Origin of the sequence: Cylindrospermopsis sp. CR12 (assembly GCF_001432185.1) — a bacterium.
Lineage (GTDB): Bacteria > Cyanobacteriota > Cyanobacteriia > Cyanobacteriales > Nostocaceae > Raphidiopsis > Raphidiopsis raciborskii.
Genome location: NZ_LMVE01000135.1, coordinates 2,715 through 57,930, shown reverse-complemented (window position 1 = coordinate 57,930; position 55,216 = coordinate 2,715). Strand labels below are relative to the sequence as shown.

Sequence of the window (55,216 nt, the reverse complement as noted above, 5' to 3'; positions counted from 1 at the left end):
TTTGCGACAGCAGAAACCAACTATATGCAAAACCTATCCGAACTACTGTGTCGGTATAAAGCTACAAGTAAAATCTGTTAAGTGCGATCTCCTATTTAATAACAGCAGAAATTGTATTCTATTAAAAATACCAATGCGATTTCGCGTAGCGAGTGCTTCGCGATCGCCTACCTCAACCACTTAGATCTTTCCATTAATTAGTTCCACTTCTTTTGAGGGAAGTAGTTTGTAGGATAACTGTCCTGAATAACAACGATCAGACAAGATGTGTGATATACAAGAATTATAGCTTAAAATATCCTTGCTCCTTAGTCTCCCCAACTAGTGATAAACCCTAGTATTTCATGAGACTACGATCAATGGTGATCGATGAAACTGCTGTTGTCGAGACTCCCGCTAATGTCAGCACTTTGCCAATAATGCTACATTTGGCACTAACTTTCTGCATCAGTGTCAAGCAACTCCAGCATCTCATTTTGGTGCCTTATTAGTATGTTATTCTGCTTCTTGATATTTTCAAGGTGAGCTACTATTCTTTCCAAATCAGTGTCAAGCAACTCCAGCATCTCATTTTGGTGTCTTATTAGTATGTTATTCTGCTTCTTGATATCTTCAAGGTGAGCTACTATTCTTTCCAATATCATCACAATATGATTAATTCTGAACACCCATCTCACTATGGCGACTTGGATTATAAGGACTACTATTACTATTACTATAAAAAAAATGTAAATAACTTCCATATTATTTTGTGTGTAATATTACCAAGATTCAATAGTTTAACATTGTCATTGGTTTATACATGTTTCTATTCAATCAGTGTCCCCAGCGAGTGAGGTCTACTCTATTGTTTCCATTGATTCCACTTCCCAGAGGGAAGCGGGTTGATTTGGATGCTCTACTTGACGTAGATCTATATGGTTTCCATTGATTCCACTTCCCAGAGGGAAGCGGGTGCTTCTGCATCCCCTTCCACCTCTCCCACTCCCCCCACGTTTCCATTGATTCCACTTCCCAGAGGGAAGCGGGTTAGTAAATCTGAAACATTTTGGACTTTAGAATCTAGTTTCCATTGATTCCACTTCCCAGAGGGAAGCGGGTACGCAATTTTTGGTGGTTGTCTAATATTTTTTCAGGGTTTCCATTGATTCCACTTCCCAGAGGGAAGCGGGTTTTACTGCTTCAACACGTCTCATTCCAAGACCAGCTAGTTTCCATTGATTCCACTTCCCAGAGGGAAGCGGGTTCTCTCTGTGTCTACCCCGGCCCCTGGCGCTCTATCTGTTTCCATTGATTCCACTTCCCAGAGGGAAGCGGGTAATAAAAATAGGGATCAAAACATAGAGGACGTATTTAGTTTCCATTGATTCCACTTCCCAGAGGGAAGCGGGTAATGCTAACCCCTCGGTTAGCAACTCTGCTATGCAGAGGTTGTTTCCATTGATTCCACTTCCCAGAGGGAAGCGGGTGTGCAACTGGATTCTGCGAGCAGGAAACTGATAGTGGTTTCCATTGATTCCACTTCCCAGAGGGAAGCGGGTTGGTTTGGACTGTAACCCCCAATTCCACATTTCTAAGTTTCCATTGATTCCACTTCCCAGAGGGAAGCGGGTCCACTGTGGGTGGCACGGTTTACGAAAACATCACAAACCCAGTTTCCATTGATTCCACTTCCCAGAGGGAAGCGGGTGAGGTATTACTAAACCCCCCACACGTCGATGACGTGTTTCCATTGATTCCACTTCCCAGAGGGAAGCGGGTTGTTTTGATTGTAGGTTTTACACAGGCGAGGATTACCTCGCTTGTGGGGTTGTTTCCATTGATTCCACTTCCCAGAGGGAAGCGGGTCTTCTTAGTTGGATCAAGACACCTTGGCCATTTTGCGTTTCCATTGATTCCACTTCCCAGAGGGAAGCGGGTCCGTATTCCCACTTTCTAGAAGACGGGGTGTCTTCATGTTTCCATTGATTCCACTTCCCAGAGGGAAGCGGGTAAAAAAACCAGGAGCCAAGAGAAATGAAAACCACCGAAGTTTCCATTGATTCCACTTCCCAGAGGGAAGCGGGTATATTAACTATACTCCACCTTTAATATACTCTGTTTAAGGTTTCCATTGATTCCACTTCCCAGAGGGAAGCGGGTTATCCGACTAGGTTTCAGCTTGTCAGGGTTAAGCGGTTGTTTCCATTGATTCCACTTCCCAGAGGGAAGCGGGTTGGTTGTTACCGCTATTTTCTTTTAATCCTAGCCCTGTTTCCATTGATTCCACTTCCCAGAGGGAAGCGGGTGGGCCACTTTCTGAAGATATTCCAAAGTGGCCCCTGTTTCCATTGATTCCACTTCCCAGAGGGAAGCGGGTCTACACTGCTTTAAACATCGGGAATCTTGCCTGGGCTACAGGTTTCCATTGATTCCACTTCCCAGAGGGAAGCGGGTATGCAGCAGCGAAGTACCACGAGGTACTCCACTGCAAGTTTCCATTGATTCCACTTCCCAGAGGGAAGCGGGTTACTACAACACAATCATTGAAGCCATCGCTCAGGAGAGTTTCCATTGATTCCACTTCCCAGAGGGAAGCGGGTTTTAAGCGCCATTAAAGTCTCTTCTAGGCAAGGCATAGGATTGTTTCCATTGATTCCACTTCCCAGAGGGAAGCGGGTGAAACCACCAAGTCTTCTTTCTTCATAACCTTGAACCGTTTCCATTGATTCCACTTCCCAGAGGGAAGCGGGTATATCTCCAGCAACTTTTGTGGCATCAGCCTTAAATTGTTTCCATTGATTCCACTTCCCAGAGGGAAGCGGGTTTTTTGTCTATAATAATTGTACTGGTAATAAAAAGTTTCCATTGATTCCACTTCCCAGAGGGAAGCGGGTAAGGGGATAAAGGTAGCCGCGCGGCTACCTTAGTAGTTTCCATTGATTCCACTTCCCAGAGGGAAGCGGGTAACAATTCGCTTATAAGTTCTACAGCCTCAAAAAATGCAAGTTTCCATTGATTCCACTTCCCAGAGGGAAGCGGGTAATATATTAAATTTAAGAGTTACTAGAGTTGATAGTAGTGGTTTCCATTGATTCCACTTCCCAGAGGGAAGCGGGTCCCTCCATTTTAAGCCCTTGCCCTGACTGGTGTCTAGACCCACTTTGCGAAGGTCAGCAAAATTTCTCTCTTTTTCACCTCCACTACCCTCAAAATAATGGCTGAAACCCTTACCCCACAAGGCTGCGAGGTTCCCGACGAAATAATAGGCATTCCAGCGTTTTTTCTTGACCTTCGCAGTTCCTTCGTTAATTACTAGTTTTAGTGTCATTTGTATTACTTTACTTTTTAAATATACTTGGTTAATAAAATTTAAAATAAATCCTGGAATCCCCCTATTATAGAGGATTTATAGAATAATAGTCAATATTGTAGAACCAACAATATAATGTAACATTTAAATTTTCTAATGTCAGTCGTTTATTAGAGATTTTAGAGAACAAATCCAGCCAGGTTCTAGATGAGATGAAAAAACTATCCGAACCACTGTTTTTATTAACACTACTACTGGCGATCGCATGAGATTCAAAATACCCAATAGGCATCAAGTATAAAGTTTATAGTGGATTACTAGCACACCAGTATACCACAAAATCTATATATAAATATAGCAACTTAAAACATTAGCAAAATGGTAAAGTCTAGAAAACAGACTGTGTAAGAGCGATCGCCTATGAGGAGTGCTTCGCAATCGCCCATCTGCAAAAAAACACTGTACTAGGACAAATGTTACAATAGTAACCTGTAAGATGCGATCGCTTTTAGTCCCTTACTCTGACTGGTGTCCAGACCCACTTTGGGATGGCCTACCACTTCTCTGAATATACAAGGTTGAGTTTAATACGAAACCCAACAAACCCACGGGAAGAATTACCCCTAACTCATGGTTAAACTCACCTTGGGTTGAGAAAATCCAACCTAGATTACACTGTGATGCGATCCGCAGTTAATTCCAATTGAGGATATCAATATACCCGCGTACCTTATCATATTGCAGCCCTTATAAACAATTGATACGTTTATTCTTGTCTATGGTATATATTATTATACTTGTTTTGTATAGTCTAAATATAGTACATAGGATTTTCTTGTGATCTTATTTCCCTTTCTTGACACAAGTCCTGCAAGGTGTAGCGACCTAGCACTTCTACTGAAGCTGTGTTGGCCCGCTCCCAAATTTCCCACACTAGGGTTTTCTCTATGGTCAAAACGTTGGCATTTCTCTTTTCATTCCTTTCCCCTTCTATTAAAGAAACTATCTCTAGCAAGCTTATCTCCCAAGGTTCACGCACCAACAAAAAACCCCCTTTTGACCCCCGCTGGCTTTGCACTACTCCCGCACGTCGTAATTGGGTGAGAATCTGCTCTAAGTAACGCTCTGGTATCGGTTGTTTGGCAGCAATGTCGTTGATCGTTAGAGTAACTTTCTTCCCGTGATTAATAGCTAGCTCTAACAGTGCTAACAGTGCGTACTCCACTTTGGCAGACAGTTCTAAAAGTCCGTAACTTTGACTATTTCCGTCGGTGTTTAAAATACTATTGTTCATTGATTTGTTTATGGGTTTTTATGCGAAACTAGTTGCTTTCTCATTTATGACACTGAAATATCATAACTCTATCGGTTTTTCGTATTTTTGTCTACCCAGAGCGAAAAACTTAAAAATCTATCTTTTGGATCCTAATTTAATATATACTACGATTACTCAATCGACTAATTGTAATATAAGTAATAATGCCATCATCTACAGATTTAAGTCAATTATCTGCTAACGATCATCAAAGGTACTTTACTCGGCGATCGCTTTTACCATTAGATAATAGTCATCTTTGGCAAATAAATAGCGGTTTTGTTATGACTAATACATATTTGGAAGATGGAACAATGATAGCACTGGGGTTATGGGGTGCGGGGGATATAGTCGGTCAGTCCCTGACAAGAATAAAACCTTATCAAGCACAATGTTTAACTAACGTAGAAGCAAGCTTGGTATTTGCCCAGGACTGGAATCAATCAAAAACTGATTGGCTTAAGCACATTGAGCAAGCAGAGGAATTAATGGTAATTCGCGGTAATAAAAAGGTCGAAACAATGTTAATTCAATTACTAGTGTGGTTGTCGAGAAAATTCGGTTCTCAGGTAGAACAAGGACGTTTAATTGATATGCGGTTAACTCATGAAGATTTGGCTGGGTTGATCAGTTCTAGTCGGGTTACTGTCACCCGCTTACTAGGACAATTAGAACAGGAAAAAGTCATTGAGAGAAAATCTCTTAATCGAATTATTGTCCATCAAGAAGATATTTGGTACTATGAGATTTAGAGTTCTAATTACCCAAGTGTGGTTCCAAAACCTAAGAGAAGTCTACACCTATAATCATATAATCATCCCAGATGGTTGGTCCTCAATCCAATCTGCGACATTGGTGAATTGCTTGTAGTCCACATTGGAGTTTGTTGGGTTTCGTCCCTCAACCCAACCTACAAGATTGCTAAGCTCCAGTTTCTAAGGTGGTTTTAAAGTATATTCTATTGCTAAGAGATGTATTTGGGACCAGATTCCAATTTTCTAGTTAACTCGTCTGCTTACCACGTCAGCTTGTATCTCATTCAATCGCATATCGCTATATTTTACATATTTTGTTTAAATAGGCTTTGATTATTTCCTATTTTTTTTACCTTTAGGTTCATAATTTAAACCTCGTAAAAACCTATCTAAACTTGAAGACTTACTAATAGAAATGTTTTCCTTTCCAAAGTTATATTTCAATTCTTTATATGATGTATAGGAATCTAGGGGTTTTATTGGCACACAAGCTCTGGATACAATACAAGCTTTGGTATTAACCTCTGGCACTAGATTACATGCATTGGATTGATTTAGCTTGGCATGAAAGTACTTGTATGTATTATTTATCTGCTGTATTGCGGTTTCAATATCTCTACCTTTTAATTCTATAAAACATATATTTCTTGTTGAATCCTTAGCGTAAAATACTATCAAATCACACATTTTCATACCCTGATTATCCAATTCCAAAACTCTTCTGAATTTACAATCTCTATTTGATTGATCATCTATATGAAATAACAAAATTAACTCGCCACTCTGGGGTTGCAATTCTATCTTAACTCCATTTTCTGAATAGCTATATCTATTTGGCAGTAAACAACCTGATAATAGTAAATAGTCAAAAAGCATCTGGAAATTACACCTTTCTAATAAAATAACGCTTTTACTAAAATATAACTAGAACAAAATATGACCGACATCGTCAGAAACATCGGCAAAAGTATCCCAGTCTATTTGCCCATTTTCATGCAATATGTTTTTGGCTGTTCCATCTTCAAATAAATATATTGAAACATTTTTCTGTGCAATAAAAGCATCGGTTCTTTCCAAATAAAATTTTTCTTTTATGGTATCTTTGTTCTCATAGTTGGCAGCTTTAATTAAATTAGAGATATGATTGACTATATAGGGACTGTGAGTGGTAATTAGGACTTTAATTCCTGCATTCACCAGCATAGCCAAAAACTCGGTAATTTCCACCTGTGCTGCAGGATGTAAATTCATTTCCGGTTCATCAATCACTAATAATTCATTAGGTTTTGCCAAGTAACGTAAGCACAAGTACAGAGGTGTCAATTCTTTAATCATAGATGAGGTAATGTGCATTTCTAATTTCACGTCTGGGATTGGCTCAAAAATAATTTCATTTACCAATGGTGATGAATTAAACTTAACATGGCCAGACAGAATATTTTCTTGTAAAAAATTCGCCAAGTCGATATATTTTTTTATCTGTGGGTCTTTTTCTGCTTCTTCATCTCTCTCTTGATCTGTTTTTATTACAGCACTTGCTATGACAGATGTTAGACTGTCAATAATACCACTTCTCGATCTTTTTGATCTTTTGAATTTCATGAGGTTTTCCATGATAGGTTTTTGTTCCTCTGGTGAAATTGTCTTCTCCATTTCTAGCTCCATCAGCTTGCTTAAATTCACAGAAAAAGGAAATCCTATATATGCTGTTCTTTCAGTGGGAAAGATATGAACATCAGCATAGAAACATTCATGGATTATTCCCAGTATAGTTTTTAAAAATAAGTCTCTGATTAGTAATGGAGGAAGTTTTAAGCTATCTTTTAAACTATCTCTATTACCCTCGTAAACCTGATAAAAATATATCTCTTCTTCATCCTGTTGCTTAAAAACTTGCAACCCTTGGTTCCCATAGTTCATCTCTTGCTGAAATGAAATTTGCCTGATTCTGGTTACTAAGTCTTGTTTTAATTCATTAATAGAAAATTTAACTTCCAGATTATTAAAATTTAGCCTGGATGTTCCCAGAAATTTTGATAACCAATTAGGGGACATTTTAGCAAGATCATTAACATACTTTTCTGCAAACTTCTGTGCAAAGTTGACCAGATTTATCTGACAACTGCCCGATTCTAAAAACTCCTGAATACTTTCTTCCAAAACATCATATTCTAAATTATACTGTTCCCGTTTAATTTTGTCCTCATATATTTGTAGATAAGACTTAAAACCATAGTTACTCACTATAGAAGCTATTGTATAAGCAGTCCAACTTTTACCAGTACCACTTCTACCAATAAATACTGTGAACGGACTTAATTCGATTTCTGCTTTTTGAATATTGCCTAAGTTAGAAATTGCCACTTTCATAATTAATTAAATGGGTAAGTACATGTACTGCAAATTCACTCAAACACCTCACATCTAGCCTAGCATCTAGCAAAAAGGAGAGACCCTACAAGATTGCTAAGCTCCAGTTTCTAAGGTGGAAGTAGACAAAATTAAAGTTTCTCTTATTTTACCTCTAAGCAGAGGTAATTGTTGATTGAACCAGATTGATTCTAACAAACAAAAAATGCCACATCCAATAACTGTGTTTGGGGCACCTATGTTTTGTGCTAAACTGCCAACAATCAAGTTACCTAGGGGTAAAGTGCCAATTATGGCTAAGGAGTATAAACTCATTACCCTACCCCGTTTATCATCTTCTACTAGTGTTTGAATAATTGTATTGCCACAGGAAACCTGCAACATACCACTACCACCAATAAATGTCAGTGTGGTCAAGGTGGTGGAAACCATTAGGCCTAAAATCTGTACCAGTATGAGCAGCTTTTTCTGATTCCAGCGATCGCATAATACTCCTGAAAATGGGGTGAGGAGTACGGTGGGCAAAAATTGTAAAAATCCTGTTAACCCAAGTAACCAAGAGGATTTGGTCAAGTCATAGATTACCCAAGAAATTGTCACCTGGGTCATGAATGTTCCTGACAAGGACATGGTTTGTCCTGTAAAGAAAAGTCGAAAGTTTCGGGATTTCAATGCTGGTAAATGCTGGTATATCTTTGTTTTTAGCCAAAGGGTCATGATTATCCTCTCTCTTATGTTTTGTTTAGTTCGGGCCAAATTACCATAGTTGCTAAAACTACTAAAATTGTACCTATTCCTCCACCAACTACGCAAAGTATGGGTCCTACTAGAGCAGCTACTAGTCCAGATTCAAAAGCTCCTAGTTCATTTGATGCAGTTATAAATACTGTATTAATGGCTGCCACACGACCTCTTAATTCTTCCGGGGTTTTTAGTTGTACTAAGGTGTGGCGAATGACTACGCTAATAGTATCTAATCCTCCACCAAGAGCTAACATGAGCAGGGATAACCACATCCATTTGGATAGGCCAAAAATAATGGTTGTGACCCCAAAACCAAAAACCGACCATAGTAGGGTAGACCAGGTTTTAGTAATGGGTGGAAGTTGTATCAGCACCGCGCCCATAATTAATGCTCCTATGGCCGGTGCTGCTTGTAAATATCCGAGTTCTACTGGACCTACTTTTAAAATGTCTTTGGCATATATTGGCAATAGTGCTACTGCACCACCAAATAAAACAGCAAATAGATCTAGTGTAATAGCAGCTAATATAATTTGATTCTTCCAAATGAATTCTGCCCCCGCTGCTAAGGATCTCAGGGATATTGGCTCTTTACTGAGATTTCCTTCTGGTGGGTTCATAGCTACTACAGCTATTAGAAATGATAGGGATGCAATTGATGTGAGTATATACACCTGGGTGGCACTATTAAAAATGGCAATAACAAATCCACCTAGAGCTGGTCCAATTACTGATGCTAGTTGAAAGCTACCACTTACCCAGGTGGCAGCATTAGTAAATACTTGTGGAGGTATTAATTGCCACATCATGGCATCGCTGGCAGGTTTGAGGAAGGCTCTGGCTATACCAGTAAGGACTAGGCAAATATAAATCAAAAATACTGGTGCCTGTGTATAAGAGATTATGCCTAATCCCAATGAACAAAGAGCTAAAAGGAGGCTAGCTACTACAGTGGTGCGTTGACGATTATATTTGTCCGCTACGTGTCCAGCTATTAAGGTTAATAATATAACTGGTAATACTTGTGCCAGTCCTACTATACCTAGGGCTAGAGGGGAGTTGGTACGTTCATACAGTTCCCAACCTAGGGCTACTGTTTGCATTTGGTTACCTGTAAATAACAGAATCCTTCCTATGGTAAATAATCGGTAGTCTCTAAATCTTAGCGCAGCAAATGGGTCATGGATGCTACTATGGTCAGTGGTTAGATTCGGTTTTTTCAAAGACATTTTTTAGCAAAGTAAGACTTGTTTCAATTTGTAATAGTTCTTCCGAGGTTAGGCTCTCAATAATTTCGGCAATATGAAGGCGAGTTTTTTCCTGAGATTCTTCTAAGAGGGATTTTCCTTGTGTGGTGAGATTTAATACTATTTTTCTTCTTTCCTGGGGGTGATCTGTTCTTTGTACCAGATGGCGTTGTACCAGTCTTTCGATGGTTGTGGAAGCTGTGGCACAGGTAACACCAAGATGCTCTGCTACTGCGGAAAGGGAAGTTCCCGGGTTACGTTTGAGAAAGGCGAGCGATCGCAGTTGTGGAATGGTTAAGGAATCAGCACTATGAGTGCACATATCACTTCGGATAAACCGCATTAATAGAGGGATGGTTTCCATCACTCTAGCTGCACATTGTTGGGGGGGTTTATCCAAAGACATAGGATTTTCTCCAGACTACATGACTACCAGTGGATAAAGTCTTCCACAGAGAAAGGTTAGGCCTATCAATGTTAACAGAAGAATTGCGCAATCTAACCCAAGTCCATAAATACTGGAACCGTTGACTAACATAATTCCCCGCAAAGCATCTACCTGGTAAGTCAGAGGATTCAAATGGGACCGGGATCTAACTAAACAGCCAGTAGTGGCGGGGATTCCCATGAACACTCCAGAAGAAGCCATTGAGGAATTAGAATTTGCCGTAAAAACACTAGGTTTAAAAGTAGCTAATATTCCTGGTGGTGTTAAAAGACCAATTCGGGCGATCGCGGATAAGTATCCGGCTGAGGAATATCCGGAAATTGCCAGATATGCGTCTTATATTGATTTTTATGGCATAGACAGTGAATAGTTCAACCTCATGAGTTAATTGATACTGATTCCGCTAAGATCAATTCCTAATCACGCATTTGTCGGTTTCTTTTTTCGGTAATAGCAGCTAATCTGTTAGACCAAAAACCTTGCGGTTTATCACTTTTAAGTTTAGCTACTGATTTGTTGTACCACTGATTTAAACTTTTTCGACAGATAATTTACGAACTAGCCAAAGAAAAAGACTGGGATATCCTCGCTCTTGAGGTTGCTCCAGACCATGGCACTTCCTGTCTAAAGCCAAGTGGCTTCCGTGCCTTTCGGCGATTTTCTTGTGATGATCATGGTATAATTGCCACTACTTATAGTGTAAAGTGTGCCACAACCACAAGCTCCACCTAATTGCATCCCTATCCCAAAAATAAATGCTCCTATCACTCCTGATACTCCTATGGGCGCGATCGCCACAATTAATTTTTCCGGTTGAGTGTATGTTTTCATCAAAAGTGCCAGTCACAGTTTACTCATGGGCTAACAATAACCACTTAGGGAGGCGGCGAACCACCCCCCAAACCGTTAAGCTATTGCTAATCAAGTCCTAGACGGGTTTTCGCCTTTATCATCTGATGGTTGACCTTTTTTAGTTCTGGTACAAGCCATTAAATCGTTTTGTTGAGAAAGGTTTACCGATTGGCTAAATTCAACGATATAACTTAATATTTTCTGCTACCCAGTTAGGACTAACAAACTGGATCCTGCTGTTAGTAACATTTCCCCATGCGGGTAAGTGCAACAGAGGAGTAATTAATAAACATGAGAAGATTGCTAACCCTATAACAAATAGCTTGCTACTTCTGAGTCTTTTCCAAATTGCTTTTTGTCCGCTTATCATAGCTAATTGCCTCCACTTTAGTTTTTAGGAAACTGACAACTTTTGTTCATTAACTTTTACAGAATTAACAAGTCGTACCAACTCTCCTACATTTTCATGTAGTCTCTGGGCTAGCTCTTCTTCTAATTGAATCGAACCCTCTTGGGAAAATTGAATTTGCTTATCTACTGCATATACTGTACTTAAAATATGCCTAGCACCCAGTTCAGATAAAACTGGTTTTAAAGCATATTCAATTGCTAAGAGATGGGCAATAGTACCACCAGTAGCAAAGGGAAGTAGTATCTTACCGCTTAAAGCTTTTTGGGGTAATAGGTCTAAGAAAGACTTGAGTACTCCTGTGTATGCAGCTTTATAAATAGGGGTGGCAATTATGATACCACTAGCCTGCTGTATCAGCTCTTTGGGCTTTTCCAGTGCAGGACTGTTATAGCGCCCGTAAACTAAATCCTCAGCAGGCAAATCCCGGACAGAAATAATAGTTGTTTCCAAACCTTGTTCAGAAATTAACTGAGTAGCATACTCTAAAATCCCGTATGTTCTAGAAGGATGAGCAGGACTACCAGCAATAGCTAACACATCAGCCATATTACCAAAGCCTCAAAAAAGGTAGATTAAAAGTGCCTTGCTTGCACCTTATTTATGCACTTGTAAGTTAATTATACCCAGAAGTGTTGAATGTTAAGAAAGTTGTGATAAAAATTGCCCAAAATATATTAAAATTTGGGCAACCCATATCAAAATATTGATTTGATAATGATCATAAATTCATTCCCCAAGATTGTCAAGGACATCCTCAGACTGTTACCAAAAAATGATTATCCAGTTTTGAACAGCCGTCTTTATGTTGAGTGTTGGTTGGCTTATGCCTTGGATAATAGTTTAACAAGTATGCGGGACTTATTTACAAGATTAAACCCAATAATATTTACAATCCTTCCATCACTTTGCTGTTTGAAGTAGGGAACTACCAATCTTACAAAACGAATGTATCCTAAAACTTTCAAGTGCCAAGCATCTAAAAATACTTGATCATCAAGATCTAAAAATGATCCAGCACGAGCTGACCCTGCATTATTAATCAGATCTAATCAAGTATTGATGACTACAAAAACTATGTTAGCTACGAATAAAAAAGTAAATAGTCATGCTGAACCCAGTAACGATAACAATTGTTTTAACGAAACTGGGTTTCAACTTATAAGCGTAATGAGCACACAAGTAACCACCTAGGGAACCGCCGATAGCCATTAGTATAGTTTGATGCCAGGCAATCATTCCAGCATACATAAAGGGAAAGATGGCAATACCATTGATACAACTACCGAGAAAGGCTTTAAAAGCATTCATAGAGTGAATATTTTTAATACCTAAAAAACTTAAAGTTGCTAACATTAAAATCCCCAGACCTGCACCAAAAAAACCACCGTAAACGGAAATTGCTAGTTGAGCAATTACCAGAACCCACAAAGGGGCGGTTGGGGTATCCAAGGATCTTTGATTTTGCACCTGTAACCATTTTTGAAATACATCATTAAAGGTGAAAATTAGTGTCGCTGATAGCAATAGATAGGGTAGTAAGTTTTTAAAAACATTTGGTGATGTGTATAACAAAATTACAGATCCAATTACTCCCCCAATCAAACTGGTAACACATAGAACTAAAAATTCTTTCTTTGGTATGCGTAAATTACGCCTATAGGCACCTGCACTAGCCATAGAAGCAATCCATAAAGCAGTATTATTGCTGGCATTGGCAGTGATTGGGGATATACCAACAAATATAAGAGTAGGAAAGGTAATAAAACTACCACCTCCTGCTACAGCATTTAGTGAACCAGCAATAAAGGAAGTAGTAAACAAAAGGAAACTATGAAAAAGGTTGAAATTTTGTAGCATTGACTTAGCGAAATGATTTATGAACTGAAATGAAACCGTACTTTGGCATATTTTCAGATCCTTTGGGGATAAAAATTGAGTTTTGGCAAAAATTCTGACATTAAGACTTGTTTTTTTAGTGGAGGTATGAAACAATCCAATAATACTATAATTCGATTGACATACCGTACTTATCCAAAATAAATAATTATGGTAGGGGTTGCTGAAGCTTGTGGTTTTTGTCGCCAAGAAAACAAAACCTATATTAATCGGATTTAAAACATAAAACAATGGTTAAAATATCCTCTGTTGGAATTAAAGACGTTTTTTCTGGGCATACTGTCAAACGGGAAGTCCAGAAGATAATTTGATAAATTTTGGACATAATCATGATTACAAATTTGGCTCATCAATGATGTCTAATTTGGTTCGGCGAGTGATGCTTATGCTTACAGGGTAGTTAACTTTTGTGATTTAGAAACGAAAACAGAATTTCGCTTAGTCACGAATTTACCTGCAGATGGAGAAGCAGCAGTTACAGATGATGAAATCAGAGATATTTATCGTTTACGGTGGGGAGTTGAACTGTTATAGAAGTTTTTAAAAATGCACCTAAAATTGGATAAATTAATTACGAAAAACGTTAATGGCATTGGCATACAAATTTATGCCAGTCTCATCGCTTATCTAATTTTACAACTTGTATCCGTTCCCAATGAATGGGGTGAAAAAATGTTAGATAAGTTCCGCTATCTTCAAGCTTGTATGTGTCAACAAATCAGTTATGTTCATTGGATGGAAGATATTATGAGATGTTGACATTTTCACCTTTGATAGGAGTACTATATCTAACTATGTAAAGTTTTGTAACGACATTCAACATTTCTGCAATCAATTATTTCTTATTTGGTTATCAATTCTCTTTTTTGTTACCAAACTTTACTTTCTCACACTATGTCTCTATTAGAATTAATTTTAGTTATTATGTACTACATCAGAATCCTCTTTGATCTGTCACAGCTTAGGGTGCGGAATGTGGGATGAAATCACTAAAGACCTGATAGCATCATCACTGACCCTTCCACCCGCGTTACGAATTACATGAGCATCACCTTCGGTTAATCCAGCAAATTTTGCCGGATCTAAACGGTCATCCATACAGGTCAAAATGGTAAATCTCCGCGCAGGAGGTAAAGGTAAATTGCCTTTATCACCAAATGTTTCAGCATAGTTCTGATTAGCGGTAAGAACTTCTTTCAGTATCTGACTCATGATTATTTTAACCGGTAGCTAAAAATAGTAACCCTTCAGAAAATAGGTATATTGATTAATCAATATACCTATATTTTAGTTGTGACTATAACACAAATTTACCAATAATAGTCTAACCCAAAAACATTAACCTGTAAAGGAAATTAAATCCAATCAGGAAACTGCGATCGCTTGGTTTTGGAAATAAACAGGCTCATTTCCAAGACGCCATTTAATATTGCAACCAATGCTGGGTTTTTGGTTTCGGTTCACCTCTCTATCAGACAAAACAGCATTGATCGCGGCTCGTAAATCCTTCCCATTGACCGGTTCATTATTACCGGGACGACTGTCATCTAATTGCCCGCGATAGCTCAGTTTGCGCTCACCATCAAAGAGAAAGAAATCGGGAGTACAAGCGGCAAAAAAGTCCTTGGCGGTTTTCTGGGTTTCATCAAAAAGTAGAGGATAAGTTAGATCCAATTCTTGGGCGAAGCTTTTTAAAAACTCCGGTGCATCGTCGGGATGACTATTGATATCATTGGCACTAATTGCTACTATTCCCAGATTACTTTGTAAATAATCTTTGCCCAATTGTGCCAACTCTAACTTGATGTGTTGCACAAAGGGACAATGACGACTCAAAAAAATGACTAACAAACCCTTCTTATGGGCAAAATCAGCCAAAGAAACTGTCTTGTTAGAAACCACATCGGGCAAATTAAAATCTGGAGCTAAAGTACCCAACGGTAACATTGTGGAAGCGGTTCTGACCATATAACACCCATCCTAATCCTATGATTGAAATTCATCCGAATACCCATTTTAACATCTGAACTTAAACAGCTACAGGTACCCGTTTGTTATACACAGAAGCATCTCCTTTCTGCAATAAGCCAATAATATGATCAGACTCAGTTTTCATTAATAATTGCATCTTGGAGATTTTGTTTCAAATCAATTTCCAAAATCTTCGCGCCAATACGTCCTGCAATAGGTTTAATTTTTAAGTGTTGGTAAGTCACCTGTGTCTCCTAGATACTGATAAACACTATTTTAGATTGGTTAGGTTAAGGCAAGTTTGAAACTCTATTACGTATTAAACGCCGACAATTATAATTGTCAACAAGAGTAATAACCTTCCATAAAAATACTAAATTCCAATTGGTATTTAGTAGTATTTCAGAATGTTCTCATAGACCCATTTAAAAAACAAGTATTGACCAATACATTTTTTAATTAACTTTCTAAAGCCATCGCCTATAAAACAATAAAAGCTATTTAATAGCCTTAGTTAGCGATCGCACCGAGTGAGGAAAGTGCGATCGCTTGATTAGTTAATTTCCTATTATGCAATCTAGGTGCAGGACAGCTTAGTAACTACCTCTGGCTCACTTTTCCACAAAACTGTTACACTTTTAAGAATAAGCTTTAATTATACTGATTGAGTAAACTGGTAAATTTTTATGTACAATTACGGACTGTTTACTGAAAAAAGCATAGGGGTAGGCCTGATTGGCACTGGGTATGCAGCCAAACACAGATCTCAAGCAATTAAGCAGGATGAGCGTGCGAATTTGATAGCTATTGCGGGACACTCTCCTGAATCGATAACTGCTTTGGCAAAAAGTTACGAAACCCAAGTAAGCAATTCTTGGGAGGAGTTAGTAGAAAGAGAAGATGTAGATTTAATAGTTATTTCTACAATCAACTCAGATCATGGTAAAATAGCCCGTGCGGCATTGAATAATAACAAACATTTGGTTGTTGAGTATCCTTTGTCGTTAAATCTTAAAGATGCGGAGGAATTAATTGCTTTAGCAAAGGACAAAAAAAGACTGCTCCATGTAGAGCACATTGAACTTCTGAGTGGTTGGCATCAGGTACTCAAAGGAAACTTACCTATGCTGGGACAGTTGTTTTATGTTCGTTACAGCACTATGAAAGCGGAACATCCAGCTCGGAGAAAATGGACTTATAATCATCAATTGTTTGGATTTCCCCTAATGGGCGCATTATCGCGATTACATCGTCTCATTGATGTATTTGGTCAGGTAGTAACAGTGAATTGTCATCAGCGATATTGGGAAACAGAGGAGGAATATTATCAAGGTTGTCTTTGTACAACCCAATTATGTTTTGCCGATGGTTTGTTAGCTCAGGTTATTTATGGCAAAGGTGAAACTATATGGCAATCAGAACGGAAATTAGAAGTCAGTGCTGAAAACGGGGGTTTGATTCTGGATGGGGATAAAGGAATTTTTATAGGATCGGAAGACACAAGGTCAATAGAAATTGCTAATCGTCAGGGATTATTTGCTAGGGATACTAAAATAGTTTTAGATCATATTTTTCATGGTTCCCCTTTATATGTAACTGCAGAACAAAGTTTATACACTTTAAAAATTGCAGATGCAGCTCGTAGAGCAGCTGAGACCGGATTAACAATATTTTTGGATCAAGATTAGTCAAGATTATTAGATGAACACCAAACAAATTATTCTTTTGTCTGCACGAGAAATAGAAAAAATGCGACGTGCTGGAAGTCTAGCAGCTCAGCTATTACAACACCTAGAACCCTTGGTTAAACCTGGTGTAACCACTCAAGAACTGAATGATGAAGCGGAAGCATGGACACAAGCTCATGGAGCCAAGAGCGCACCCTTGGGTTATATGGGCTTTCCTAAATCAATTTGTACTAGTTTAAATGAAGTAATTTGTCATGGCATTCCTAGTTCACAACGGGTTCTCAAGAAGGGTGATATTATTAACATTGATGTAACGCCTGTATTAGATGGTTATCATGGAGATACATCTAAAACCTTTATTGTAGGTGAAGCTAGGCCCATAGCCAAAAAATTGGTAGAGGTGACACAGAAGTGTTTGTATTTAGGTATTGCAGAAATTAGACCTGGTGGGAGAATTGGTGACATTGGTGCTGCTATTCAAGAGCATGCGGAGGGTCATGGGTTTTCGGTGGTGCGGGATTTTGTGGGTCATGGAATTAATAAGATTTTTCATACTGCGCCAGACATTCCTCATTTTGGGACTAGGGGAACTGGTAGATTATTAAGACCGGGTATGGTCTTTACCATTGAACCAATGATTAATGAGGGTTCCTATGAGTTTGAGATGTTAGCTGATGGGTGGACTGCTATTACAAGGGATAGGAAACTTTCCGCTCAGTTTGAGCATACTATAGCGGTAACGGAAAATGGTGTGGAGATTCTTACTTTGCCATAGGAATTGGTTGGTTGTTAAAAGGAACGGATTTCAAATCAAGGTTGGTAGATAACAGATGAGATAATTTTGATATGTTGAAGAAAATGATTTTTTACTCCACCTGTCTATCACTTCTGGGTTGTCAAGGATTGACACTCCCCACCCCTAAAGGGACGGGGATTCTTAATTTAGGTTCACCTGGTTGTTCTGATAAACCGACAGTTTCATTAAATGCCAAAAATGTTGAAAAAATCACATTCAATCAGGGTAGAATTAGTAAATCTAACCAGGTAAGTGTGGAGCAACATGTGGGGTACACCTTTGCAGCAATAGCAGGGGATAAATTGAGTTACAGTACGGATAGTGATGTTTGTATTTGGGTATTTACTCCAGACACTGAAATTGTTAAAGGGAAAGATTTGCTTAAAACTGGTCAATACACCATACAGGTGGGTGCACCACAAGGGGTGAAAAATTTTAATTTAGAAGTGGGTTTGGGAGATTTACAGACTAACATTAGTCCCACCACTGAATCGACTCCCACAATAAACTTAGATGCAAAAGAGAATAATTTACAGCCAGAACATGATATTTCTCAAGAAGATGCTGTGGAACTGGTTAAACAATGGTACGCGGCAAAACCTCAAATATTTGCATCACCCTTTGATACCAATTTAGTAGATCAATTAGCAACGGGCAAAATGCACAATTTTACAACTAAAGCTGATGGACCAGTGGAGTGGTTAAGACAAAATGGAGCATATTATGAATATATTTCTTCAGAAATAAAAAGAGTGGTTAATTTTTCAAATTCCGGGAAACGTCCTTATATTAGGGTTAGAGTAAGGGAGGAGAGATATTTACACAGTAGGTATGGGATTGATAGGGCAAAATCGGGAAAGTTCACTAGAAATCTAACTTATTTTTTTGAAAAAGAAAACACAAGGTGGAAAATCTCTGAGGTCTATCCTGCTTGGCAATAGGTAACCATTCTGGACCGCTTCCGTTGTAGATGAATACGGCTATAAATTGTAAAAATTTTGGTATGTTGAAAAAAATAATTTTTTGCTCCACCTGTTTATCACTTCTCGGTTGTCAAGGAGTCAATCCTCATGGATCTATTTCATCCAATCTTTTAAGTTCACCCGGTTGTCCTGATAAACCTACAGTTTCATTAAATGCCAAAAATGTTGAAAACCTTACATTCGATCAAGGTAGAATTAGTAAATCTAACCAGGTAAGTGTTGAGCAACATGTGGGGTATACTTTTGGAGCAATAGCAGGGGATAAATTGAGTTACAGTACGGATAGTGATGTTTGTGTTTGGGTGTTTACTCCAGATACTGAAATTGTTAAAGGGAAAGATTTGCTTAAAACTGGTCAATACACCATACAGGTGGGTGCACCACAAGGGGTGAAAAATTTTAATTTAGAAGTGGGTTTGGGAGATTTACAGACCAACATTAGTCCCACCACTGAATCGACTCCCACAATAAACTTAGATGCAAAAGAGAATAATTTACAGCAGCAACACGATATTTCTCAGGAAGACGCTATAGAACTGATTAAACGTTGGTATGCAGCAAAACCTCAAATATTTGGACCACCTTTTGACGGTAACTTGGTGGACCAATTAACAACCGGAAATTTACATACAAATACTATTGGCTCCGCTGGATCTGTAGATTGGCTTAAGGAAAATCAGTACTATTATCAATACAATTTTTCTAATATAGAAGGAGTTATTGAATTTTCAAATTCACAGGATCGCCCCTATATCAAAGTGCGGGTATCCGAGGAGCGGTATTTACATGGTCAAAATGGCATCGATCAAAAAAACTCAGGAGTATATACCGATAATTTCATTTATTTCTTTGAAAAGGAGAACGGAACTTGGAAAATTTATGACTATAAAAAAATAAGAGGATGAATCAACCATTTACCCTATCATGTAAGCACGAAAAAGTATCAACGGCTTTAATCGAGTTAAATTTTTTCTCATTGCAATAATATAAAATGTAGCTTTAATATGTTAAAAAAAATGATTTTTTACTCCACCTATCTATCACTTCTTGGTTGTCAAACAGTCAATCCTAATGGATCTATTTCATCCAATCTTTTAAGTTCACCCGGTTGTCCTGATAAACCTACAGTTTCGTTAAGTAGTAAGAATGTTGAACAGATAATGTTAGATCAAAATATAATCACCAAGTCTAGTCAAGTTAGTTCCAACAAACACATTGGGTATACTTTTGCAGCAAAAGCAGGAGAAAAACTGAATTATAGTACGGATACTAATGTTTGTGTTTGGGTGTTTGCGCCAAATAATGAAATTGTTAAAGGTATCAATTTACCTAAGAAGGGTAAATATACCATTCAAGTAGCTGCACCACAAGGAGTAAAAACTTTTAGTTTACAAATGAGCTTAGGGTCTACCCTTAAATCCGATCTGGTTACTATGGAGGATCCAGTAGAAAAATCGACAGTAATAGCTACTACAGTCGCACCTATTCCTAACACTAAATCCCAAATACCAGCAAGAGCAGATTCGGTTCAAAAATCCTACACAGCAACACAAAATACTTCCAGAATTTCACCTGAACAAGTAATTCGAGATTATTATGATAAGATCAACAATCAACAGTATGATACTGCTTGGGATATTTATCCAAGTACAGTTAAAGAAGATCTAAATTTACATCCAAATGGTTATGATTCCTTTTTAGGATGGTGGACGCAAGTTGAGAGTGTTAGGGTAATTAGGGTCAGTGTTAAATCAGAAGATAACGACTCGGCTATCGTTAATTTTCGAGGTCAATATAGTATGAAAAATGGTCGATTGCTTCCAGTCAGATTAAGATTTTATCTTGATTGGAATCAGGATAATGCCACCTGGTATGTTACTCAAATAAAAGTGAGAACCCCAAATTAAGAACGGTAAAAAACCAGAGAATTGAATTGCATCAGGAATTTTATTACACCTATTTAAAATAAGTAAAATGTTGAACCTAACCAATCGCTTAAAAAACAACAAAACCCTATTATTTGCCATATATGGATCCGCTGGCTGTTTAACAGCAGCAATCTTGCTAGGAGAACCATTTCTAGCCCTAACTAAAAGTGGGAATAAACCCACAACAAATCCTCAAGCGATAGTCTTATTAATTGACACATCCTCAAGCATGAGTGATGGTAAATTAACGGAAGTTAAAACGGCCGCCAGTCAGTTTGTGCAACGTCGTAACTTAGAAGTAGATCAAATAGCAGTGGTGAATTTTGGCTCAGCAGTTGCAACCCCTGCTCCATTGACAAACGACATTAATATTTTAAATAATGCCATTAATCAACTATTAGAAAATGGCTCAACACCTATGGGAGAAGGTATTAACACTGCCCAAGATCAATTGCAAGCAACAACATTAAACAAAAATATCATTTTATTTACCGATGGAATACCAGATGATCCTAATTTTGCCTACAATTCAGCCCTGTCTGTGAGAAATGCAGGAATTAAACTAATTGCAGTAGCTACCGGAGGTGCAGACACTAATTATTTAACCCAAATCACAGGCGATCGCTCCCTAGTATTTTATGCTAATTCTGGTCAATTTGACCAAGCATTTAGCCAAGCAGAAGCGGTAATTTATAAACAGTTGATTGAATCCAACACTGGTGAAAACTATGGTTTTACCTATTCCATATTCCGCACTGGTGGTTGGACAGCGTTTTTGTCCATGGGAATATGTTTGGCTTTAATTATGGGACAAAATCGCTATATGCGACTACCATTATTAACTGCGAAAAAGGGAATTATCACTATTATTGGTAGTCTGGTAGCAGGAACCATCGCAGGTGCAAGTGGACAATTTTTGTTTGTGGTATTGTCAGTGAATACAACATTTTCAGGAATCCTTGGTCTGGAAGTAATTACCAAAATTGGAGGTTGGGTGATTGTGGGGGCGGTGGTGGGAGCTGGCACAAAATTCTTCGTCCCCAATCTCAACTTGAAAAACGCCCTCTTGGGGGGAACTGTAGGTGGTGGAATCGGTGCTGGTGGCTTTTTAATCACATCAAGTATTCTAGGAGACATTATGGGACGCTTATCTGGTGTATCCATATTAGGGTTTTTTATCGGGTTGATGATTGCTTGGATTGAACAAAAACAGTTAAACTCAGAACCTTACTTGTTAGTGCATTGGACACCCACGGAGCAGACCAGATATTTACTGGGTACCAGGCCAATTTCCATAGGTACTTCTGTGAACGTGGAAATTCCCCTAAGTGCAACAGACGGATTTGCACCGCTTACTGCTAGAATATTTAAGGAGGGAAGTGATATTATCATGGAGTTCGACCAAGAATATGCTAGGATGAAGAAAATGAGAGTTACTACTCAGAGTTTAAAGGTGGGTGATGTCCGTAAGTTGGGGAAAATTACCCTAGAAGTTAAAGATAAAACCTAATTATCAAAATTCTTGTTTAATTGGCACAATGGTCAAATATACTTTCCATCTCAAACCAGAGGGTTCACCATCTGAATCGTACAGTTACAGTTTAGATTTAAACAATATGGAGGAAGATGCACCCGAAAAAGTGTTTACACCTCTGGTTAGAGAAAAGATTCGTAAGACATTACAGGATCTTAGCTTGTCAGCAATTAGGGATTATCAACTAAATCGAATTATTCAAACCTGGACTGAGGATATTAAGCACGGTTATAGATTTAGTTCTCTGAGTCTTAATTTAAGACTGCTGATTGATGAAAATATTGATCAACTGCAGGAGGATGGCAATCAGGAAATTCCTCAAATGATTGCTCCAGATATATCAGATATACAACCCCAATCGGGTGTATTGCCAGCTTTAAACTTTGTTTAGGTCTTGGTAGTTTAACCGCAAAAATTAATCTCAAAAATTAACTTCAGGAAAGATAAAATGAATGCCATTAAAACTAGTATTACACCCCATCGCGAATTTATGCCAGCGGATACGGAAGGACAAAAGTTATTTGTTATGCTCAAGTTGCGTCCTCTCAAAGATATAGCTACCAGTCTTCCACCGACTACTTTTACTTTTGTTATTGATACTAGTGGATCCATGTATGAAGTGGTTGCAGGTGAGAGTAAACCTACAGGTGTCACCTATCAACAAGATGGCAAAGAATATCGGGAGGTGACAGGAGGTAAATCAAAAATAGACATAGTGATTGAATCCCTATTAGCCTTAGTTAATTCTGGGAGATTAAAACAACAAGATCGCATTGCTATAGTGCAATTTAATGATAGTGCTTCCTCAATTATTGGACTAACTAGTGCTACAGAAATTAAAAAACTAGAAACTGCCATTAACAACTTGAGAAATTTTTCTGGTGGTACGCGCATGGGTTTAGGACTGCGGCGTGCATTTGATATATTGAGTGAACAGGAAATGACTGTTAAACGGGTTCTCTTATTCACCGATGGACAAACATTTGATGAAGATCAGTGTCAATCAATTGCTAATGATTTCGCCACCCGTAATATACCAGTCACCGCGTTGGGAGTGGGGGAAGAGTTCAATGAAGATTTATTGAGCCATCTTAGTGACTGCACGGGAGGAAAACTATTTTATGTGGTACCAGGAATCGCTAAAGGTACAGAAACATCCATACTAGATTTACCTGGCAAGATTATTGCTGAATATAGTGAAGCACAACAGGAGGTAATCACTAATCTAGCTTTAACTGTGAAAACTGTGAAGGGGGTAGAACTAAGTCGTATTGTTCGTGCTTATCCTACCCAAGCAGAATTTCCCATTAATCAAGATCCCTTTCCCTTGGGAAATGCTATTGCTCATGATGAAACTATCTTCATCCTAGAATTTACAGTTAATAACCGTCCTGCTTCTCGTGTACGTATTGCTCAACTGGGATTGACCTATGACATTCCTGGAGAAAAAAGGCGCGGTGAAATACCACCAGAAAATCTCATTATTCAATTTCTTGCTGGACAACATAATGCAGCTCAGGTTAATCAAGAAGTTATGGACTATGTCCAACAATGCAATATTGCCAATCTGGTTGACCAATCTATCAAAATGGCAGAAAAGAATCCACAAAAAGCAGAGGAATTATTAGAAACAGCTAGAAGAATGACAGTGAAACTTGGCAATAATGAAATGACAGAATCTTTAAATAATGCTCAGTCCGAATTGCGAAAAACTCAAAAAATCTCATCGGGAACTCGGAAGACGGTGAAAATGGGTGCTAAAGGGAAAACGGTGAAAATGGGTAATGATATTGATGATATGCTTTCAGAAGAGGAGATGCGAAAACTTACGGGAACATAAGAATCTCTCTGGTACAATTTCAACATAACTCTACCATCATAAGGATAAAAGACCATGATCACTTGTACAGCTTGTGGATATGACCAAAACCCAGATAATACAGAGTTCTGCAGTATTTGTGGTTCGGAACTGCCAATTGCTGTCACTACAGCATCAACCACCTCGCCAACCATAGCACCCACCATTATTAAACCACCTATTCAACCAGCTCCACCACCAATATCAGATCATAGCTATTCGCCAACTATACCACTTACAAGGACATCCGCAACTGCTAGGTTAGTCTGTAAACAGATCAATGCTCCCATACCGGAATTTATTCTGGAAAATAATGCCATAGTCGGTATTTTTGACCAGGATACTGGCCCGGTGGATATAGATTTGGAAACTTTTTTTGGTGGAGAAACCGTATCCCGCAACCACGCAGAAATTTATCAGGAGGTAGGAATATGGAAGGTGAAGGATTTAGGATCTACCAATGGAGTGTTTATTAAAAGTCAAGGACAAACACGATTCAGTGCCAGAATTACCGTACCTACTCCCCTAAAACCAGATGATGAAATTGCATTTGGTAAGGTTAAATTTGTTTTTAAAAACACCTAGATAGCATGACTTAATAAAAAGATGAGCGATTATACCAATCAGTTACCATTAATAATTCAAGAAAACACCTGTTTTCACATCCAAGCTCTGCCAGTAGAAATTATATCCTATTTAGGACAATTTACGCCTGATATTTATTACTTCCAAGTTTGGATAGTAGGTGATGCAAAACCAGGTTTACTCAGGATAGGTACAACTGATGGTGCACTTAACCGAGAATTACAATTGAGAACCCAATTGGGAGATTACCAGTTGATCTCCCAAGTTCTATTACACACTGTTGTAGACAATGTTGTTATTAACATTAATAATATTCATGATATCCCAGGTAATATCATGGATTGGGAAGTTTTGGATGTTGCACTAACCACAACAGAAAATCAAAATCCTGAAAATACAAATACCACCATAGATAGCAATCAAGAGGTGGAATATTTAGAGGAGGAATATTATCCAGAACAGGAAATTACTACCAGTGTATTAAGTGAAAAATTGCTGGTTCTTACCTATCTTCCCGATGAAAATAAAACCTTGGAAACTTGGCTGAATAATAAACCTAGTTTGGAAGAGTCTTTGTTAATTACCAGCCAAATCTGTCAAGTGTTTCGCTATCTTCATCAAAGAGGATGGTGTGTTATTAATCTCGTTCCCAAATTAATGCAAATAGGAACACCAGGAACACCAATTAAATTCTTTGACCTGACTAATGTCTTTCCTGTAGGAGAATTACTCAATTTTGGGTTTATAGGTGACTATTGCGCTCCAGAATTGGCATACGGTAAATATCCTGTTCACGAAACTATGAGCAGTTACACAGTAGGAGCATTATTATATCAAATAATTCATCACAAAAACTTACCCAGTAACCCAAATCAAGAAATACAAATCAATCCTATACCTCGAGTTTATCAACTGCTAAAAATTTGTCTATCTTACTTACCAGAAGAAAGATTTACATTGGAACAGTTTTTAAAAATATTAGTCCGTACTCGACAGGAGATGACTATCCCCAAAATTTATTGGGACATGGCAAGTTTATCTACTGTAGGACTCTCAATTAATCGCTTGAAAAATGAAGATAACTATGGGATTAAATACCAAAATAGTGGCGATCGCCGGACGGTAATTTTGGCTGGGATGGCGGATGGTATGGGAGGAATGTCTCAGGGGGAATTGGCGAGTAAATTGGCTATAGAAACCGTGCTAGAATCTCCCTTACCTTTAGAAAATCATACCAAGGAGGAATGCCAAGAGTGGCTAACTTCCCTATTTGTTCAAGCTAATGAGAAAGTTTCTGCACAAGTAAAAGATGGGGGAACAACTTTAAGTGTTATTTTTGCTTTTTCGGAACAACTAATGATTGGTCATGTGGGGGATAGTCGTATTTATTTACTGCGTCAAGGAGAAATTCAACAACTTAGTCAAGATCACTCTTTAGTGGCACTATTATTTGCTAGTGGAAAAATTACGGAAGAGGAATTGTCAACACATCCAGATAGAAATATTCTGACTAAATCTATTGGTGGAAAAAGTAGATTGAGTGATGGCTATGTTCAAGATCTAAGACAAACTACTTCAGAATTAACAATGAGATTAGAACATGAAGATATCATACTACTCTGTTCTGATGGAGTTTGGGACTTAGTTTCTAAAAACCAACTTGCCACAAATTTCATCACTGAATCTAACTTGCAAACAGCTGTGAACCTTACTATTAACCAAGTTTTAGAAAGGGGTGCACTAGATAATGCCACACTCTTAGCGTTACGATTTTTGGTTACGAGTAATCAAGGTCGTTGGTAAATCATTAGTTAATAAGCAAACCAATAAATAGTAAAGTCTATGCAATGTCCCACCTGTCTCACCGATAATTCAGATAATGCCATTAGTTGTATTGCCTGTGGCACACCTTTAATACCTGAAAATACTGTATCCAATCTACATTTAACACCGGGGACATTAATTGGTAGTGGTAGATATAGAATAGAAAGAATTTTAGGACAAGGTGGTTTTGGTATTACTTATGCAGCAACTTCTTTGATAAATTCTGCTCAGGTGGCTATCAAAGAACTATGGCCAGAAAAAGCTGCTAGACATGGAAATAGTGTTTTATGGCCCACATCAATTACTCCTGCACAGCGTCTGGAGCAACTACAAAAATTTCAGTGGGAAGCCAACTATTTACAACAGTGTAAACATCCCCATATTGCGGAAATTTATGAGTATTTCCCAGAAAATAATACTGCATATATGGTTATGGAATTACTCAATGGTAAATCTTTAGATAAAATTCTCCTCCAGGAAGGAATTCTCCAAGAAAGTAAGGTGAAGGATTATTTCTGGCAAATAGCATCCGCTCTACAAATTATTCATGACCACAATTTATTACATCGGGATATTAAACCGGAAAACATTATCATTGTTCCACCAAATAGAGCTGTACTCATAGATTTTGGTGCAGCAAGGGAATTTATTGCTGGTCAAACAGGAGACATGACTAGAATTCTCACCGCTGGATATGCACCTTATGAACAATATATCCAAAGAAGTAGAAATTTTCCTGCTACTGACTTGTATGCTTTATGTGCATCAATGTATGAATTACTAACTGGAAAGTTACCAACAGAAGCTACAGAAAGAGCTAGTCAACTTTTGCAAAATACCCAATCAGACGCATTAATCCCTCCCCGACAACTCAACTCTAACATAACTCCTTTAATGGAAAAAATTATCTTGACAGGAATGGAATTTAAGGTGGAAGATAGATTTCAAACTGCTCAGGAATTAATGGCGGCCATACAAGGTAATTTTGTTTATCCCCAACATCAAAAAGCCAAGGACTTAGTTAAACAAGGTAATTTAATCGGTGCTGTGCAAGTATATCAAAAATATCTACAAGTCCAAGGTAGTAGTCCACAAGCATTTGTGGAACTGGCATTGGTACAAGTATACCTAGACCATAATCAAGCTAAGATAGCAGCTACAAATGCCATTAAATTCCAACCAAATGATGGTAGAGGATATGGAGTGTTAGGGTTAATTAATTGTCGTGAAAACCATTGGCAAGATGCTGTAACTAATCTACAAAAGGGAGCTAATTTATCACCTGACCAACTGTGGATAAAAACAAATTTAGCTTGGGCATTAGCTAAGTCAGGCAGTTTAACTGCGGCTAAAACAATTATAGATAAGGTTTTACAAATAGAGTCTGATTCTATATTTGCCCTAACTTTACAAGCATGGATACTTCTACAACAACAAGAGTGGAAGTTGGTAATTCGTACATCTAGTCAAGCCCTCTTTAAATTACAAAATAAGTTACAAACCCAATTAGCCAATCTCAATGATGATGAGCAGGAACTACAATCTACTCTATATACTTATTTAATCATGGCTTTAGAAAGGTCAGTGGTTACCAAAAAGGCTAATGATGTTAATCTGAGAATACAAGAGTTTGTGGATAAATCACCTAATAATGCCATAGCATGGGGTTTAAAAGGTTGGAAACAAGCAAACGAATTTCTATGGCAAGATTCTACAGTTAGTTTTGAAACAGCTATTCAACAAACTTCAGTTCCTGGTTGGGTGCTAATGAATTATGCAGTCACTCAGGAGAGTCTAAAGAATTATCAAGCTGCTATTGAGATCTATGATAAGTACATAACCCATATTCAGAATGAAATTCACGTCCATGGGGAAAAAAATTCCCTATTGGCTTTTTCTCATTTTAGAGTAGGTACTTTATATGCCCAATTAGGATCATGGAAACAAGCTAAGGCTTTTTTAGATAAATCAATTGAATTTAGAGATAATTACGCCGAAGCATATCACAACTTGGGATGGGTGTTACTCAATACCAAAAACCAACATGGAGAAGTGGAAAATAGTCGAGAAATACTAGCTGCATATAGTCAGGCAATAAAACTATACAACAAGTCGCAAAAAACACAGCTTGCATCCCAAATACAGCAGGCATTTAAACTAATAGGCTTAACTATTTAACGGGTAACGGTAATAATCATATCATGTACTGCAGAAGCTGTAGCAGGTGCAAGTAATACTCCATTACGGTAATGACCCGTTGCCAAAATTATATTAGTATAGCTGGCTAATTTTTCAATTATTGGTGCTGGTCTACCTTCTGGACGAGGACGTAATCCTGACCAGCTGCGAAGAATCTTGGCCGAAGCTAATTCAGGACAAAAAGCGATCGCCTGTTGTTTAACTAGTTCCAGTAATTCCTTACTAGGTAGAACATCATCTTCTCCGTTAGGGAATTCTACTGTAGCTCCCACCCAATAATCTCCATTACCCATGGGTACTAGATGTACATCATTACCGGTAATGACCGGTTGAAAATCAGGATTGCCTAAACTCCTTCCTAAACTCAAATATAATGCTTGTCCTAAAACTGGACGAATAGTCACCTGATGATTTAATTGTCTAGTCAGTGCAGTGGTGCCCAAACCAGCAGTAATGATAAACCAATCTGCTGTAACTACACCTTCTGTAGTGTCAATAGATTTTAGTTGTTCCTGAACATGGGGTGTAATCTGGACGATTTGACTAGATGGTGCTTGGTGATTGCGAACTGCTACTCCAAATTTGAATTGTACCCCATTACGCTGTGCTGCGTCCACCAATGCTAGGGTTAACGCTGTGGGATTCAACTGTAAATCCTGAGGGGAATAAACAGCACCAATTACCATAGGATTATTTACCTGGGGGCAAAAATTCCCTAGTTTCTCCCTATCCCACACCTTTAACTCCCATCCTTGGGATTTGCGCACCTGTTGTAATTCCTCCCAGTCACTCATTGCTTCCACTCCGCTTTTTAGGGGGTGAGTGGGATCCTCTGATAGTAACATGACAATACCCTGACGGTTACAGGGAATTTTTCGCCCTGTTATCTCCTCCAGCTCTGGAATTAGGGTTTGATAGCGTTTAATACTCTCCTCGCGAATTTGCCAGGCCTTACCCTTGGTTTTATGGCTAATTACCCCCATTAAAACACCCAAAGCAGCTGCTGTAGAACCTTGTGCTGGCTGGTTTTTTTCAAAAACAGTGATATTTAAACCTTTGATTTGACTTAGTTGATATGCGATCGCTGCTCCAACTACACCACAACCGATAATTACTACATTCATAAGCTTTGTAAATAGTGAGGGGTGAAGAGTTTACCCCTTCACCCTATCACCTGATTAAACTAGGGTTTTGTGACTCAAGACTCAGATTGCAATGGAGACAATTGAGTTATTCCTGAGTTGGTGCTGGGGGAATCAGTTGTAAGAACTGGTTAAAGTCTGCCACAACGTCTTTATAGCTGCTCAATGCCAGTTTAGTATTACCAGCATTAGCAGCTTGATCAACTCTAACTAAGTGATTCAATAAGTTCTTGGTAATTTGTCTTCCTTGACCTTGGTCTTGGGGTAATAGACTGGGGATAACATAGGTCATAGTGAGTCTAGCTTCTGTTACCGGACCATGAATAAAATTACCCACTTTAATCCACTCACTACTGGTAATCAGACTTTTTAGTTCTTCAAATCGATTTTGTACTGCCTGAATATCAGGTACATATTGTCTCACTTTTACCAATTGTTCTGGTGTATAGGTGGGAGGTGCAGTTGCAACAGTAGGACTGCTGCAACTGATCAAAAACGTGGTCAATAGTACAAGAATCAGTGATAGAATAGAGCGTTGACGCACCATAAAGAAAATTAATTTAGTGTTTGTTAAGCAATTGACAGATTTATTTTAGATCGGTACTGTAATTTCTCATTCTACAGTGGGAAAGTTTTTGGAGGAATTTTGCTGAATTTTTTCACTGATTCCCTAGCAAACCAGTCCAATGTAATATTAGGAGAGTCTTGACGTGAACGCATCGGAACAAGCAACCAACTTTGAAATAGCTAGTAAGATTGCTACCGTAGTCAACTTGTTTAAATTACAATTTCCTGATGCCAAAAGCGATCTAAAACCTTGGCAAAATGACCGTGAGACCAGACAACTAGTGGATCCTGATTCCATTGATATAGGTTTTCACTTTCCCGGAATCAGCAGGTCTTGGCGCAGTCGTAGTGTGTTAATCCAAATTCGCTTTCATCAAGATCCCATTAATCAACAATCCAAAGCTATAGGTGTTGAAGTATCAGGATTTGACCATCGAGGTCAAGTATGGCGACTTTCTACCATAGAACAGTGGAGTTTTGTGGGCGAACCCACACCCTCTAGTGTAGTTGGAGAAAAACTTAAACACATTTGTAGACAAATCTTGGAAATATTCAATATTTGACTTCATTGAACTTATCCCTAGGTTAATACATGACATTTTAGCTCGCCTCCGCGTGTATATGGAAATATTACCATTACCAAGAGGATATGAAATTCCAATCTTCTGAACCTGTCTGATTGTTTTGCTGATTTTGTGGGTGTTTGATCTGATCTCCATCTTCTGTATTTTGTATACTATCTAAATCTTCCACTTCTTCTGTTTTTGGTACATAATCTGAGGAGGTAAAATTTCCCTGAATTAGGCTATCGTATGCGCCAGAATTATACCATTTTAATAATTCTCCTGTGCGCATAATGATCCAAGAAAGTCTTGGTTCAGCATAGCTTAGTATTTTAGTAATTTTATCTAAAGTATCCAAATTATTAGATGCGAACTCACGTGACTGGATGATAAAATCATTCATGACATCATCATTTAAATATTCTTGGGGTAAACCTGCCATTTTCATCAAAGTGGTGGTAGCTACATTAATATCTTGACAAGCTAATAGCCCTGCGCGATCGGCTGTTAATTTAGACATCATTAGCCAATTATATAAACTCAATTCAACTCCGCTAGCAACCAAACCGCCAATACCTAGGGTAGTGCTGATCAATAAATTTTTAATATTTGGCATCACAATTGCCATTTGATGGTAGACTACATTTTGGCTTTTAATACGAGCTATCTCACTTCCAATTAAGTAGAGTAGTTCTTCGGAATTAAGCCATTCCATAGCTTCTAAGTTTACGCCAATTAGGGGTTTTTCTACGCCAATAATATAGCTTTGAATATAACCTGTTCCCCTAAATAAATATAATTCTGGCAAGGGAGAAACATCTAAAACTTCACAAGCTGTTACTAATGCTTGATACAACTTAGGAAAATTCCTATTTGTAACTCTAATTTCACTACCTAGCGTCTGTAATCTTAGTAGTCTATCAATACTATATTCGTTGATTTTTTTGAGTATTGTTGATATACCTGGCATTTTTCTCAAAGATGCTAAAGCCTGTTTATCAAAAGGATGCTCGTATGTTTGAGAATTGAGTCCAGAGAAGACTTTTAAACCTGTTTGGACAGTCATTTATTTTCCTATATTAATTGTTTAATATTCATTCACAAAAGCCATAAATTGCCGTTGATTGATGGGATAACCAGGCCCACATTTGGTCTCCAAAAGAAAAGTGCCACCATTCTCGTGGATGACGTTGAAAACCTGCTTGACACATAATGTTATTTAGCATTTCTCGACCTTGGTGATATTGGCTATGTTTGTTCAGATAATAATCGGGATGCGATCGCTCAGAAATTTCGTCAATTGGCGAACCCATATTAATAATTTCCCCCCGTTCATTAACTAGGGTAATATCCACTGCTGCACCAGTGCTATGGGGGGGAGGAGTGTGAGGATTGGAACTGGGTGGAGCCCAAATTTCATATACCTGTTGCCAAATTTTTTCCCGCTGGTCATCGGACAAATTTTGTTCCAGTATTCCCCCTGCTTTTACCAGTTGAATAAAACTATAATCAACCATAAATTGCTGCACTCCTACTGGACGGTAAGCATCAAATATTTGAATATGCCATCCAGGAGACAATAGGTTTAAACAATTCTGGGCATGAATAAGATTTTTGACCACTGTTTTCCGGAGAAAATAGGGTGAATATTGTCCGTAACGTGCGCCTAGTTTGGCATAAGGGTGGGGGTTTTCCACTGCAAAAAGCTCCAGGGGAATTTCTACTAATGGTTCCCCCGATTCGATAATGGGAATTTGATGATATGGACGCATGATCTGGCAATATGGGAGATAGAAAAGCTAAGGTGATTTCTCGGTTTTTTCTGGTACGGGATCATAACCACCAGGATGGAAGGGATGACAACGTAAAATTCGACCTAGGGCCATCCAACTTCCATGAAACACTCCAAACCTTTCTATAGCTTCCATAGCATACATGGAACAGGTGGGTTGAAACCGACAACTGGGGGGAAATAGAGGAGAAATAAATAACCGATAACCTTGAATAAGCCAAATGAATAATTTTTTCACACAACTCCTTGAGGATTTTCTAAGGTTGTAACCGACGAATTTCTGTAATTTGGTCTGCTAAATCAAGAAAAGATTTTGGCATTTGAGGACCAGTCAAAATCATATCCAAATGGGTGGGACGGTCAATCAAAAACTGCAACACCTCCTTTTCGGGAATTAAACCAAAATCAACTGCTAAACTTAACTCATCTAAAACCACTAAGGAATATTTACCTTCGTATACTACCTTTTGTGTATATTCCCACAGGGAATGCAAAGACCCAATTTCTTCCTCATTGAAATTTGGTGTATCCGGGGACCTAGCTAGGTCACAGCGAATCCAATCTAGCTTGTTTCCAATTTGTATGGGATTATTTATACCTTGGTTAATACCCCCTTTAAGAAACTGGATAATTAATACAGGTGTTCCATGACTGGCAATTCTTAGGGACTGGGAAATAACGTTAGTGAAAAAGTAACGTTCTGAGCTAGTAAACACCTGTAGTGATCCCGCGACTGAATTTGGTAAACTAGGTGCAGGATTAATATTTGGACTGTCAATTTGGGTAAAAATCATTACTAAAACAAGAGAATACAAAAAAGACTGAGAGGTAAATCATGGTTTGGCAACGTCTCGATGGTCGTCAACCCGATCAACTACGAACATTAAATTTTTATCCCCATTTTACTCGTTTTGCTCCCGGTTCGGTGTTAGCACAATGTGGTGAGACTCAGGTTCTTTGTACAGTTAGTATAACTGAGGGAGTGCCAAAATTTTTAATGGGAAGTGGAAAAGGTTGGTTAACAGCAGAATATCGTATGTTACCCTCTGCTACCCAACAAAGACAAGAACGGGAACTATTAAAGTTGTCGGGACGCACCCAAGAAATTCAGCGATTAATTGGACGTAGTTTAAGAGCAGCACTGAATTTTGAAATATTAGGGGAAAAGACCTTAACTGTAGATGCTGATGTTTTACAAGCAGACGCTGGTACAAGAACTATATCCATTACAGGTGGGTTTATAGCCTTAGCTCATGCAATTACTAACTTGTTGCAACAGGGAGTTTTAGAGCGATCGCCTTTATGTGGACAAATAGCTGCTGTTTCCGTAGGTTTATTAAAGGGAGAGGCATTTTTGGATTTAGACTTTACTGAGGATGTAAATGCAGAAGTAGATTTTAACGTGGTTATGAACAGTAGGCTCAATATTATTGAAGTTCAAGGAACAGCGGAAGCAGGTAGTTTTAGTCGTCAACAGTTAAATCAGCTCCTGGACGTTGCAGAAACAGGAATTAGGGAATTACTGATAGCTCAAAGATCGGTAATACCAGATTTTAACACCTTATTGAATGTTTAACAGAAAATAGAAAACTTAAACAGGTGATCACCTTGCACTCAACAAGAAACATACAACAATGGTGGATTTTTCGCTGTTTGTCCACAGCATTGCTATTTGGTCAAATTTCCCTGCATATAATTCAAGGAAAAACCTATTATCGGAAAATTCTTGACCATGCACTAAAAGTAGGACCGGGTTCCCTCTCCCCAGTTTTGTTGGTAAGTGGTTTTGCGGGAATGATTTTCACGATTCAAACAGCTAGGGAACTGATCAGATTCGGTGCAGTTGATAATCTGGGGGGCGCTTTTGCAGTAGCCTTTTGTCGAGAACTAGCTCCACTTTTAACCGCTAGTGTGATTGCTGGACAAGCAGGCTCAGCATTTGCAGCAGAAATAGGAGCTATGCAGGTAACTGAACAAATTGATGCGCTCTACTTACTCAAAACCGATCCAATAGATTATTTAGTCTTACCCAGAGTGATTGCTTGCGGTTTGATGATGCCAGTAATGATGATTTTTGCAGTAATTATGGGTGTCAGTGGTGGAATTTTTGCCGGGTTGGAATTTTATCAGATTCAACCGGAAAACTTTTTAGAATCAGTGCGAGATTTTTTAACTCCGGGAGATATGATGATGATAATCGTCAAAGGCGTAATTTTTGGAATAATAGTTGCTGTGAATGGATGTAGTTGGGGACTAACTACTAGGGGAGGCGCTAAGGAGGTTGGTGAATCCGCAACTACTGCGGTGGTAACTACTTGGGTGGTACTTTTCATCACAGATTTTTTGTTGGCTCTACCTGGGATTACACTAGCAATTTAGATTAGATCCAGTTATACTTCCTGTAACATATTAACCAGAAATTCTCCGATCATTTTGGCTTTTTGTTTTATTATAACTTTGGGGTTAACTTCAGTGCATTTACTGTACAAATAACCGCTAAAACCAAAGTAACTTGACACACCGGAAATGAAAATGATTAACACAAATGTTTTTTTATTAAAAACATCTTTCTTGTCTCTCTGCTTAGTTTGCTTCTTACCCAATTTAGTCAAAGCCCAAGATGTTCCTAGTCAACAAGATCTACCAAAAGTTAATCCTGAGATACAATTATTGTTGGGTAAACCTAATCAAGATATACCTTTAAAACTGGTTGATGCGGTTTATCTAACTTTACAAAATAATCGAGATGTAAAAATAGCCTATCTGCAGCGTATTGTAGATAAGGCACGATTATCTGAATCTGAGTCTATATTTAGCCCCACTCTACGACCCCAGCTATCTTTAAACCTGAATGCGAGGGAACCCGAATTCCCAAGCGCTCAAAAAACAGATATAGTAACTAATACAACCGCTCGTATTGGCGCTGGGATTAATTTGAAACTGCCTACTGGTGCTTCTTTAAATTTAGGATGGAATGGAGAAAATGTATGGAAAGGTCAGTATAGCAAAGATTCCTCAAGTTATTTACCTTTAACAGATCCAAATATTCTCAGTCAAGATGTTAGTTTTAGTATTAGTCAACCTTTATTGAAAGACTTTGGCGTATATTTAAACACTTTAAACATTAGAAGAGCTAAACTGACAGAAAGCACTAATGTCTTGAATTTCAGAAATTCTATTGCCCAAACAATTACAAATTCGGTAGTCACCTACAGGAATCTCTTGTTAGCACAAGAAAGATTAAAAATTGAGGAAGATTCTTTTGCTAGTGCCAAAGCAGAACTTGACAAGTTACAGGTGCTATTTACAGAGGGCAAAATTACCAAAAATGATTTGATTCAACGTCAGGCTGACATTGCTCAAAAAGAATTTAACTTAGTTAATGTAAAGACAAATTTAACTGAAGCAATTGCTAGCCTAACCAAACTTACAGACCTACCTTTGAAAATGCTAATTGCGGTAGAAAAACCTCTTCCCCCAGACAGTTTAAATTTGCCAACTTTTGAGGAAATGATCAAATTGGCTGAAAATAATAATATCAGATATCTTTTTGCTGTTAATGCTGTAGAAAATGCCAAGCTCTCCTTAGCAGAGGCCAAAAATCAGCAAAGTTTAGACCTTACATTGAATCTGCGTTATGGCTTTAATAGTTTTTCCTATCAGCGGGATTCGGGTAATTTTACATCGTCTTTAGTGTTAAGTCGTGAGTTTGGTAATCTTTCTCAGGATAATGCCGTACTCAAAAGTGAAGTCAATTTGCAACAAGCTGAATACTCTTTAGCAAATACTAGAGTAGATATTAATGAGCAGCTGAGAAATAGGGTTCGTAATGTTAGGGATAGTTTTACACAAATTCAATTATCCAAACAGTCCACTAATTTAGCGGAATTAAGACTGAATAGTGCCAGGGAAAAAATCAAGTCAGGTGACAATGTTTCCACGACAGATATTATTAATTTTGAAAAAGGTTTAGTTGACGCTAAAAATCAAGAATTGAACGTGACTATCAGTCATCTGAACAGTATGACTCAACTAGAAGAGTTTTTGGGAATGACGCTAAATAAATGGCTTAAATAGTAATAAATGCTATAATAGTGACTAAACTCATACTTCTTAACACAAAAAGAAAAATACTTAATGCTTTTAAATAACTTATACATATGTCTTGACACTTCTTTCTGTCTTGCTATCTGTTCAAAGCAAACGAAAGTATTAAAGATAATTCTTGGAAGATGAACCACTAACTTCGTCCAAAATTGTTTACTTATAGACAATTTTGGACAACTTTTTGGAAGCGGAATAACGGTCAATGGTTAACAGTAATGACAAAGAGAATAGTTTAGGGTGGAGAGTGTATGCTGAAAGGAAGAGAAGCTAATATGATAAAGCCATGAACAAGAGGGTAGAAATTTTACCGGACCTGCAAGGTTTGATAGCACGGGCTCAGGATGCAATATTATCTAGTTTGGCAACTGCTATTCAAGAACGAGGACAATTTACTATTGCTTTATCTGGTGGTAGTACACCAAAACCTTTATATGAAGCAATAGGCTCTTTGAATCTAGATTGGGATAAAATTCATGTTTTTTGGGGTGATGAACGTTATGTACCATCCAATCACCCCGATAGTAATGAATTAATGGCGCGTATTGCCTGGTTAAATAGGGTTCCCATTCCACAGACTAATATTCACGCCATACCTACCTTGTCTGGCAATCCAGTCGCGGATGCTAATAAGTATGAACAGCATCTACAAGAATTTTTCCATTGCTCACCGGGAACCTTTCCTTCCTTGGATGTGATCCTCCTGGGTATGGGTGATGATGCACACACCGCCTCCCTTTTCCCTCATACGGAAGCTCTACAAGTGCGCGATCGCCTGGTTACTGTGGGCAATAAAGACGGTAATCCACGTATTACCTTCACCTATCCCCTAATTAATGCTGCCAGAAGTGTGATCTTTTTAGCTGCTGGTGCTAATAAAAGGCCTGCTTTATCCCAGGTGTTTGCTGAAGTAGCAGATGATTTTACCTATCCATCTCGCTTGATTAAACCTCAAGGGGAATTATTATGGCTACTAGATGCAGCTGCTGGTTCACAACTCTGATTCCCTATCTCAACTATTGTCTTTACAGTGACAAAGGCTTAAATTCATGATCATTTGTCCAAACTGCAATCATCCTAATCCAGACGCTGCTGTTCAGTGTGAAGCTTGCTACACACCATTGCCAACTACCACTACCTGTCCCAGTTGTGGAGCTAATGTACAGGCTGATGCTGCTTTTTGCGGTCAATGTGGTTATAACTTGCGCTCCACCCCCGTAGTCACCGAACCAACTGTAGCAGTAACCTCCGTAGAGGTACCACCTTTAGTTACTCCTGACCCCATGTTAGAGTTACTACAATCTGATCCCTTGGGAATTAATACCCAGCCACCCACAATTTACAGTGTGCCACCTACTTTAGTCAGCACACCCCCAGAACCAGTTGCTGGTCCTATATTACCAATAGTACCTGAACCGGTAGTAGCACCAGTACTCACAGCACCGGAACCAGATCCCCCGGTACAACTGTCACCGACTCAATTACAACAGGTGGTAGGACGATTATTCCATCTTCAGGGTAACCAAGAAGTTGAATTACCCCAAAATCTATCTGTAATTCATATTGGTAAGCCCAATGATCGGATCCCCCCAGATATTGACGTGGCTGGATTTTCCAACTCAGAAATCGTTTCCCGAATTCACGCCGATATTCGGGTTGAGGGAGATGCTTATTATATAGAGGATGTAGGTAGTTCTAATGGCACTTATATTAATAATTTGCCATTGTTACCGGGAAATCGACACCGTCTCCGTCCAGGCGATCGCATTAGTTTAGGTAAAGGAGATTTGGTAACTTTCTTATTTCAACTCTCTTAAAACAGAGAAAAGTTTAGGCTATGATCGATCTGTTTTTGATTGATTTATAGCCTAGCTGGAAGGTACTAGCAACTACCTCTCCACAAAACAGCAAAACTTTTGCTAAAATCAGTATCTGAAGCAGTATCTGTGACAATAGTGCCTTAGATAATTTCCGATGAAAGAACTAAAGAACTTGTCCACTTTCCTCCAATCCTCAAACATTGAGTCCACGGGTTTAAGCTGGTTATTGGGAGCAGCAGTCACCACTGCTATTTTGTGGCAATTACCGATGGGAGACTATATTTTATATCCCTTCACCATACTAGCAACCTGGTTTCATGAAATCAGTCATGGGTTGATGTCAATTATTTTAGGAGGCAATTTTCGTGAGTTACAAATTTTTAGCAATGGATCTGGAGTAGCAATTTACACCATACCCTCATCTTTTATTCCTCTTGTTCCCGCTCTGATTGCAGCTGCAGGTCCTATGGGTCCACCCATAGCTGGTGCAGGGTTAATCATGTCTTCTCGCAGTTTTAACAGTGCATCATTGAGCCTAAAAATTTTAGGTATTGCTTTGTTGTTTTCTAGTTTAGTTTGGGTACGTTCATGGTTTGGTTTGATCACATTACCACTGTTGGGACTGGGGGTTTTGTGGATCTCATTAATAACTAGCAAATGGGTACAGATTTTTACCGTTAAATTCTTGGGGATGCAGGCCTGTATAAGTACGTATCATCAATTGGACTATTTGTTTAGTTATAATGCTGGGTCTTTAGGAATTTCGGATACGGGACAAATGCAAAAATACTTGCTTTTACCCTATTGGTTCTGGGGTGGTTTAATAGCAGTAGCTTCCTTTGCTATCATGGCACAAAGTTTAATAATTACCTACCGGAAGAAAAACCACTAAACCGAGTTGATAAAATCAGTTAACCGAAACTAAAGGGCCCAGTTGCTGACATTTATCTTGAGCTGATCTGGTTTTGAGGTGATAGAGTTGCCAATGATCCCGTTGTTGCCAAATGGCAAATATTTCCTCTCTTCCATCCTTGAGCATGTCAAAATTAACTTGATAAACCTGATTTATTCGACGTAATTTTAAACCCAATAAACCCATCAACAGATTGAGTATTTTAATTCCAGAAATAGATTGTGATTTTTTAGCAATATCCACACCCAAAGCACGGTTAATATGTTGACTACTCTGAATTGCCACATTTTTCAACCAAATAATATCATCATCATTTTCTTGGAATACCCTATCTTGTGCTAAAAACTGACACATTCCCAAAGCTCGCAAGGCTTCCACCTTGAGAGTATAGGTTTTTAAATCTGGTAGAAAAACCTTTCCTTCGCCCCAAAATAACTGTTGTTTCCATTCCTGTTGATCTTTGATGTGAAAATAGTGACTTTCATGAGTCAAATAATAGTGAGTCAATAATTGGGAATAATATCCCTGATCATCTCGCATTTTTAACCAAGTGGTGACAGGTACTCCATATCTTGTGTAGAGAATATATTTATGAATTGCATAGCGTTGTTCATCGGTGAGAGAATGTTTAGTTAGTAGTTGTTGATATTCAACATAGTCAATATTTTTAGCCGCCACCACAGCTTGGGCAATCATCAATTGATTGTGCTCCTTAATTTCCTTGATATTGCGTTTGATATGCTGAGACTGTTGACGAGTTTGTTCCCAATCCTTTTGAACTTGAACAATTTCTAAAATTAATCTGGTTCGGGTGGCCAGATCATTCACAGAAGTTTTTAAAAACGCCGAACGCAACTCACGAATAATACTATTATAGTCTGTATTATTCCCTATGGTGACTTTGTGACCTTCAGCAATTAATCCCTCTTGCAAAGATTGTCGATAAAAGGTAATGGAACTATTGACCCTAGCAGATAGTTTTGCCCAAGTACGTAAATGAATAGGATCATAAACTGCGGGTAAATCAACATCTATTTTGTGTAAAGGACTCAATAAAGCCAAATTTTCTTTTTGATTTTCTTGATACCAATCAGATAGTAGCTGATAATTGGTACTACCACTACCAATCAAACCTATACCGCGTTTAGCACACCAGACAAAACGGGGAACTGAATCACGCACCCTAGCTAATGCTTGACGTGCTTCTGAGTCGGGAATGACTCCCTGAAAAATACCGTAAACTCGGTCAAAATGTTGGACATCAATACTAATTCCCGTTCCTAAACTAGGAGTGACAAGTACCATATCATAATCAGTGATTTTTTGATTGATAGCACTTAGACATTCTATAGCTGGATGTGCAGGTGTATTGGTAGTTTGACTACTCACCACTAAACTATGGGGAAATTGCCTTTTTAACTTATACAAGCGATCCTGGAGATAATCTTCGATGGTTTCACAACTGTAACGTCCCGTGCGACTATCGGTTGTTACATAGCACTTCTTACCTGTGATTAAGTCCAGCTCCAGTTGATGGATTAAAGGTGTTGGGTTAGGTGAATCATAAAAGGTCACATCCCACCCACGTTTGGGTTTCCACTTATTCACAAGTACCCAAGGAGTGATTTTGTTTCCTGCTAAACCCTGGAGGTATTCTAGAGAAACATCTGATAAGTCAGCATCTTGAGCAATGACTAAACCCTCTGTGTTCACTACCGTGGCTATTAATTGTTGGAAAACGCTGAGTATCTTTATCCTCTTGTTTTTACAGGTGTTACTGTTGAGGAGATGCCATAAAGACTGTTCAACTTCATCTAAGATGACTATAGCTCCTTGCCAATCTTGGGGATTCACCTTCCACAAGGAATCAACACACAACCCAAAGGATTTGGTAGGTGAGCTGGATGGTGGTGACTGGTTTTCAGGGTGGATTCCCCATCTAATACCAATTTTTTCACAGAGGAATTTTCCCAAAAGGATGCGATGGGTGATTAATAAGATTGGTTGACAACGATTTTTAGCTTCCTCAACCACCGCTTGCAGTCTGGTGGTTTTACCTGTTCCTTTAGCGGATTTGACTCCCACTAAACCAGTGGAGGGTAAACATATTCTATCTAAATAGCTTTGGTTGATGGTAACACTGGGAGTAACTGTTAGATCTATATGGGGTTTCGTTTGGGCAATATAGACCTCTAGGGACATACTTTGATTGTAGACTTGCTCAAACGCTTCCGCTCCCTTAGCAGTGATAAAATCATCCACACCTTTCTCTTTACCAGGGAGTTTGATTACTTTAACAGAGCAATTTTTCCGCTCAAGTAAATAGCCTAATTGAGAAATGGCATTATTAATCGCAGTAACCTTCCGTGGCTGATTCTCAAAATCAAAACATATATAAAAACTCAGTTGTCTATTGGCGAAAACTTCCAGATCAAGAATGAGACGACGACGGGTAACTTTACCAAATTCATTTTTGATTACCCGATAACCACTGGTAATTCCAGGTATGCCAATTGCTACATACCCTTGTGTTAATAAAGCTGCTGCTTTTTTAACACCTTCACAAATAATAATTGGTATGTTAGATTCTATTACCCATGGCCAAAAACCCTGGGCTTCCCCGTCATCATTAATGGTAATGTCTTTTGGCATAGTAACATGATAACGTTGGCAAATTTGATGCCAAATTTCTTCAGTTACCCGCAAACAAAATATTCGCGTTGGTGTGCTGGGGGGATGTTCATATTTAATGGACTTGCCATTTTTGTTTCTTCGCGGTTGGGTGGGTTTAAAACATCCCCATTCCATTTTTTGCCAGTTATTTAGCGGGTCTACACCAGAACACCACCAACCACCAGCTGTAATGTGTCCATATCTCTCTAACCACCCGCTCTTAATCATCCCTGTATTAGTGCGCGGTAAACTATTAGAGATTAATATATGCTGATAAGCATTCACACCCTGAAGGGAATGAAAATTTAACATTGCTAGGTGTAAATTTACACTACTACCATGTACTAGTTCTTCCAGGTGTTGGGAGTGCAAGTGATCTATAAACATGGGCAGATGTACTATAAAGAACAGATGAAGGAACAATCAAGGAAATAAAACCTTAGCACGCATCCTTTGATTCTGCATCGAAAAATTACTGCCATTTTGGCAACTTTTTTTGTGACCTTTTTTACGTTGTTTATGGAGACACCCGGGTTAATATAACAATCCTCTATTTTTCCGTCTGAATAGTGTAAATGGTATTTTTGTATTGTGATTTAGGTGCATGATTAATTTTTGTTTTTCAGTATATTTTTGTTTAGTTTATTTGTACTATATTTTCTGGGAAATTTATCTGAACCCATTTCCCCAGGTTGATGTGCCTACTCTTGATAATTGTTATTTATAATGGCATCTAATAGTATTCCCCCACCAAAGCGTATAGGATCTGTACAAGGTAAGCCAGTTTCAGACGCAGTTTGGGCGATCGCCTGTTCAGCAGCAGCTTCATTCAGATCTTTCGTATTCAGAGCGATCGCCACCACAGGTACTTTAGCAAAAGCGCCAGCAGCACCAGCTACCATTTCATACATTTTAATTACATCCGTGAGAGGAGGGATAGGAACATGAGGATTATTATGGTTATGAGTTTGTCCTGCACGATGGACTAAAATCAGATGGGTGGGTTGGGAACCGCGAATCAGAGGCAAAGTTGCCGTTGAACCGGGGTGTAATAAAGAACCCTGACCTTCAATTTGAAGGATGTCATAGTATTGACCAAAACGCATAACCAACTGCTCCACAGCGCCAGCAGCAAAATCCACCCGGACTGCATCCAGTGCTACTCCATCCCCTTCCAACATCAAACCGGTTTGACCAGTGGCTATAAATTTAGAGCGAAGTCCTAGCAATTTTGCCGAATGATGTAATTCCAGACTAGTAGACATTTTACCAATAGACATATCCGTACCCACTGTTAGCACACGACGACAGGGGAGATTGCGTGCCAAACCCGAAGCGATTTCCAAATTAGGTGGTTCCTTGCGCACATCCCAAATGGTCTTTCCTGGTTGTACGAGGGAGATTAAATCTGGTATGTTTGCTAGGGGTGTATGTAGCCCATTGACAACGGACATTCCCGACTTCAATGCTTCCTTAATCTCAGTCCAGTAATGATCAGGAAGAATGCCACCCTTTGGTGCAATACCAATAACTAAAACTTCTGGTTGATAGGGCAAAGCTGCACTTACAGATGCCACAATTGGTACACTTCTTTTAATTCCTGTCAACTCTAATATAGACTGACCTGGACATTCTCTATCTATAACCGCAACAATAGGTGAGTCACTGTAGCGCAAAATGGAAAGGCCAGTTTTGCCATGAGATTTTGTCAGAGCTTCATGTAAGAGAACAGCTATTTTTTGATTAAGTGGTAAGCGCACTGTATTGTACTCCTAAACCTGGTAAACTATTAGGTATAATTCGTCCTTCTGTAACTGATGCACCAACAAAAGGATCATCTATTAAATTTAAATGACTGTCCAAGTCCAAATAGTCTGCTAATGGTGCTATATGAGAAGCTGCGGTATTAGCTAGTGAACTATCGGAATAGCAGCCAAACATTACTTGTAAGTTATGCGCCTTAGCGGTATTCACCATTCTCCAAGCCTCTTCTAACCCTCCTGATTTCATCAGTTTAATATTAATTCCATCTACATAATCAGCTAGTGGGGGAATATCAGTGCTAGTGAAGCAACTTTCATCTACAAAAATGGGTAGAGGTGATTGTTTTTTCAAAGACGGTAATTTCTGCTCCTCACCTTTAGGTAATGGTTGTTCGAGATATTTAACCCCTAAATCGGCCAACCAATGGGACATAGCAATTGCATCTGGTAAACTCCAACCCCCATTCGCATCCACAAATAAATCCACCTTAGGAGCAGCTTCTTTAACTGCCAATATCATTTTTTTATCCGCATCTATTCCCTCCTTTGCTCCTAACTTAACTTTTAGTAGTTGCACATCCATATATTGCAACCAATCCCTTGCCCTAGCCGCAGCAACCTGTGGTGAGTTAATACCAATAGTAACAGAAGTTGGTACTATGGTATTTATATTAAGTCCCCAAATTTGCCACAATGGTAAACCCACATTCTTACCCATCCAGTCGTGTAGTGCCATATCTATAGCAGTCTTAGCAGCAGAGGGAATTTGATGTTGTGTTAAAATTTTACTAATATCATCCCGCTGCCAAGGACTATAGGATTCTAGCATGGAAGATATTTCTTGCAAAGACTGGAAAATTACATCAGTGGTTTCTCGATAACTTCCTACACCAAATGGAGATGCTTCTCCCCATCCTTCAATACCGCCTTCCATAATCTTAACCCAGATGTTTGTGGTTTGTGCAGTTGTTCCCCTGCTAATTGTTAGAGCAAACCTCTTATTGACAGTAAAGGTGCTAACTTGTAGTTTCATTCTTATTATTCCCTTGTCATTTTGTCAAAAAAAGTTTTTAATGTCATCATATCAGGGAAAGAACTTTGAGCACCCATTTGAGTTGTTGCTAAAGCTCCCGCAGCTCCACCCCAAATCACCGCTTCTCGCAGAGTCTTGTGATGAAAAAGTCCTGCTGCTAAACCACCGTTAAAAGCATCCCCAGCAGCAACCGTATCTATGGCATTCACGGAAAATGGGGGAATAAAAAACCTTTCTTCTTTAGTAGCGCAATAAACACCTTTTGCACCCAACTTAATCACCACACACCTTGCACCTTTTGTTAATAAAATCTCCCCAGCTTTGAAGGCGGTTTGCTCTTCATTGACAGCAAATCCTACCAATTGACTGGCTTCAATAGTTATCATTACCAACACGACCGATCATTTGTGTAGGAATACCCAATTTTGCCAATGCTACCGCTTGGTTTGCTCCCTTACCCCCGGGTGCGGTAAAAAAACTTTCTCCTAACAAGGTTTCTCCTGGTATGGGCAATCTGGGAGTTGTTGCTACCAGATCCATATTAATACTACCAAAAACTATTATTGTCATATCTTTAGCTGTTTTTAAAAACTCCCTTACTTTTCCTTCACACCCCAAATTATTAAAAAATTAGGGAATCTTGAAGAATATTAGGCACGCCACCTCAATAGTACACTTTTTACAGGATTAACAAATTCTCTGTTTTCTGCTGCTGCACGGCTAAATTCCCGTTTCAATTGAAAATACCATTGTGCTTGCATATCCGAATCTTTAATTAGACGCAAAATCGGATTATATTGAAGTCCAATTTGTTGCTTTTCCACCACATTCCTATCTTGATCCAAAAATTTACGAGTTAGAATTTGAATCAAAGGTGTAAATATTTTTAACCACGCTGGTATACCATAAAGAACAAAATTTACTTCAGTTTCTGTGTCAGAAATTGGTGTAACTGCGGTTAAATTACAAACTCGATGTTTGCCAAAGGTAATTTCTTCAATTCTCACTCCTGGTAAACGGAAGGAAATTTCCACTTCTGGTATTCCCCCACCCACTAACCAATATAATCGACTCATATTTTCCGTGTTATCGGATAATGTATGGCGTCTGACTGTAAACCCATATTCAGAAGGATCAAATTGTTTCACTTCTTCATGCAGTTTTCCACTTCTCCACCACCATACCTGGTGAACATAGGGAGAATGAGCAGGATCCATTAAACCTGTTACTGCATGATCAATAAAACAGGGAAATTTCATTACTTCCACTAAATCTGGTTCTCTATTGCTAAAACCTGGCACTTGAGGAATATCACCAATCTCAGCATTAATGGGAGGGCCTTCTTTATCATACATGTATATCCAAATGTTACCCTGGGTTTCATAAACAGGATATGATTTAACATTAAACCTATTCAAATCTATACTTTGTTCTGGCAACAGTGATGGAATTTCTGTACACTTGCCCTGACTGTTAAAGCGCCAACCATGATAACAGCATTCTACCTGTTCACCATCAAATCTACCACAACTCAAGGGAACTGCACGATGAGGACAAATATCTTCAATCGCAAAAACTTGACCATTTTTGTCTCTTGTGAATAGTATAGGTTCTTTGAGTAAAACACGTGATACCATCTTACCTGTTTTTAGCTGACTGCTGGGTAGTGCATAGTACCAAAGATTACGCAACAAGATGTTTTTATTATCTACCATAGATTAGGATGTGAATAAACCGCTTTTGTCCCAAAAATAGGACGAGAATTACTGAGAAGTTTTTAGTCTACTTTTACTCAGAAATCCACTGTTTCAATTGTACCATTGCGATTAAATTGCATCCACACTTTATAGGTTCTCGACTGGGGAGAGAGTTTACAATTTTATTCATAACTCCCCCTTAAGGAAGATGATTTTGACCGGGAGTAAATTTAAACTGGTTCTGGTGTGTCGAATAACTGCTTTCTATGGAGGTTTAGCGATGCTAAACCTTTTTTATATTTTTATACTATTGTATACAAATAAAGCTACCGCTATGTTATTCTTAGGGAAGCAATTTACCGCTATAGGAAATTACGCTGCAGTAAGTGGGTAAGTGGAATTAAACATAAGATAAACGTAGGTTGGGTTGAGGAACGAAACCCAACGCCCCCACGGGTTACCCTACCACTAACACATCCTACAAATAATTGTGACTCCCTACTTAATGGTATCAGTGGAAGTAGGAAGTGTATTTAATAGAATTACTGTGATTATGGCATGAGTCTCACCCTCTAAATAGTCTAGAATAAAAGTGTCCGCTAAATAATACGCTAAATAATAAAATTATGGTGAATCGCTGGTTTAATATTGCAGGTCCTTGTAAAGACAATATTCACTATATGTTGTCTCCCACAAGTCGTTTACCCGACTTATCAATGCTAATAGAACAACAAAGTTACTTTGTACTTCATGCACCACGACAAACAGGGAAAACCACCGCCATGTTATCCCTAGCAAAGCAACTTACTGCTACAGGAAATTATGCTGCAGTAATGGTATCAGTGGAAGTAGGAAGCGCATTTAATCATGACCCCAGTGCTGCAGAATTAGCCATTTTAGGAATTTGGCGAAATACAATTGAGGATAGCTTACCTGCAAAACTACAACCTCAAACTTGGGTTTATAATGTTCCTGGACAGAGAATCGCTGAAAATCTAAGAGCATGGTCAAGAGCTATAAATCGTCCCCTAGTATTATTTATAGATGAAATCGATTCTTTGCAAGACCAAACATTAATTTCTGTTTTACGACAGTTACGAGATGGTTTTTCTAAACGTCCAGAAAATTTTCCCTCATCGGTAGGATTAATTGGTTTACGCGATGTGCGGGATTATAAAGTAGCATCCGGTGGTAGTGATAGATTAAATACCTCCAGTCCTTTTAATATTAAAGTTAGTTCTATTACCCTGCGAAACTTTAATCTTGGAGAGGTGGAAGAATTATATCAACAACATACGAAAGCAACTGGACAAACTTTCACACCAGCAGCAATAGAAATAGCTTATGATTTAACCCAAGGACAACCATGGTTAGTGAATGCTTTGGCTAAAGAAGTAGTAGAAAAAATGGTCAAGGATAGAAGTATAGCTATTACCAAAGAACATATTTTACAAGCTAAAGAAATATTAATTATGCGTCAAGATACCCATTTAGATAGTTTAGCAGAAAGATTAAGAGAACCAAGAATAAAAGCAATTATTGAACCAATGTTAGCAGGGAAGACATTACCAGACACTCCAGCAGATGATCGCCAATATTTAATTGATATAGGAATATTACGACGTGATATAATGGGGGGATTAGTTATTTCCAACCCGATTTATCGTGAAGTTATTCCGCGCGTTCTAGTACAAGGAACCCAAGACAGTTTACCCATGATTGCACCCTCTTGGTTAACCCCGGAAGGTAAATTAAATATGGATGCTTTGTTAACAGCATTTCTTAAATTTTGGCGACAACATGGAGAACCATTATTAAGTAGTGCTGCTTACCATGAAATTGCCCCCCACATAGTATTAATGGCTTTTTTACATCGGGTGGTGAACGGTGGAGGAGTTTTGGAAAGAGAATACGCCATTGGTAGCGACAGAATGGATTTATGCTTGAGTTATCAAGACATAATTTTAGGGATTGAGTTAAAGGTATGGCGGGATAAAAAAAGGGATCCGCAAGCTGAAGGGATTGAACAATTGGAATCTTATTTAGCTCGTTTGGGATTAGATTTTGGTTGGTTATTTGTCTTTGATAGGCGAAAAAATGCCCTACCCATGGAAGAAAGGTTATCCACTGAAGTTGTAATAACGGAAAACCAACGCAGGATCACCGTAATTCGGGCGTGAGTCATTAATATGGTATATTTTAGTTACGCCCCCTAGAAATAGGCATAAGGCGTGCGACGACTGATCCCCCAGAGATAACCCCCTTGAGGCCTCCCTATGTCCATATTCTGGCGTAAAGTGATACAACTCCCTCAAACCTACTTACTGCTGACGGCCATCATCCTTGGCTTAAGTATCTTTTTCCATGGGGTAGGTATGCGTCCCCTGAGTCTAGGTTTGGGCAGCATTGTTGCTGCGGGAATGATAGTCGCTTGGTTGTATTCCTTGCGATCGCAAATTAGTGCCAATGCTCTCAATCTTCTTGATACTGATAATTTCCGGGAACGTTTGCAAAGAATCGCTGGTGATCTGGGTAGCAGATCTACTGGGGATTGGCAAAAAGCACAAACCTATGCCATTGAAAGTCATCAACTCTGTAAAGCAATTGTTTCTCAAGAAAGCATTTTAACAACGGAAGTATTAGAAACTCTATATACAGTGTTGAATCTATCTGAGCAGGTGATTCATGCCATTTTAGCCCTAGACCAGGTGAAAACCGATCACTATCGGACTCTTGCTAGAACTCACCTGCAGACAAGTTTAGAACGCCTAAAAACTACTCACCATAATTTGCAACAACTTCAAGATCAAGTCCTATTATCTTCCTTGGACAGAAATGCAGTAAATACTGAACTTCCTCTGTTTTTAAAAACCTTGATCCAGGAAAATCGTTCCGCTGTCCAAACTATTATTCAAGATTCCACTCTAGCGCAGGAAAATAAATCATGAAAAAGGCTATATTCACACTTTTCTTCCTCCTAGGACTGTGTTTAGTATTACTAGGTTCTTGCTCCGGTATTCCTAAGATTAGCTCCTTTGATCAAGCGGTTGAGGTTTTACAAGGAAATGTCTTGCCACGTATTTCTGTCAAAGACCAATTAGTTACCGATGCAACCGCCCAGAGCTACTCCGTTAAATCCGTGCAAGAACCCCTACCATCTTTGGATAAATACCCCATTTATGGTCCACCTAAAACCACTGAAAATGTTTACCTCGAAATTTTTGGTTCTCCAGATAAAGCTAATCCCCAAAAGGAAGATGAAAGGTGGCTGATTGATGTCACAGATCAATTCAATGCTAAAAATTTCAAAACCTCTTCTGGGAAATTAATTCAGGTGGGTGTTCGCAATATTCCTTCCGGTATCGCTCAGCGCATGATCGAATCTAAAGTCGTTCAACCTACTGCTTACACTCCTTCCAATGAACTGTGGATTGCTATGTTGAAAAATGCAGGAGTTGAGGTTGATATGGTGACCCCTAAACTGTTGCCAAACCAGCCTGGTTTTATTTTAAATCAACAAAGTAAACAAGAAATTTTCGGATCACAAACAGTTACTTTAGACCAATTACTAGATGCCATAGTGGCGGGCAAGTTATCCGTGGGTTATACCAATCCATACACCAGTTCCAGTGGCTTAAATCTCCTGTACACAATTTTTTGGCGAGGGGCGGGTCATCAACAGAATGGTCAACCTTTAACTACCTTAGATTTACAATCTCCCAAAGTCAATTCTTTATTTCAAGCTTTTCAAAAACAAGTTTTAGTAACGGGATTGACCACATTGGAACTAAAGGATATTGCCATAAGAGATCCTAAAAAACTATCTGTTTTTGTAAGTGAAGGATTGACCTTTAATGCATTGAAAAAAATTCCTGAATTTGCTAACTCAATTTTTATTCCTTTTGGGGTTCCCCATAATAATCCTTTAGTTAAATTTAAATGGACAACTCCGGAGCAACAGCAAGGGTTAGAACAATTTGCCAAATTTGCTCAATCTGATACAATGCAAAATTTAGCACCTCAAATGCCTCCAGAAGTTGCACAATATCTCGCACAAAAACAGGTCCCTCCTGTTCCTTCTGGCAAGGTTTTAAGTTTAGGACAAACATTTTGGAAAACACAAAAAGACACAGGAAAAACGGTTTATTTAATGGCCGTTATTGATACCAGTGGCTCTATGTATGGAGATCCTTTAAATGCTGTTAAAGATGGCCTACGCATTGCCAGCCAACAAATTAATCCAGGCAATTATGTGGGCTTAGTTACCTATGGAGATCAGCCTGTCAATTTAGTGAAACTGGCCCCCTTTGATGACCTTCAGCACAAACGTTTTTTGGCAGCTATAGACAATTTGCAAGCAGATGGTGCCACGGCAATGTATGATGGCATGATGGTGGCTTTATCGGAACTGGTACAACAAAAGAAAACCAATCCTAATGGTAAGTTTTATCTGTTATTACTGACGGATGGTCAAACCAATCAGGGGTTCAATTTTGAAGAAGTAAAAGAGATTATTGAATACAGTGGTGTGCGCGTTTATCCCATTGCATATGGTGAAGTCAATGAAGCAGAATTAAATGCGATCGCAGCTTTGCGGGAATCTACTGTGAAAAAGGGAACTCCTGAAAACGTGCAAGAGTTGCTCAAGGGATTATTCCAAGTCAATTTATAGGTTCATTGAGTATTTTCAAATAGGAGTGTCAGCATGAAGAGCGTCCTCAACCACAGATTAATTACCATTGTTCTCACCGGTTGGATCAGCCTTTTCGTTTCTGGGTTAGTGCTGGTGTTAGCAACCCCCAGTATTACAGTAATTATAGATCGTAGCTATTGTCCTTCCGATCAGTGGCAAACCCAAGTGGTTATTCCCTACCGAGATCTGTATCAAAAACATCAAGATAAACAGTTAAAAATTGAGTCAATTACCCTCTTGAGTGATCTCGGTCAAGAATCCTCCAAAAAAATTCCCACACCAGAAGAAATTGCTATCCTAAACACCTATGGAAAGTTAAGTAGCGATCGCCAAAAGTCCCTAGAAAAACTGTCCCAGAAGGCAAAACTATTGCGGTGTCTATGATCTATAAGACGGGGAATTGACTCCCCGTCCTTCAACTCTTAGCGAGTTTCAGTAAAGTCGGCATCAATGACATCATCACCACTAGAAGATCCAGTAGTTCCACTGTTGGGGGCTTCAGCATCAGGAGTAGCACCACCGGGTTGCTGATAGATGTTGCTACCTACAGCAAACAATGCTTGTTGCAATTCCGGTGTTAACTTCTTAATTTGCTCATCATCTTCCTTAGCTACAGCTTCCCGCAGCTCTTTGACTAAACCATCAATTTTGGTTTTGTCCGCTTGTGGTACTTTATCCCCTAGGTCTTGCAGTTGCTTCTCTGCTTGATAAGCTAAAGAGTCAGCCTGGTTTTTGCGCTCAATCTTTTCACGACGTTCCTTATCTGTGGAAGCATTTTGTTCCGCTTCCCTAACCATGCGCTCTACATCAGACTTATCTAAAGTAGAAGCACCAGTGATGCTAATAGACTGTTCCTTACCAGTTCCCTTATCTTTGGCGGTAACGTTGAGGATACCATTAGCGTCAATATCAAAAGTCACTTCAATTTGTGGAACACCACGGGGTGCAGGAGGAATACCATCCAAACGGAAAGTTCCTAAACTCTTGTTATCATTAGCAAATTCCCGTTCACCTTGGAGAACATGAATTTCCACATTGGTTTGACCATCTACCGCAGTAGAGAACACCTCAGACTTCTTGGTAGGAATAGTAGTGTTCCGAGGAATAATCTTAGTCATTACTCCGCCCAGGGTTTCCACACCCAAAGACAGGGGAGTCACGTCTAATAATAATATACCCGTTACATCACCAGCAAGCACACCAGCTTGAATCGCAGCACCTACAGCTACCACCTCATCTGGGTTAACGCTTTGATTAGGGTCTTTACCTAAAACTCGCTTTACAACCTCTTGAACTGCAGGAATACGGGTAGAACCACCCACTAGAACCACTTCATCAATATTGCTCTTATTTAATTTGGCATCGCGCAGCGCATTTTCCACCGGTATGCGACAGCGGTCTATTAAATCGGAGCAAAGCTCTTCAAATTTAGCTCGAGTTAAGGTAGTATCTAAATGCTTTGGACCATCCTGAGTAGCGGTAATAAAAGGAAGGTTAATTTCCGCCTGAGTAACGCTGGAAAGTTCAATTTTAGCCTTTTCAGCTGCTTCAGTCAATCTTTGTAGAGCTTGTTTATCTTTTCGCAGGTCAATGCCCTCTACTTGCTTGAACTGCTCCGCCAAGAAGTCAACTATTTTCTTATCAAAGTCATCACCGCCCAGGTGGGTATCACCAGAGGTGGCCAACACTTCAAAAACGCCATCCCCCACCTCTAGCACAGATACATCAAAAGTACCACCACCAAGGTCAAATACTAGAATAGTTTCATTACTCTTCTTATCAAAGCCATAAGCCAAAGAAGCTGCTGTGGGTTCATTGATAATCCGCAGTACCTCAATGCCCGCAATTTTACCAGCATCCTTGGTAGCTTGGCGTTGGGAATCGTTGAAATAAGCGGGGACAGTAATTACTGCTTGAGTAACGGTTTCACCCAGATACTTACTGGCATCTTCTACCAATTTACGCAGGACTTTAGCAGAAATTTCCTCCGGTGCAAACTGTTTACCAGCACCGGGAGATTGTAATTTAACATTACCGCTACTACTAAGAACTTTATAGGAAACTTCTGTAGCTTCATTGGTAACCTCATCAAAACGGCGACCGATAAAGCGTTTTACTGAATAAAAAGTATTTTCAGGATTCATCACCGCTTGACGCTTAGCGATCTGACCCACTAGGTTATCACCATTTTTAGCGAATGCTACCACAGATGGAGTGGTTCTAAAACCCTCAGCATTAGCAATCACAGTAGGTTTTCCACCTTCCATTACTGCTACGCAAGAGTTAGTTGTGCCTAAATCAATTCCTACTACTTTTGCCATTTTAGCTGCTGCTTCCGTATAACTACAAATGAATGGGATTATAAAGGGCTGTATGTTTAACCTTTTGAACCAACTGATGACAATCAGCAGTTAGTTGAGCATCATTTAACCAGTTTTTAGTTGAAACCGTAAATTACGCCGATATATATACTGAACTTGTGTAGTCAGTCCCTGAAGGGCGGTTTCCCGAACCTAAATGGGGTTTGAAACGGTTTGCTCATGGATTGAACTTGTCATTACCTGTGAATAATGTATGGGAATTAATACGTTTCCGAATTGGTGTCAACCGTAATTTTTGAGTCGTATTTCCCGTTAAGAGGGGGGAGTGTAATATTCCGACACCGTAATAGTTATAATGCTTTTTAGCAAGATGTAACGCAACAAAAGTAGTCTTTTTACGTCAATATTTAATATGCAGGCTCTCTCATTCTTCTCAGGCGATCGCACTAGATTTTGCCAGGAGAACAGCTAGCCCGCTTTTCTGAGTAGTATGTATGCCATAATAAGAGTATAGCAATATTTGGTGATTAATTAGCTAATTTTCCTTATCAAAAGCCTTACTTAAACGTTTCAACACTTGACCAATAGTTGTAAACTCTACGTTCCTAGATAACGCAGTGACCGTGGCATCATCACTTGTGTCAATAATCTGGTTAAATATGAGTATTGCCCTGTTTAACCGCACAGGCTCTATAGTTACACTTTGAACTAATTTAGAGTTTGATTCTGATTTATTCTTAGGATCGGAGGGTAGTGTACTACTGTTTACGATATTACTAGCTAATGAACTCAGAAGCTGACCTTTCTCCAATTTTGGCTCAAGGGTCTGGTTTGTGCCAATTACCATTAAACCGGACAAACTATTGATCAAGTCCGCTACCTGAGTAAAGTTTGCTCCGGTTAGAGCTATGCTAGTGCCAGTTTGTATCTGGGATATAGATAATTCAGCGGAAGTGGCTGTGGCAATAAACCCGGCAGCGTTAGCAATTTGGTTAGATGTGCCTTTCAAGACTAAATTCAGGGTTTGTCTATTGGCAGTTGTAACGGTTGCAGTGGTTGATAAGGTTTGACTATCGGCAGTAGGGCTTATGGGTAAAATACGTACTGCGGTTGTGTTGCTAGTGACCTCCACTCCTTGCCCTAACGATATTTGATCTGCAACATTTCGACCGGCTTGTAATGGTGTTGCTACTATTGCTGAGTTATTGATACTTGTGGGGATCGTCACTGCCGTTACGGGAATACTAGGAATTACAGATGTTGTTGCTGAGTTATTATTATTTGTGGACGTAACCACGGTTGCAGGAGTGCTGGACGTTGCTGAGTTATTATTATTTGTGGACGTAACCACGGTTGCAGGATTGCTGGGCGTTGGGGATGTAACCACGGTTGCGGGAGTGCTGGGAACTGCTGGTGTCACCACCGTTGCGGGAGTGCT

General features: G+C 38.9%; 50 protein-coding genes, 7 pseudogenes and 1 CRISPR repeat array. Of the genes and pseudogenes, 28 read left to right on the top strand and 29 right to left on the bottom strand.

The genetic code is table 11. From position 1 onward, the window contains the following. Positions 1-434: 434 nt before the first annotated feature. Positions 435-743 (bottom strand): hypothetical protein, encoded by a 309-nt coding sequence (locus ASL19_RS16335; RefSeq protein WP_057179155.1) that lies wholly within the window; start codon positions 741-743, stop codon positions 435-437. Positions 744-849: 106 nt separating this feature from the next. After that, positions 850-3,099: a CRISPR direct-repeat array (repeat unit 36 nt; unit sequence GTTTCCATTGATTCCACTTCCCAGAGGGAAGCGGGT). 1,004 nt (positions 3,100-4,103) lie between these two features. Beyond that, on the bottom strand, positions 4,104-4,586 hold the full coding sequence (locus tag ASL19_RS16330) for an Rrf2 family transcriptional regulator (protein ID WP_057179154.1): 483 nt from the start codon (positions 4,584-4,586) through the stop codon (positions 4,104-4,106). A 185-nt stretch (positions 4,587-4,771) separates the two neighbouring features. Here ASL19_RS16330 and ASL19_RS16325 point away from each other — a divergent pair, with 185 nt between their 5' ends. Beyond that, positions 4,772-5,359 (top strand): Crp/Fnr family transcriptional regulator, encoded by a 588-nt coding sequence (locus ASL19_RS16325; RefSeq protein ID WP_057179153.1) that lies wholly within the window; start codon positions 4,772-4,774, stop codon positions 5,357-5,359. A 336-nt stretch (positions 5,360-5,695) separates the two neighbouring features. Here the strand turns inward: ASL19_RS16325 and ASL19_RS16320 are convergent, their stop codons facing one another. The 6 genes and pseudogenes from ASL19_RS16320 to ASL19_RS18765 form a co-directional block, all read right to left on the bottom strand. Next, positions 5,696-6,238: a hypothetical protein gene (locus ASL19_RS16320; protein WP_006278118.1), complete on the bottom strand. Its 543-nt coding sequence runs from the start codon at positions 6,236-6,238 to the stop codon at positions 5,696-5,698. Positions 6,239-6,286: 48 nt separating this feature from the next. Further along, positions 6,287-7,732: an ATP-binding protein gene (locus ASL19_RS16315; protein ID WP_057179152.1), complete on the bottom strand. Its 1,446-nt coding sequence runs from the start codon at positions 7,730-7,732 to the stop codon at positions 6,287-6,289. Positions 7,733-7,828: 96 nt separating this feature from the next. Beyond that, positions 7,829-8,449: an MFS transporter gene (locus ASL19_RS16310; RefSeq protein ID WP_072149157.1), complete on the bottom strand. Its 621-nt coding sequence runs from the start codon at positions 8,447-8,449 to the stop codon at positions 7,829-7,831. 14 nt (positions 8,450-8,463) lie between these two features. Continuing rightward, positions 8,464-9,705 carry an MFS transporter gene (locus ASL19_RS16305; RefSeq protein ID WP_057179150.1) on the bottom strand — a complete coding sequence of 414 codons (1,242 nt, stop codon included), beginning with the start codon at positions 9,703-9,705 and terminating at the stop codon, positions 8,464-8,466. Then, entirely contained in the window at positions 9,674-10,129 is a 456-nt protein-coding gene (locus ASL19_RS16300) for a MarR family winged helix-turn-helix transcriptional regulator (RefSeq protein WP_057179149.1), read from the bottom strand. The genes ASL19_RS16305 and ASL19_RS16300 overlap by 32 nt, the downstream gene beginning before the upstream one ends. Before the next feature lie 15 nt (positions 10,130-10,144). Beyond that, a pseudogene (locus tag ASL19_RS18765) lies at positions 10,145-10,309 on the bottom strand (multidrug ABC transporter permease); the annotation flags it as partial. Positions 10,310-10,331: 22 nt separating this feature from the next. Here ASL19_RS18765 and ASL19_RS17045 point away from each other — a divergent pair. Beyond that, positions 10,332-10,538 (top strand): annotated as a pseudogene (locus ASL19_RS17045) (amidohydrolase); the annotation flags it as partial. Between the two features lie 52 nt (positions 10,539-10,590). Here the strand turns inward: ASL19_RS17045 and ASL19_RS18970 are convergent. Beyond that, a pseudogene (locus ASL19_RS18970) lies at positions 10,591-10,710 on the bottom strand (RNA-guided endonuclease TnpB family protein); the annotation flags it as partial. Position 10,711: 1 nt separating this feature from the next. Here ASL19_RS18970 and ASL19_RS18965 point away from each other — a divergent pair. Further along, a pseudogene (locus ASL19_RS18965) lies at positions 10,712-10,783 on the top strand (IS200/IS605 family transposase); the annotation flags it as partial. A gap of 12 nt (positions 10,784-10,795) precedes the next feature. Here ASL19_RS18965 and ASL19_RS16290 read toward each other — a convergent pair. From ASL19_RS16290 to ssuE, 3 genes are all read right to left on the bottom strand, one after another. Then, positions 10,796-11,002 (bottom strand): YeeE/YedE thiosulfate transporter family protein, encoded by a 207-nt coding sequence (locus ASL19_RS16290; RefSeq protein ID WP_057179147.1) that lies wholly within the window; start codon positions 11,000-11,002, stop codon positions 10,796-10,798. Positions 11,003-11,201: 199 nt separating this feature from the next. Further along, positions 11,202-11,393 (bottom strand): hypothetical protein, encoded by a 192-nt coding sequence (locus ASL19_RS16285; protein WP_057179146.1) that lies wholly within the window; start codon positions 11,391-11,393, stop codon positions 11,202-11,204. Positions 11,394-11,417: 24 nt separating this feature from the next. Then, on the bottom strand, positions 11,418-11,981 hold the full coding sequence (gene ssuE / locus ASL19_RS16280) for an NADPH-dependent FMN reductase (protein WP_057179145.1): 564 nt from the start codon (positions 11,979-11,981) through the stop codon (positions 11,418-11,420). A 168-nt stretch (positions 11,982-12,149) separates the two neighbouring features. Here ssuE and ASL19_RS17040 point away from each other — a divergent pair. Further along, positions 12,150-12,311, top strand: a pseudogene (locus tag ASL19_RS17040) (IS4 family transposase); the annotation flags it as partial. On the opposite strand, the gene ASL19_RS17035 reads toward ASL19_RS17040, so the two are convergent. Together ASL19_RS17035 and ASL19_RS16275 are read right to left on the bottom strand one after the other, a co-directional pair. Continuing rightward, positions 12,257-12,475, bottom strand: coding sequence for an SDR family NAD(P)-dependent oxidoreductase (locus ASL19_RS17035; RefSeq protein ID WP_235529026.1), 219 nt, complete (start codon positions 12,473-12,475; stop codon positions 12,257-12,259). The pseudogene ASL19_RS17040 and the gene ASL19_RS17035 sit on opposite strands and share 55 nt — an antisense overlap. A gap of 37 nt (positions 12,476-12,512) precedes the next feature. Further along, complete coding sequence (locus ASL19_RS16275; protein ID WP_235529025.1) at positions 12,513-13,256, bottom strand: sulfite exporter TauE/SafE family protein; 744 nt, start codon at positions 13,254-13,256, stop codon at positions 12,513-12,515. A 361-nt stretch (positions 13,257-13,617) separates the two neighbouring features. Between ASL19_RS16275 and ASL19_RS17210 the strand changes: the two are divergent. After that, positions 13,618-14,090: pseudogene (locus ASL19_RS17210) on the top strand (transposase); the annotation flags it as partial. Between the two features lie 195 nt (positions 14,091-14,285). Here ASL19_RS17210 and ASL19_RS16265 read toward each other — a convergent pair. Next, the gene (locus ASL19_RS16265; protein WP_235529024.1) at positions 14,286-14,543 is read right to left on the bottom strand and encodes a hypothetical protein; all 258 of its coding nucleotides are present in this window, start codon (positions 14,541-14,543) and stop codon (positions 14,286-14,288) included. A 153-nt stretch (positions 14,544-14,696) separates the two neighbouring features. Beyond that, positions 14,697-15,299, bottom strand: a complete 603-nt coding sequence (locus ASL19_RS16260; RefSeq protein WP_057179143.1) for a thioredoxin family protein — start codon at positions 15,297-15,299, stop codon at positions 14,697-14,699. 689 nt (positions 15,300-15,988) lie between these two features. Between ASL19_RS16260 and ASL19_RS16255 the strand changes: the two genes are divergently transcribed. The 11 genes from ASL19_RS16255 (at position 15,989) to ASL19_RS16205 (ending at position 28,676) form a co-directional block, all read left to right on the top strand. Next, positions 15,989-16,990 (top strand): Gfo/Idh/MocA family protein, encoded by a 1,002-nt coding sequence (locus tag ASL19_RS16255; RefSeq protein ID WP_057179142.1) that lies wholly within the window; start codon positions 15,989-15,991, stop codon positions 16,988-16,990. A 13-nt stretch (positions 16,991-17,003) separates the two neighbouring features. After that, the gene (map, locus tag ASL19_RS16250) at positions 17,004-17,765 is read left to right on the top strand and encodes a type I methionyl aminopeptidase (RefSeq protein ID WP_057179141.1); all 762 of its coding nucleotides are present in this window, start codon (positions 17,004-17,006) and stop codon (positions 17,763-17,765) included. A gap of 71 nt (positions 17,766-17,836) precedes the next feature. Then, a complete protein-coding gene (locus ASL19_RS16245) occupies positions 17,837-18,727 on the top strand; it encodes an ARC6/PARC6 family protein (RefSeq protein ID WP_057179140.1) in 891 nt (296 codons plus the stop codon). Positions 18,728-18,789: 62 nt separating this feature from the next. Then, positions 18,790-19,674 (top strand): ARC6/PARC6 family protein, encoded by an 885-nt coding sequence (locus tag ASL19_RS16240; protein WP_161808618.1) that lies wholly within the window; start codon positions 18,790-18,792, stop codon positions 19,672-19,674. Positions 19,675-19,785: 111 nt separating this feature from the next. Beyond that, positions 19,786-20,676 carry a hypothetical protein gene (locus ASL19_RS16235; protein ID WP_152980452.1) on the top strand — a complete coding sequence of 297 codons (891 nt, stop codon included), beginning with the start codon at positions 19,786-19,788 and terminating at the stop codon, positions 20,674-20,676. A 67-nt stretch (positions 20,677-20,743) separates the two neighbouring features. Further along, positions 20,744-22,207 (top strand): VWA domain-containing protein, encoded by a 1,464-nt coding sequence (locus ASL19_RS16230; RefSeq protein WP_057179137.1) that lies wholly within the window; start codon positions 20,744-20,746, stop codon positions 22,205-22,207. Between the two features lie 28 nt (positions 22,208-22,235). Continuing rightward, positions 22,236-22,622, top strand: a complete 387-nt coding sequence (locus ASL19_RS16225) for a hypothetical protein (RefSeq protein ID WP_057179136.1) — start codon at positions 22,236-22,238, stop codon at positions 22,620-22,622. A 57-nt stretch (positions 22,623-22,679) separates the two neighbouring features. Further along, complete coding sequence (locus ASL19_RS16220) at positions 22,680-24,071, top strand: VWA domain-containing protein (RefSeq protein WP_057179135.1); 1,392 nt, start codon at positions 22,680-22,682, stop codon at positions 24,069-24,071. Between the two features lie 54 nt (positions 24,072-24,125). Next, entirely contained in the window at positions 24,126-24,674 is a 549-nt protein-coding gene (locus ASL19_RS16215) for an FHA domain-containing protein (protein WP_057179134.1), read from the top strand. Positions 24,675-24,695: 21 nt separating this feature from the next. After that, positions 24,696-26,477 carry a protein phosphatase 2C domain-containing protein gene (locus tag ASL19_RS16210; protein WP_057179133.1) on the top strand — a complete coding sequence of 594 codons (1,782 nt, stop codon included), beginning with the start codon at positions 24,696-24,698 and terminating at the stop codon, positions 26,475-26,477. A 39-nt stretch (positions 26,478-26,516) separates the two neighbouring features. Next, the gene (locus ASL19_RS16205; protein WP_057179132.1) at positions 26,517-28,676 is read left to right on the top strand and encodes a protein kinase; all 2,160 of its coding nucleotides are present in this window, start codon (positions 26,517-26,519) and stop codon (positions 28,674-28,676) included. Here the strand turns inward: ASL19_RS16205 and ASL19_RS16200 are convergent. After that, on the bottom strand, positions 28,673-29,821 hold the full coding sequence (locus tag ASL19_RS16200; protein ID WP_057179131.1) for an FAD-binding oxidoreductase: 1,149 nt from the start codon (positions 29,819-29,821) through the stop codon (positions 28,673-28,675). The genes ASL19_RS16205 and ASL19_RS16200 overlap by 4 nt on opposite strands. 106 nt (positions 29,822-29,927) lie before the next feature. Then, positions 29,928-30,386 (bottom strand): photosystem II protein PsbQ, encoded by a 459-nt coding sequence (gene psbQ, locus ASL19_RS16195; RefSeq protein WP_006278059.1) that lies wholly within the window; start codon positions 30,384-30,386, stop codon positions 29,928-29,930. Positions 30,387-30,549: 163 nt separating this feature from the next. Here psbQ and ASL19_RS16190 point away from each other — a divergent pair, with 163 nt between their 5' ends. Beyond that, entirely contained in the window at positions 30,550-30,969 is a 420-nt protein-coding gene (locus ASL19_RS16190) for a hypothetical protein (RefSeq protein WP_057179130.1), read from the top strand. Positions 30,970-31,042: 73 nt separating this feature from the next. Here the strand turns inward: ASL19_RS16190 and ASL19_RS16185 are convergent, their stop codons facing one another. From ASL19_RS16185 to ASL19_RS16170, 4 genes are read right to left on the bottom strand one after another with little or no spacing between them, the layout of a single operon-like run. Further along, positions 31,043-32,035, bottom strand: a complete 993-nt coding sequence (locus tag ASL19_RS16185; protein WP_057179129.1) for a M48 family metallopeptidase — start codon at positions 32,033-32,035, stop codon at positions 31,043-31,045. 28 nt (positions 32,036-32,063) lie between these two features. After that, the gene (locus ASL19_RS16180) at positions 32,064-32,741 is read right to left on the bottom strand and encodes a M15 family metallopeptidase (RefSeq protein ID WP_057179128.1); all 678 of its coding nucleotides are present in this window, start codon (positions 32,739-32,741) and stop codon (positions 32,064-32,066) included. A 27-nt stretch (positions 32,742-32,768) separates the two neighbouring features. Continuing rightward, entirely contained in the window at positions 32,769-32,999 is a 231-nt protein-coding gene (gene yidD / locus ASL19_RS16175; protein ID WP_057179127.1) for a membrane protein insertion efficiency factor YidD, read from the bottom strand. A gap of 19 nt (positions 33,000-33,018) precedes the next feature. After that, positions 33,019-33,555 (bottom strand): P-loop NTPase family protein, encoded by a 537-nt coding sequence (locus tag ASL19_RS16170; RefSeq protein WP_057179126.1) that lies wholly within the window; start codon positions 33,553-33,555, stop codon positions 33,019-33,021. 41 nt (positions 33,556-33,596) lie between these two features. On the opposite strand from ASL19_RS16170, the gene rph reads away from it, so the two are divergent. The 6 genes from rph to ASL19_RS16140 all read left to right on the top strand — a co-directional run bounded on the left by rph (position 33,597) and on the right by ASL19_RS16140 (position 39,577). Next, entirely contained in the window at positions 33,597-34,337 is a 741-nt protein-coding gene (gene rph, locus ASL19_RS16165; protein WP_057179125.1) for a ribonuclease PH, read from the top strand. Positions 34,338-34,360: 23 nt separating this feature from the next. Then, positions 34,361-35,140, top strand: coding sequence for an MlaE family lipid ABC transporter permease subunit (locus tag ASL19_RS16160; RefSeq protein ID WP_369814515.1), 780 nt, complete (start codon positions 34,361-34,363; stop codon positions 35,138-35,140). A gap of 153 nt (positions 35,141-35,293) precedes the next feature. Beyond that, the gene (locus ASL19_RS16155) at positions 35,294-36,838 is read left to right on the top strand and encodes a TolC family protein (protein WP_082604719.1); all 1,545 of its coding nucleotides are present in this window, start codon (positions 35,294-35,296) and stop codon (positions 36,836-36,838) included. A 313-nt stretch (positions 36,839-37,151) separates the two neighbouring features. Further along, positions 37,152-37,868, top strand: coding sequence for a 6-phosphogluconolactonase (gene pgl / locus ASL19_RS16150; protein ID WP_057179122.1), 717 nt, complete (start codon positions 37,152-37,154; stop codon positions 37,866-37,868). A 46-nt stretch (positions 37,869-37,914) separates the two neighbouring features. Next, positions 37,915-38,682: an FHA domain-containing protein gene (locus tag ASL19_RS16145; protein WP_057179121.1), complete on the top strand. Its 768-nt coding sequence runs from the start codon at positions 37,915-37,917 to the stop codon at positions 38,680-38,682. A 157-nt stretch (positions 38,683-38,839) separates the two neighbouring features. After that, positions 38,840-39,577, top strand: a complete 738-nt coding sequence (locus ASL19_RS16140) for a M50 family metallopeptidase (RefSeq protein ID WP_057179120.1) — start codon at positions 38,840-38,842, stop codon at positions 39,575-39,577. Positions 39,578-39,592: 15 nt separating this feature from the next. Here ASL19_RS16140 and ASL19_RS16135 read toward each other — a convergent pair whose 3' ends face one another. The 5 genes and pseudogenes from ASL19_RS16135 to ASL19_RS16110 form a co-directional block, all read right to left on the bottom strand. Then, entirely contained in the window at positions 39,593-42,658 is a 3,066-nt protein-coding gene (locus tag ASL19_RS16135) for a plasmid replication protein, CyRepA1 family (RefSeq protein WP_057179119.1), read from the bottom strand. 314 nt (positions 42,659-42,972) lie between these two features. Further along, positions 42,973-44,031, bottom strand: coding sequence for a DUF1611 domain-containing protein (locus tag ASL19_RS16130; protein WP_057179118.1), 1,059 nt, complete (start codon positions 44,029-44,031; stop codon positions 42,973-42,975). Then, positions 44,015-45,067 carry a dipeptide epimerase gene (locus ASL19_RS16125; RefSeq protein ID WP_057179117.1) on the bottom strand — a complete coding sequence of 351 codons (1,053 nt, stop codon included), beginning with the start codon at positions 45,065-45,067 and terminating at the stop codon, positions 44,015-44,017. Before ASL19_RS16125 ends, ASL19_RS16130 begins: the two co-directional genes overlap by 17 nt. Before the next feature lie 5 nt (positions 45,068-45,072). Further along, positions 45,073-45,637: pseudogene (locus ASL19_RS16120) on the bottom strand (PfkB family carbohydrate kinase). 80 nt (positions 45,638-45,717) lie between these two features. Further along, the gene (locus ASL19_RS16110; RefSeq protein ID WP_057179114.1) at positions 45,718-46,782 is read right to left on the bottom strand and encodes an aromatic ring-hydroxylating dioxygenase subunit alpha; all 1,065 of its coding nucleotides are present in this window, start codon (positions 46,780-46,782) and stop codon (positions 45,718-45,720) included. A 608-nt stretch (positions 46,783-47,390) separates the two neighbouring features. Here ASL19_RS16110 and ASL19_RS16100 point away from each other — a divergent pair. The 4 genes from ASL19_RS16100 to ASL19_RS16085 all read left to right on the top strand — a co-directional run bounded on the left by ASL19_RS16100 (position 47,391) and on the right by ASL19_RS16085 (position 51,841). Beyond that, the gene (locus ASL19_RS16100; RefSeq protein ID WP_200959897.1) at positions 47,391-48,944 is read left to right on the top strand and encodes an AAA family ATPase; all 1,554 of its coding nucleotides are present in this window, start codon (positions 47,391-47,393) and stop codon (positions 48,942-48,944) included. Between the two features lie 96 nt (positions 48,945-49,040). Continuing rightward, entirely contained in the window at positions 49,041-49,712 is a 672-nt protein-coding gene (locus ASL19_RS16095) for a hypothetical protein (protein ID WP_057179112.1), read from the top strand. Then, positions 49,709-51,436, top strand: a complete 1,728-nt coding sequence (locus ASL19_RS16090; protein ID WP_057179111.1) for a VWA domain-containing protein — start codon at positions 49,709-49,711, stop codon at positions 51,434-51,436. The genes ASL19_RS16095 and ASL19_RS16090 overlap by 4 nt, the downstream gene beginning before the upstream one ends. A gap of 33 nt (positions 51,437-51,469) precedes the next feature. Beyond that, a complete protein-coding gene (locus tag ASL19_RS16085) occupies positions 51,470-51,841 on the top strand; it encodes a hypothetical protein (protein ID WP_057179110.1) in 372 nt (123 codons plus the stop codon). Positions 51,842-51,879: 38 nt separating this feature from the next. On the opposite strand, the gene dnaK is transcribed toward ASL19_RS16085, so the two are convergent. Continuing rightward, the gene (gene dnaK, locus ASL19_RS16080; RefSeq protein ID WP_006278041.1) at positions 51,880-53,778 is read right to left on the bottom strand and encodes a molecular chaperone DnaK; all 1,899 of its coding nucleotides are present in this window, start codon (positions 53,776-53,778) and stop codon (positions 51,880-51,882) included. A gap of 535 nt (positions 53,779-54,313) precedes the next feature. Continuing rightward, positions 54,314-55,006: a hypothetical protein gene (locus tag ASL19_RS16075; RefSeq protein WP_057179109.1), complete on the bottom strand. Its 693-nt coding sequence runs from the start codon at positions 55,004-55,006 to the stop codon at positions 54,314-54,316. Between ASL19_RS16075 and ASL19_RS17975 the strand changes: the two genes are divergently transcribed. Further along, on the top strand, positions 54,993-55,216 hold a 224-nt coding region (locus ASL19_RS17975; protein WP_161808617.1), incomplete at its 3' end, for a hypothetical protein. The genes ASL19_RS16075 and ASL19_RS17975 overlap by 14 nt on opposite strands.

Coding starts and splice junctions, on each gene's coding strand:
- ASL19_RS16140 (WP_057179120.1), top strand. CDS start 38,840: ATGAAAGAACTAAAGAACTTGTCCACTTTCCTCCAATCCTCAAACATT.
- ASL19_RS16310 (WP_072149157.1), bottom strand. CDS start 8,449: ATGACCCTTTGGCTAAAAACAAAGATATACCAGCATTTACCAGCATTG.
- psbQ (WP_006278059.1), bottom strand. CDS start 30,386: ATGGTGCGTCAACGCTCTATTCTATCACTGATTCTTGTACTATTGACC.
- ASL19_RS16330 (WP_057179154.1), bottom strand. CDS start 4,586: ATGAACAATAGTATTTTAAACACCGACGGAAATAGTCAAAGTTACGGA.
- ASL19_RS16335 (WP_057179155.1), bottom strand. CDS start 743: ATGGAAGTTATTTACATTTTTTTTATAGTAATAGTAATAGTAGTCCTT.
- ASL19_RS16110 (WP_057179114.1), bottom strand. CDS start 46,782: ATGGTAGATAATAAAAACATCTTGTTGCGTAATCTTTGGTACTATGCA.
- ASL19_RS16085 (WP_057179110.1), top strand. CDS start 51,470: ATGAAGAGCGTCCTCAACCACAGATTAATTACCATTGTTCTCACCGGT.
- ASL19_RS16230 (WP_057179137.1), top strand. CDS start 20,744: ATGTTGAACCTAACCAATCGCTTAAAAAACAACAAAACCCTATTATTT.
- ASL19_RS16260 (WP_057179143.1), bottom strand. CDS start 15,299: ATGGTCAGAACCGCTTCCACAATGTTACCGTTGGGTACTTTAGCTCCA.
- rph (WP_057179125.1), top strand. CDS start 33,597: ATGGTTTGGCAACGTCTCGATGGTCGTCAACCCGATCAACTACGAACA.
- ASL19_RS16210 (WP_057179133.1), top strand. CDS start 24,696: ATGAGCGATTATACCAATCAGTTACCATTAATAATTCAAGAAAACACC.
- pgl (WP_057179122.1), top strand. CDS start 37,152: ATGAACAAGAGGGTAGAAATTTTACCGGACCTGCAAGGTTTGATAGCA.
- ASL19_RS16265 (WP_235529024.1), bottom strand. CDS start 14,543: ATGAGTCAGATACTGAAAGAAGTTCTTACCGCTAATCAGAACTATGCT.
- ASL19_RS16255 (WP_057179142.1), top strand. CDS start 15,989: ATGTACAATTACGGACTGTTTACTGAAAAAAGCATAGGGGTAGGCCTG.
- map (WP_057179141.1), top strand. CDS start 17,004: ATGAACACCAAACAAATTATTCTTTTGTCTGCACGAGAAATAGAAAAA.
- ASL19_RS16220 (WP_057179135.1), top strand. CDS start 22,680: ATGAATGCCATTAAAACTAGTATTACACCCCATCGCGAATTTATGCCA.
- ASL19_RS16305 (WP_057179150.1), bottom strand. CDS start 9,705: ATGTCTTTGAAAAAACCGAATCTAACCACTGACCATAGTAGCATCCAT.
- dnaK (WP_006278041.1), bottom strand. CDS start 53,778: ATGGCAAAAGTAGTAGGAATTGATTTAGGCACAACTAACTCTTGCGTA.
- ASL19_RS16235 (WP_152980452.1), top strand. CDS start 19,786: ATGATTTTTTACTCCACCTATCTATCACTTCTTGGTTGTCAAACAGTC.
- ASL19_RS16125 (WP_057179117.1), bottom strand. CDS start 45,067: ATGAAACTACAAGTTAGCACCTTTACTGTCAATAAGAGGTTTGCTCTA.
- ASL19_RS16320 (WP_006278118.1), bottom strand. CDS start 6,238: ATGCTTTTTGACTATTTACTATTATCAGGTTGTTTACTGCCAAATAGA.
- ASL19_RS16145 (WP_057179121.1), top strand. CDS start 37,915: ATGATCATTTGTCCAAACTGCAATCATCCTAATCCAGACGCTGCTGTT.
- ASL19_RS16205 (WP_057179132.1), top strand. CDS start 26,517: ATGCAATGTCCCACCTGTCTCACCGATAATTCAGATAATGCCATTAGT.
- ASL19_RS16290 (WP_057179147.1), bottom strand. CDS start 11,002: ATGAAAACATACACTCAACCGGAAAAATTAATTGTGGCGATCGCGCCC.
- ASL19_RS16185 (WP_057179129.1), bottom strand. CDS start 32,035: ATGACTGTCCAAACAGGTTTAAAAGTCTTCTCTGGACTCAATTCTCAA.
- ASL19_RS16215 (WP_057179134.1), top strand. CDS start 24,126: ATGATCACTTGTACAGCTTGTGGATATGACCAAAACCCAGATAATACA.
- ASL19_RS16240 (WP_161808618.1), top strand. CDS start 18,790: ATGTTGAAAAAAATAATTTTTTGCTCCACCTGTTTATCACTTCTCGGT.
- ASL19_RS16170 (WP_057179126.1), bottom strand. CDS start 33,555: ATGATTTTTACCCAAATTGACAGTCCAAATATTAATCCTGCACCTAGT.
- ASL19_RS16180 (WP_057179128.1), bottom strand. CDS start 32,741: ATGCGTCCATATCATCAAATTCCCATTATCGAATCGGGGGAACCATTA.
- ASL19_RS16200 (WP_057179131.1), bottom strand. CDS start 29,821: ATGAATGTAGTAATTATCGGTTGTGGTGTAGTTGGAGCAGCGATCGCA.
- ssuE (WP_057179145.1), bottom strand. CDS start 11,981: ATGGCTGATGTGTTAGCTATTGCTGGTAGTCCTGCTCATCCTTCTAGA.
- ASL19_RS16155 (WP_082604719.1), top strand. CDS start 35,294: ATGATTAACACAAATGTTTTTTTATTAAAAACATCTTTCTTGTCTCTC.
- ASL19_RS16315 (WP_057179152.1), bottom strand. CDS start 7,732: ATGAAAGTGGCAATTTCTAACTTAGGCAATATTCAAAAAGCAGAAATC.
- ASL19_RS16300 (WP_057179149.1), bottom strand. CDS start 10,129: ATGTCTTTGGATAAACCCCCCCAACAATGTGCAGCTAGAGTGATGGAA.
- ASL19_RS16225 (WP_057179136.1), top strand. CDS start 22,236: ATGGTCAAATATACTTTCCATCTCAAACCAGAGGGTTCACCATCTGAA.
- ASL19_RS16100 (WP_200959897.1), top strand. CDS start 47,391: ATGGTGAATCGCTGGTTTAATATTGCAGGTCCTTGTAAAGACAATATT.
- ASL19_RS16325 (WP_057179153.1), top strand. CDS start 4,772: ATGCCATCATCTACAGATTTAAGTCAATTATCTGCTAACGATCATCAA.
- ASL19_RS16090 (WP_057179111.1), top strand. CDS start 49,709: ATGAAAAAGGCTATATTCACACTTTTCTTCCTCCTAGGACTGTGTTTA.
- ASL19_RS16135 (WP_057179119.1), bottom strand. CDS start 42,658: ATGTTTATAGATCACTTGCACTCCCAACACCTGGAAGAACTAGTACAT.
- ASL19_RS16095 (WP_057179112.1), top strand. CDS start 49,041: ATGTCCATATTCTGGCGTAAAGTGATACAACTCCCTCAAACCTACTTA.
- ASL19_RS16245 (WP_057179140.1), top strand. CDS start 17,837: ATGTTGAAGAAAATGATTTTTTACTCCACCTGTCTATCACTTCTGGGT.
- ASL19_RS16285 (WP_057179146.1), bottom strand. CDS start 11,393: ATGATAAGCGGACAAAAAGCAATTTGGAAAAGACTCAGAAGTAGCAAG.